This window comes from Victivallis vadensis (assembly GCF_003096415.1).
Classification (GTDB): Bacteria; Verrucomicrobiota; Lentisphaeria; order Victivallales; family Victivallaceae; genus Victivallis; species Victivallis vadensis.
Genome location: NZ_QEKH01000020.1, coordinates 1 through 57,671, shown reverse-complemented (window position 1 = coordinate 57,671; position 57,671 = coordinate 1). Strand labels below are relative to the sequence as shown.

The window sequence follows — 57,671 nt, the reverse complement described above, 5'->3', positions numbered from 1 at the left end:
TTCAATGTTTTTTTCAATGAACTGAACACGGTAACTACTCTTTTCTGTGGTTTTGCGGGGCGCCGCATTGGTTTTGCGCCTCCAGTTGGTTGAGCTTGTCGCGCAGGAAGGCGGCGAAGCGTTCGCGGAACTCCGGACGGCGCAGCCCGAATTCAACCGTGCCCTCCAGAAAACCGAGTTTGTTGCCCAGATCGTAACGGTTTCCTTCGATCCGGCGCGCGTACATCTCGCGCGTTGCGACCAGCCGGCGCATCGCATCGGTCAGCTGGATTTCGTTCCCCTTGCCGCGGGGAGTCTCCTTCAGCGCCTCGAAAATATCCGGCGTGAAGAGGTAGCGGGAGGCGACCGCGTAATTGCTCGGCGCCTCTTCGACGGAGGGCTTTTCGATGAAGTCCTCCACTTTGAACAATCCCGGTTCGAACTCGTCCGCCCGGATGACTCCGTAGCGGCCGACCAGTTCCATCGGTACCGGTTCGACCGCGGTGACCGGTGCTCCGAAACGCTCGTAGGCGTCGATCAGCTGCCCGGTGACGGTCCGGTCGGTCGTGCTCGACAGCACCGTGTCGGCCAGCAGCACCGCAAAAGGCTCGTCGCCGACGAAGGACTTTGCACGCAGTACCGCGTCGCCAAGCCCGTTGAGCTGCTGCTGGTAGATGTAGTGGATGTCGGCCAGCGAATCGATCGCACGCAGTTCGTCGAGCAACTGCTGTTTGCCGTTGGCGGCGAGACGCGCTTCCAGGTCCGGAACCGGGTTGAAATGGTCCTGAATCGCGTTTTTACCGGAGCTGGTGATGATCAGGATCTCCTCGATTCCGGCGGCGGCGGCCTCTTCGACCACGTACTGGATCACCGGCTTGTCCACCAGCGGGATCATCTCCTTGGGGACCGCGCGGGTGAAAGGCAGGAACCGGGTGCCGAATCCGGCGGCGGGCAATACGGCTTTGCGCACGGGCTTCATCGGATCTCTCCCGAAGTGACGATTTCCGGCTTGATCACGTCGATCCGCTCGTTGCGCAGCACGTCGGCGAGACGGCGGAACATCTTCTCGTCTTCATAGGTGCCGATGATCGCGCCGCCGGAACCGGTGAATTTGGCGGACGCACCGACCGAACGGGCAAGTTCGACCATGCGGCGGTTCTTTTCGCTGACCGCATTGGCACAGACTTCGCAGCGCAGGTCGAAATTGCGGTCAAGCAGCGCCGGGATCCGGTCGAACTCCCGCGAACCGAGGCAGGCGCGGACCTGTTCGGTCAGCTCCGCCCACTCCCGCATCGCGGCGACCACGTGCGGCACGCGCGCTTCGTACTCCTCGCGGAGGCGGCTGTGCAGCACCTCGGAGCCTTCGGCAAGGTCGGTCCGGTAGGCCACATAGAGGTTCAGCCCGTCGGGAATCTCGATCGCCTCGTAACGGCCGATGCCGTGCTCATTCATGTAGGAGGCGTCGAAATCCATGTAGACCGGGATGTTGTAGGCCTGCGCCACCCGGTCCTGAAGCCCCGCCGGAATCCCCAGCTCGTCGCGTTCGGTCGACAGCACGATATTCGCGAGGATCGCCGGAGCAAGGCGGATGTGGTAAAATTCGCACATCGCGCGCATCGCGGCGGTGATGATCGCCGACGATCCCGCCAGTCCGAGCCGGTTCGGAATCGTGCTGCTGTAGCGCATCGTGAAATTCTTTTTTTCGAGCTTGAGCCCGTGGCGGTGACAATACTCGTTGAATTTCTTCACGGCGGCCTTGAGCAGCCGGATGCCGCCGTAATAACCGTAGAGTTCGACGTCGCTGGTCAGCGCGTCGAGGTCCGCGAACACGTTGTTGTCGCGTTTGGCCGGGAGCAGTTCCAGCTCCGGCGTTTCATAAAGCCGGACCTCCGCGGAGTAGTTGCGAAAGACGAATGCGATGGTCTTGCCGTTGTAGCCGTCGGAAGGATTTCCGATCAGCGCGGCGCGCGGATAAGCTACGGTTTTTATGATCATGGAAAGAAAACAGTTCCTCTTTTACAACAATATGCAACGTAATATAACGTTGCCGCCGGTGTTTTGCAAACGTCTCCGCCCGGCAATTCGGAAAAAACGAACTGCCGGGCGGCGGGCATCGGGAAAAGCGGTCCCGGTCAGCATCCGGGCTGCGGAATGCTCCGGAACCGGGAGTAGTCGAGGAACTGCATCGCCCGGGGCAGGTTGTGCCGGCAGCTCAAGATGACGGTATTGGTCATAAAGCTGTCGGGTTGCGGCTGGGAAGGGAGGAAGGCGCCATGTCTCGGGACGGGACTTTCATTACGGAAAAACGACTGCCGCGAATCTTCCGAAACGCGTTTGATATCCAGCACGGCCTTGCCGGAACGGTCGCAGGGAATATCGAGAGGGTCTTTCAGGAACCGGGCGCCGGCCTGCAGAGGATATCCGTCCGGCAGCGGCAGGGAGATATACTGCTTGAGCAGCTCTTCCGGGGCATCGCCTTCGTGGTTCAGGAAAAGGCGTATTTCCACAAGTTTTCCGCACATGAAAGTCAGGCTGGTCGCTTTTATGTCGCGATCCTTGTGGTTGCCTCTGTAAATGATCTCCTCGCCGAACGGAACGGGACGGCGCAGCAGGATTGCCCGGGTGTTCCGGTAGAACGGATAGGACTGAAAGAACTCCTTGTTGGTTGTGCCGAGCGTGAAACCCTGAAACGTGATCGGCACAGGCTGAACCCGGTCCGCGAGTGACTGGATCACTGCCTCCGGGGCCTGCATCATGGTTCCGGGGTGCGAAATGGCGCGCTTGCCGGTCTGCTGGCAGACGACGCAGGGGATTTTTTTCGTGATGAGGCTGGATTCGCCGCTGTTCGGATCGTAGCCGGGACGGGGAACGTGTTTGGTGATCTGACCGTAGCCGGAACAGAAGAAACATTTTGTTTTGGCCGGCTGAATCCGGGCGTAGGTGACTTCCGACGCATTCTGGTAGAGCAGGGCCAGCGGGTCAAGCAGTTCCAGCAGGTCGCCAAGTTCCAGCCGTTCGGTAATTGCGGTGAACAGTTCCGTGTCTTCGGCGAACTGTTTTTTCAGATAAGAGCTGTTCCAGGCAAAACTCCTGCCTTCCGCGATCAGGGAAAGATTGCCGAACAGGATTGCCGCGAAGTCCTGAGAATTGTTCGCTTCCTTCAGTTGCCGCGTCACTTCCTGCGCCCGTTCGCACATGGTCAGGTCGCATTCTGCGATTTTCCGCATGTCGATCTGTTCAAGATCGGAGACGTCGATATTGTCGATCCGGGTCGCGAAACGGCGGACTACCGGCTTCCACCATTTTTTCTGTTCGAAGCCTGATCCCTGTTTGGTCCAGTCGTCCCTGATCCGGATCATATAAGTGGCGACTCCCACGACCTTGCCGCCGTCGGTGGTGACCAGCGGTCCGCCGCTGTTGCCGGTCACGAAGGGCACTGTGGTTTCAATGGTCTGCGGTCCGACTGCCTGCAGTACCCCGTCGCTGCGACGGATGACGTTGCCGGCAAGGCTGTTGCCGTAAGCGGTAAGCCGGGTGTCCGGCTCAAGGGCGCTGACATCTTCCTCCACTTCCAGCGGCTTCGCCGTCTCGCCGGGGAACGGCTCGAATACCAGAAAAACCAGATCGCGGCTTTTGGAGGCGATCACCTCTTTGATTTCGTATTCGCGGTCGTTGACGTCAAAAACCCTCGGATTGCGTCCGGTCAGATAGACGTGAGCGTTGGATACGATGACCGGGCGGTTCCATTTGTTGACGATAAAGCCGGAGCCGGCGCCCTTATCCGTGCGGATAATCAGCATATTGCCGTTTCGCCTGGCCGCGTGCCGGCCGGGGTTCGTTTCGCCGCGGGTGAGCTGGCTGAACAGCGAATCGCCGCCGTTTTCCGGCGGTGTGCCGGCGCAGAGCGAACCCCCGATGGAAAACGCGAGCAGCAGAAGCAGGATTCCGGACATGATTTTCCCCCGTTTTAATGAATTGTGTGTTCCGAAAAAATAAACCCGGTCGCATACCGGGATAATATATAATATTTTTAATTGAAAATCAAATTGCTCCGGTGGTTTATCCGTGCAATATTCTTCCCTCTGTAAAAAACGGCAACTCTCCTGGAACGTGTTCCGGAGAGTTGCCGAATCGGAAAACGGATCATTACGGCAGGAGCTTGAACGCCTTGACCACGTCGGCCACTTCCTGCTCGTTCATCGGCGTCATGCCGCCGAGCGGACCGGCCATCAGCGTCGCCTTGGCGCTGTATTCGGCCACTTCGAGGCGGTCGAAAGCTTCGAGCACGCTCTTGCCGGTCGAAATCACCGCCTGCTGGCGGATGCGCACGATCGGATAGCGCGGCGACAGGGTCTTGAGCAGGTTCGCGGTGTCCTGCGTGGTCGCCGTGAACGGAAATTCCGGCATTTCGCGCAGCATGATGTAGCTCTCGGGAATCACCCGGGGATCGAACTTGGCATTCGCGATGCCGTAGGCCGCGAGGCAGGGCGGATTCGCAATGATCATCGCATTCAGCTCCGGCTGCGCGTCGAAGAGCGCCTTGATGAACCACGCGGTCGGGGTCAGCGCCTTGCCGGCTTCATATCGCGTGCCCTTGACCAGCACCATGTCGGCCGGTTCGAGGGTGGCGCGGTCGGCGCCCGCCGGGGTGACCAGGAAGGAATCCGGGCCGAGCCGGACCGCGATGGTGCCGTCGGCGCTGGTGAACAGGAACTGGTCGTAGGAGCGGCGCGCCATTTGCGCCATTTTGCGGCGCTGTTCGAGTTCGTCGCTGCTCGGGCACTCCGGGGTGAACTCCGAAAACTCCTTGTTGCGGTCGGTGAAGAGGTCGGCCAATTGATCCGCCGGAATCGACTGCGGCTTGCCGAGGGTCACCGCGTGGGCGAGCATCCGGGCGCAGAAGTCGAGCGTTTCGATGCGGCGGAACGCCTCGTCCATCGTCCTGCCCACCACGCACGCGCCGTGGTTGCGCAGCAGCGTGGTATTGTGCCCCTTGGCGAATTCGGCGCTGACCAGTTCGCCGAGGCCGTCGCTGCCGGGAACGTCATAGCCCGCGAAACCGACGCTGCCGCAGACTCCGGCGGAGGTGCTGGTCGCGCTGGTGTCCGGCGTCACGCCGGCGACGCTGAAGCTGACCAGCGCCGGGGGATGGGCGTGCAGCACCGCCTTCACGTCCGGACGGAGCTTGTAGACGGCGCGGTGGAACGGGTATTCGACCGACGGGCGGTGGGGGCCGACGATAGCGCCGTCGGGCTTCACGCACATGATATCCTCGCGGCGCAGCGTGCCTTTGTCGACGCCGCTGGGGCTGATCCACATATTCCCGTCGCTGTCCATGATCGAGAGGTTGCCGCCGCTGGTGGTGGTCATCCCGTAATCGTAGATGCGCTTCATGAACGCGACGATCTGGTCGCTGGGATGGATGAACTTGTTTTTCGTCATAGCTGTTCCCTGTAGAAAATTGATGATATAGGTTACACCTGATTCCATTGCTTACTATACACCCCCGTCCGGTGTTTGGCAAGTGCGGAAATCATGATTCGGCCTGTTGCAATGAGCCGTGCGCGGTGCTATATTAATAAGATTTGTCATTATAACCCATCGGAACAAGCAAGAACATCATGAGTGAAATCAGAAACATCGCGATCATCGCGCACGTCGACCACGGCAAAACCACCCTTGTGGACCAGATCCTGCATCAGGCCAAGGTCTTCCGCGACAACGAGGTGGTGCAGGAGTGCTTTCTCGACAACAACGACCTCGAACGCGAACGCGGCATCACCATTCTGTCGAAGAATATCAGCATCAACTATAAAAATACCAAGATCAACGTGATCGACACCCCCGGACACAGCGACTTCGGCGGGCAGGTCGAACGGGTGCTGAAGCTGGCCGACGGCGTGATCCTGCTGGTCGATTCGGCGGAAGGGCCGATGCCGCAGACCCGCTTCGTGCTGGACAAGGCGCTGCAGCTCAATTTGCGTCCGGTGGTGGTGATCAACAAGATCGACAAGCCCGACGCGCGGCCCGACGCGGTGCACGACAAGGTGTTCGACCTCTTCTGTGAATTGAACGCCTCCGACGAGCAGCTCGACTTCCCGGTGCTCTATGCCTCCGGCCGCGACGGCTGGGCGGTGCGGGAATTGGACGATCCGCGCGAATCGATCTATCCGCTGCTGGATGCGATCATCGAATTTGTTCCGGCTCCGCCGAAAGTCGACGGCCCGGTGCAGTGTCAGGTCGCGACGCTCGACTATTCCAACTTCGTGGGTCGGATCGGCATCGGCCGCGTCTACCGCGGCACGCTCGACACCCGCAAGCCGCTGGTGATCGTGAAGCGCGACGGACGGACCGAACCGGCGCAGGTCAAGCAGCTTTTCACCTTCGAGGGGATCGGCCGCAAGGAGACCAGCGTGGTCGAGTGCGGCGACCTCTGCGCGATCGTCGGCATCTCCGACATCGACATCTCCGACACCATCTGCGACGCGGAGCAGCCGGAGGCTATGCCTGTGATCGCGATCGACGAGCCGACCATTTCGATGCTGTTCCGGATCAACGACTCGCCGTTTTTCGGGCGGGAAGGCAAGTACGTCGGCAGCCGCCAGCTCCGCGAGCGCCTTTTCAAGGAGGTCGAGCGCGACGTGGCGCTGCGGGTCGAAGACGTGAACGGCGAAGCCTTCAAGGTCTCCGGCCGCGGCGTGCTGCATCTCGCGATCCTGATTGAGACGATGCGCCGCGAAGGTTACGAATTCGCGGTCGCCAAGCCGCAGGTGATCTGCAAGGAGATCGACGGCGTGAAGAACGAGCCGATTGAACGGCTCAGCGTCGACGTGCCCGCCGATTTCGCGGGGCGGATCATCGAGATGGTCGGCATGCGCCGCGGCGAACTGATCCAGATGGAGTCGCGCGGCCAGCGGCAGCTTCTGGAGTTTTACATTCCCACTCGCGGCCTGATCGGTCTGCGCAGCAAGGCGCTGACCGCCAGCCAGGGCGAGGCGATCGTGTCGCATTTGTTCGACCACTACGAACCCTTCAAGGGGGCGATTCCGTCGCGCACCAACGGCACGATGGTCAGCATGGGCAACGGCAAGTCGATTCCGTTTGCGATCGACGGCCTGCAGCAGCGCGGCGAGTTTTTCATCGAGCCGGGCGTGGACTGCTATGAGGGCATGATCGTCGGCGAGCACTGCAAGGAAGGCGACCTGGTCGTCAACGTGCAGCGCGCGAAGCAGCTGACCAATATGCGCGCGGCGGGCAGCGACCGCAATATGAAGATCGCGCCGGCGCGCAAGATGTCGCTGGAGCAGGCGCTCGAATACATCGAGGACGATGAACTCGTGGAAGTGACGCCGCTGAACATCCGCCTGCGCAAATTCTTCCTGACGGAGCTGGAGCGCCGCCGTCAGCGCGGCCGCCTCGCCTCCGAGCTGGAAGAACAGTAATTCACTGCCGGGAGAACGGGAACATGCGGCGGATCATCGCGGGACTCGTACTGGTTTTTCTGCTGTTGCCGGCGGGGGCGCTCCATGCTTCCGTGCGCAATGTGATCCTGATCCTGACCGACGGGGTGAATCAGGCGCAGCTGGAGCTGGCGCGCCAGGCGGGATTCCGGAATGCCGGCATGTCCAATTCGGCGGCGATGCCGGTTTCCGGCACGCTGCTTCCGCTGCCCGGCGATTTTGAACGTCCGGTCCTTGCCGCGAAGAATGCGCTGGCCACCGGAACCGGACAGGACCGGATGCTCGGCATGACCGTTTCGGACGAAGTGCTTGATTCTTTGCTGACGCAGGCGAAGCTGCAGGGACGCCGGACCGGTTTCGTGACCGACGGCGCCCTGAACGACTGGACCGGCGGCGTGTTTTTCGCCCACGAATCCCAATTGCCGGAGCCGGACAAACTGGCCGACTGGCTGCCGCTTTGCGACTTCGACCTGCTGGCCGGTACGCTGAACCGGCCGCAGGCTCCGGCGCTGGACCCGTTGGACGCGCCGATGGCGAAGCTCGGCTACGCGTTGGCCAAGAACCGAAAGCAGGTGCGGGAGGCCGCGCCGGACCGTCGGCTGTTTGCAACCCATTCTCTGCTGGAGAGCCGTCTGTTTGCCGCGGACCGGCCGAAGGACTCCAATGAATCCGGCCTGCTGGACTACATGGCGCGGGCTTTGTCCTGGCCGCAGGATGCGCGGGGAATGTTTCTGGTCGTGGATTGTTCGAAAATCCGGCTGGCGGCGGCGACGAACGATACCGCCGCGCTGATCCGGGAGCTGTGGATGTTCGACCGGGTGCTGGGAGAGGCGGTCGCTTTCTATAAGGAGCACCCGGAGGATACGCTGGTGGTGGCCGTTTCGCTCTACGATGTCGGTGATCTCCAGCTCGGCCGGGAGATCGGCACGGACTTTCCGGTCGGAACGACCCGGGCGTCGATGCTGGCGAAGCTGAACACTTCCGCGATGACTTTCCGGCAGGCGTTGGAACTGGCCGGAGCCGGCGACCTTTTCGCTCCCGGCGCGGAGGAGCTGCGCGAGCTGGAGCGGGCCTACGATGTGATCCTGGCCAAACCGGCCCCGCGCGATTTCCGTTCGTGGCTGGACCGGGTGCTGAACCTGCGCGACCGCCACGCCGGTGTGGAGTGGCTGACCCGCGCTGCGACGATCTCCCTGACGCCGGTGCTGGCGATCGGGACCGGTTCCGAAGCCTTCGCCGGAGAGTACAACGCCGAAGAGCTGCACCGCAAACTGGCCGCCGTCCTCGGGCTCACCGCCCGCCCGGAATAATTCTCCAATAAAAAACTCCTGCCCGGTTCGGACAGGAGTTTGCGAGCGCGTGTTTGCTGAAACTCAGAAGTTTTCAGCGGTGATTTCGAAGTAGGCCTTCGGATGCTTGCAGACCGGGCAGATTTCCGGAGCTTTTTCGCCGACGAAGATGTGACCGCAGTTGCGGCATTCCCAGCGCTTTTCATCCTTGCGGACGAAGACTTCGCCGCTCTGGATGTTCGCGAGCAGCTTCTTGTAGCGCTCTTCGTGGCGCTTTTCGATCTCGGCGACGCGGGCGAAGTTGCGGGAGAGGGCCTCGAAACCTTCGGCGGCAGCTTCTTCCGAGAAACGCTTGTACATATCGGTCCACTCCTCATGTTCGCCGGCGGCCGCCGCGACGAGGTTGGCGGCGGTGTCGCCGAGCAGGCCGAGTTCCTTGAACCACAGTTTCGCGTGCTCCTTCTCGTTGTTCGCGGTCTGCTCGAAGATCGCGGCGATCTGCTCATACCCTTCCTTGCGGGCGACGGAGGCAAAGTAGGTGTATTTGTTGCGGGCCTGAGATTCTCCGGCGAACGCATAAGCGAGGTTGGCTGCAGTCTTGCTGTTCTTGAGGTCTGCCATTTTCAATTCTCCTGTGATTTTGGTTGTTTACCGTTTGATACGGCATCTCGGGTTGACATCGTTTAAAATAACCTCAGGAAGGAGAATGTCAAGTTAAAATTGATAATAATTATCAAAAAATATCGGGAGGCGAAAAGAAAACAGCAGGTTTGCGGGAAAAGCGCTAGGGTTCCAGCGTGCCGGCAGCCTGATTTTCATGGTTCCGACATGGAATCCCATTCCGGGAAACCTGCCCGCTACATGATTTCAGCCCGGCAAACCGGGATTTCCGGCCGGAAGCACGATATGGAACTCGGCACCCTGTCCCGGTACGGAGCGCACGAAAACCGTACCATGATGGTACAGCGCGACATGTTTCACGATTGCCAGCCCGATTCCGCTTCCCGGCTGCTTCCTGCTGCCGGAGGGAACGCGGTAGAAACGCTTGAAGATCCGATCCTGATGTTCCGCCGGAATGCCGCAGCCGTAATCCCGCACGCAGAAATCGATCCTGCCATCCTCCGTGGCGGAGGCGGAAACCTCGATCCGCTCCGTGCCGCTGTGCAGCACCGCATTGGCGATCAGGTTGTTCAACGCCTGCTGGAGCAGCAGCGCATCCCCCGGAAACTCCGCGGAGACGCACGGCCCCGCTTCGACCGTAATCCCCGCCGCCTCCGCCACCGGGCGGCAGACTTCAATCGCGCTGCGCACCACTGCGAGCGGCCGGACCGGCAGGAAATCATCTTCGGCCCTGCCGCGCGTGTTTTCCAGCGAAGTCAGGGTCAGAAAGTTCACAAGCAGCGTATGCAGCCGCTCCGACTGCTTCGTCAGGGTGTCAATGCAACGCACTTTGTACTCTTCGTGGTCGAGCGCCCCGCTGTTGATCGCATCGACCGCGCCGACGATTCCGGTCAGCGGCGTTTTCATTTCGTGGGAGATCGCCGCGATGAACTCGCGGCGGTACGCCTCCAGCTTGCGGATCTCGGAGAGGTCGGTCGCCGAAATCAGGAAAAAACGCTGTTCATCCCGCACAAACGAAACCGCGTTGACCAGCAGTTGGTACTCCCGGTCGCCGCGCCGGAGGATCAGTTCCCCGGAATATGCGCCGTGTTCGCCGGTTTTACGGATGCACTCGCGCAACTCCTCCGGACAGTCGGGAAGGGCGGCGCATTCCGGGTTCGTTCCGGGAAAGAACAGTTCGCACGCGGTCCGGTTCCACTGTCCGATCTTTCCCGCGGCATCGACCAGCAGCACCGCTTCGGTCAGGGAGTTCAGGATCGCCTTGCGTTCGTTGGCGTCGTCCCGCAGCGACACGATCTGCTTTTTCAACTGTTCGGTCAAGGTCTGCAAACAGAGCGCGATCTCCCGGATCAGGCCGCTCCGGGGGACATACACGGGATATTCCAGTTCACCCGCCGCGATTTTCGACATGCTTGCGAACAGACGGTTCAGGGGCGAACGGATCCAGTAGCAGAAATAGGTCACCAGCGCCAGCGTCGACAGCACTCCCAATGCGGTCAGGATCAGGATTCCCCGCCGCGTCTGCCGCATCAGCAGCGTCATGCTGTTGCATTTCGAGGCCATCACCAGCACATAGTCCTGCTCCCCGATCCGGAACCGGACCGAATGGTAGACCATGAAGGAATTCAGCGTGCGGTCGAATTTGACCACCACGTCCTCGTCGCGGTTTCCCTTGAAGATGTTCTTGATTTCCGGTTCGCGGATGTGCTCGGAAAGGTAACCCGGCACTCCCTCGCTCTCCATGATCGCCCCCTTGCCGCGGGCGATGATCTTCACGATCATCGGATTCGGGCCGTGGTTGCCGCTGAGCATCCGGCGCATCTTGTCGAGCTGCTTCGTCTCCAGCAGCTCCCGGAACGCGCGCACCAGAAAGGCGTTGTTGTGCCGCGTCTCCTCCGCGATCTCCTGAAAGTAGGCTTTCTTGAAATTCGCAAGCTGGATGTCCAGCAGGAAAATCGAAAAAATGATGATCACCCCGATGATGGCGGGAACGAACAGCAGCACCGTATCCTTGCGCGCCATCAGCTTCATTCTCCGGCCGCCCGGTAACCGACGCCCCGCACCGTTTCGATGTGATCCGCCCACTCTCCGAGTTTCCGGCGCAGATTGACCATGTGCATGTCAATCGCGCGCGCGGTCACCGGGTAATTGTCCCCCTTGACCTCCCGGATGATCTGGTTCCGGGTGAACACCCGTCCCGGATTGGCCGCCAGCAGCGCCAGCGTCTTGAACTCATCCGCCGTCAGCGTCAGCGGCCTGCCGTCCAGCGACACGCTGTGCGTGACCAGGTCGATGGAAAGAGCCCCGAGCACAATCGTCCGGCCTCCCTTCGTCCCGTTGCGCTTTTTCCGCAGCTGGACCGCGATCCGCGCCGCCAGCACCTTGCTGCTGTACGGCTTGGTGATGTAGTCGTCGGCGCCGATTTCCAGCCCGAGCACCACATCGTTCTCTTCGCCTTTCGCCGTCAGCATGATCACCGGAATATCCGCCAGAGCCGGATTGTTCTTCAGATTCCGGCAGACCGTCAGGCCATCGATCCCCGGCAGCATCACGTCAAGCAGAATCAGGTCCGGCACCAGCTGCGCGGCCATCGCCAGCCCCTCTTCGCCGTCCGAAGCGCAGTACACCTGCTGGAACCCGTTCATATTCAGGTTCATTTTCGTCATGTCGCGGATGGAGGCATCGTCCTCGATCATCAGTATCTGTGGATTCATACGCACCGCTCTTTCCCTCCGTAGCTGTTCCGCATAATTTACATCGGATTCACGCCAAAATCAAGCCGCCCGACAGCGGCAGGGCACTGCTGCCGGGGCGGCGGGCACATGCAAAGCATCGGTCGGCCGCCAAGACTATGAGTAAGGCCACATTGCCTTTCAGGCAGTATATAATAAGGCCGTGCCGCCTTTTACACGGCGCACAATAAGCGCGGCAAGCGCCGCGGCGGCAAGGTGCCGCTGCCGGGTGCGCACGCCAATGCCCCTACGGGGGGCGCGCGGCGCTTGGCACATGCGAACATTGGTTGGTCTCCATAACCGCTTACGCGGCGCACAATAAGCGCGGTCAGCGCCGCGAACGAATGTGAGGGAATTACTTGCCTTTAGCAAGTAACGAGGAACGATAGCGACGAAGCCGAACGTAGTGAGCGAAGCCCCCCCTGGCGTAGCCCGCAACGCGGGCGTTGAAGGGGTTGGCCGCCGCAGGCGGACAAGTAAGCGGCGAAGCCGCGCCCGCGAGCGGAAGTGCTCCGCAACCGAATTGGCCTCCGCCGCCGGCGAGGGGGTCCGGGGGACGTGCGCGACGTCCCTCGGAGCCATCCGCAGGCCGGAGGCCCGGTGCTCACTACCCTCCGGGCAGCTGGCCTGTTATTGTGCTCAAAAATTGTTACCCTCCGGGCAGCTGGCCTGTTCTTGATGCAATGCAAAGCCGAATATAAAACTCACGCGCGATTTGGAGTGCGGTCCCATGATTTTCTCCTGCCCATTCCCGATATCGGACATGGTGTCGCCCATACGAATTAACTGATTTATCCATAATGAATTGCGCTCGACAATGTGACTTTGTCAATCCGGCCGCGGCCCAAGCCGGGCCGACGTGAGACGCACAGTAACTTTTTCATTGAAAGCTAACAGTTTAATGACGGCAGTAAATTTGACAAGTTGAAATTTACGGATTATATTATATATTGTATTGAAAGGGGAATGAGGAGACAAGCGTACAGGATTGGAATCGCATCGCGGGAATGAGGCGTTTCTATTCATCGCTCTGTCTTGATTTTCAGCAATTTGACTGCTGTGCGCAATACGGATTTCGTGATAAAGACACGGCAGCCGGATTGGGATAATGCCGGAAGGATTCCGGCAGTTGGGACAAACGGCCCGGGAAGAGGGGCCGCGCGATCAAAAAAAGGAACCTGAATTAAGGAATCTGGAGGAAAATTATGTTGAAAAAGAGCATGGCCAAAGTTACCCGCACCCCGCGCCGCAGCATTACCTTCACCGTGGAGGACGCTCCCGGCAAACAGGTCGCCGTCGCCGGCACCTTCAATGACTGGACGCCCGACCGTCCGCTGCTCGACAAGGAGGGCAATGGCGTCTACTCCTGCCGGATGATGCTTGAGCCGGGCACCTACGAATACAAGTTCGTGGTGGACGGCGAGTGGAAGCTTGATTCGAACAATCCCAATTTCGCTCCGAACGATCTCGGTACGCTGAACAGCGTGCTGGTGGTCGAGAGTAAATAACCATGTTTTGACGGGGCGGCAATTCCGCCGTCCCGCAAAAGACCGGATTCCCCGGGAAACATACGGTGTTTGAAAATCTCCGGACGCCCGGTTGGGAAACGTCGGCTGCGCCATCGGCGTATTCTGCGGTTTCTTTCCGGCGTTGTCCGCTGTGTTTTCGCTCCGGCGAAGGATCAGAACAACTATGGAACTGCAGCTGTACAATGTGGCGCCGCGCGTGCCGAAAGAACTCAAATTTCTCGAAGAACTCTCCAACAACATCTGGTGGTGCTGGCATCCTCTGGCGATCGAGGTGCTGATGCGCATCAATCCGAACCTGTGGCGCGAACTTTCCGGCAACGCCAAGCGTTTCCTGCGCGAAGTGCCGCAGTCCCGCCTGGAGGAGCTGGCGCACGATCCGACTTACATCCGGCAGCTCCACGCCGTACAGGCGGAGTTTGAGCGCCAGATTCCGGCGAAGGACGACCTCGCGGCGCGCAAGGTGGCCTATTTCTCGCTGGAATTCGGCATCCATGAAAGCATCCGGATCTTTTCCGGCGGCCTCGGCGTGCTGGCCGGCGACCACCTGAAAGCCGCCTCCGACCTCAAGCTGCCGATGGTGGCGGTGGGGTTGCTGTACCGGCAGGGATATTTCCGGCAGGTGCTGGACCGCAACGGCTGGCAGATCGAACACTATCCGGTTTCGGAAATCCACAATCTGCCTGTGGTGCGCGGCTGCGATCCCTCCGGCAAGCCGGTGACCATCAGCATCCGCCTGATCGACCGCGAGCTTTTCGCGGCGGTCTGGGTGCTGTGGGTCGGCAACGTCCCGCTGGTGTTGCTCGACACCGAGCTGCCCCAGAATCCGCCCGACCTGCGCGAAGTGACCTGGCGGCTCTACGGCGGCGACAAGCGCATGCGGCTGCACCAGGAGCTGCTGCTCGGAATCGGCGGCTTCAAGGCGCTGGTCGCGATGGGATACGAACCGGCGGTCTGCCACATGAACGAGGGGCACGCCGGCTTCCTGTCGCTGGCGCGCATCGCGCATCTGGTCAACGACGCGGGCTACGAACCGGATGTGGCGCTCGAAATCGTATGGCGTTCCAATGTTTTCACCACCCATACGCCGGTGCCGGCGGGCAACGAGGTCTTCGACATCAATCTGGTGCGTCCTTATCTGAACACTTTCGCGGCGGAGGCCCGCCTCGACGTGGACCGCGTGATCCGCTGGGGCATTCCGATCTACGACCGCGACCACGCTTCCGAGATGTCGATGACGGTCTTCGGGCTGCGGCTGGCCAACTACAGCAACGGCGTCAGCAAACTGCACGGCGAAGTCGCCCGCGAAATGTGGAAGCACCTGTGGCCGCAACGCTCGGTCGCGGAAATTCCGATCAGGCATATCACCAACGGCGTGCATATCGCGTCGTGGGTTTCGCACCGGATCTGGGACCTCTATGAGCAGTACCTGACTCCGAAATGGGCCGCGAACCCGAAAATGGACGCGCTGAAAGAAGGCATCCGGGAGTTGCCGGACGAAGAACTGTGGATGGCTCACGAGCTGTGCCGCCAGTCGCTGGTGCGCCGCGCCCGCCGCCTGATGCAGAATAACTTCCGTTACATGACCGACGGCGCCGCGCCGGAGGTGGTCACCAAGCGCAAGAGCGTGCTCGACCCGGGCATCCTGACCATCGGTTTCGCCCGCCGCTTCGCGACCTACAAGCGCGGCACGCTGCTGCTGCGCAATCCGCAGCGGCTGATCGCCCTGCTGAAGGACAAGAATCATCCGGTGCAGTTCATCTTCGCCGGCAAGGCCCATCCCGCCGACGACGGCGGCAAGCGGCTGATCCAGGAGCTGATCCAGTTCGCGCAGCGCGAAAACGTGCAGGACCGGCTGCTCTTCCTCGAGAACTACGACATCGGCATGGCCCGTTCGCTGGTGCAGGGCGTCGACGTGTGGCTCAACACCCCGCGCCGCCCGCAGGAGGCGAGCGGCACCTCCGGCATGAAAGCTGCGGTGAACGGAGTGATCAACTGCAGCATCCTCGACGGCTGGTGGGCGGAAGCCTACAACGGCGAAAACGGCTGGGCGATCGAGGGCAACGACTACTACACCGAGGACGAGGACCGCGACAACTACGAATGCCAGGAGCTGTTCAACCTGTTGGAGAATGACATCATTCCGTGCTTCTACGAGCGCAGCGGCGGCGAACTGCCGACCCGCTGGATCAAGCGGATGAAGGCTTCGATCACGACCGGCCTCGGGCTGTTCTCCAGCATCCGGATGGTCGAGGACTACCAGCGCATGTTCTACGCTCCGGCGACCGAAGCCTATGCGAAGCTGACCGCGGACAACGCGGAATACGCGAAGGGTCTGGTCCGCCAGAAGGAGGAGTATGTCAAGAACTTCGACGGCAATCTGCTCCATATCGAGCAGCCGACGGTCGACCGGCCGCTTTCGGACGTGCATGTCGGCGACACCTTCCAGGTGACCACCCGCGTCCATCTGGCCGGGCTGAAACCGGAGGAGGTCGAGGTCGACGCCTATTACGGCACGGTCAACGCGCACAATGAGATCCAGACCAGCATCGCGGTTCCGATGGCGATGAAACAGGACCTCGGCGACGGCAACTACGTGTACGGCTGCGAGATCGAATGCACCTTCTCCGGCCGCTTCGGGCTGACCGCCCGGATCAAGACCGGCGGCACCGAGTGGGACAACAGCGTCCCCGGCTTCATGTGCTGGCCGCGCTGATGTGACAGGGGGGGCGCCGGATTTCAAAGTCCGGCGCCCCGCAATACGATTTGCCGGAAGAGGAGTTCCGGCGCCATTTACCAGTGAGGCGTACCAATGCGCAAAAAGACAGGAAGATCGAAACCCAGGATTCTGGTGGTGACCCCCGAAATCACCTACCTGCCGGAAGGCATGGGCAATATGGGGAATATCATGCGCGCCAAGGCGGGCGGACTGGCGGACGTTTCCGCCAGTCTGGTCGGTGCGCTGTTCCGGCAGGGAGCCGACGTGCATGTCGCGCTGCCTCACTACCGGCGCATGTTCCATATCGACGTGGGCAAGCTGATCAGCGATGAGCTGCGAGTCTACATGAACCATCTGCACAACAGCCGGATTCATCTGGCCGAGGACCGAATTTTCTACTACCGCGACGCGGTGTACAGCAACTATTCCGACGACAGCTTCCGGCAGGCGATGGCCTTCCAGCGCGAAGTGATCAACAACATCATTCCGGTGGTGGAGCCGGATCTGATCCACTGCAACGACTGGATGACCGGACTGATCCCCGCCGCCGCGCGCCGGATGGGGATTCCGTGCCTGTTTACGGTGCACAACATCCATACCCAGAAGGCGACGCTCGACGCGATCGAGGACCGCGGCATCGACGCGGCTCCATTCTGGCAGAACCTTTACTTCGAACGGCCCCCGTACAACTACGAGGAGAGCCGTTCGACCAACCTGGTGGACCAGCTCGCCAGCGGTATTTTCGCCGCGCACTTCATCAACACGGTCAGCCCGACCTTCCTGCGTGAAGTGGTGGACGGGCAGCATTCGTTCGTGCCCGCCAACATCCGGCAGGAAATGGCCAACAAGTACCATTCCGGCTGCGCGACCGGCATCCTGAACTCCCCCGACGAGGACTGCAATCCCGAGATCGACCAGTATCTGGAAATCAAATACAACGCCGACACCCATGTCCATGCCAAGCAGGTCAACAAGATCGCGTTTCAGGCGCGCACCGGGCTCAAGGTCGACCAGAATGCGCCGCTGTTCTTCTGGCCGAGCCGGCTGGACCCGGTTCAGAAGGGGTGCTCGCTGCTGTCGGACATCATGTACAATGTCGTGCATAAGTACTGGGATGCGGGGCTTCAGATCGCGATCGTCGCAAACGGCAGCTTTCAGAAAGTGTTCCGCGACATCGTCGCGTTCCATGATTTCTACGAACGGGTCACGGTGTGCGACTTTGACGAGGGGCTGTCGCACCTGGCGTTCGCGGCGTCGGACTTCATCCTGATGCCGTCGCTGTTCGAGCCCTGCGGCCTGCCTCAGATGACCAGCCAGTATTACGGCAGTCTTCCGGTCGTCCACGACACCGGCGGGCTGCATGACACCGTCGAGCACCTGAATCTGATTGACCATACGGGCAACGGCTTCCGCTTCGAGAACTACGACGACGGCGGGCTGATGTGGGGCATGGATGAGGCGATGCGCTTCTTCCGCCAGCCGGAAAACGTGAAGGAAAAGGAGATTTCCCGCGTGATGCGCGAAGCGAAACAGCGTTTCAATCACGACGTGACCGCGCAGGCCTACATCAAAATCTACGAAACCATGCTGTCGCGCCCATTGGTGCAGCATTGAACCGCTGAAGGGGGTGTGCAGTGAAGTTTCTGCCTCTCGGCAATGAACCTGTGCCGCTGAACTCCGATCCCTGGCTGGCCCCGTTCCGGGAGAAACTCCGGGAGCGGAGCCGCCGGGCCGTCGCGACCGTGAAGCGGCTGACCGGCGGGAAGTCCACGCTGGCGGAGTTCGCCTCCGGCCACGAGTATTTCGGGCTGCATTTCCGCGACGGTGAATGGGTGTTCCGCGAATGGGCGCCCAACGCCGTGCGCATTACGCTGTTCGGCGATTTTTCGGATTGGCGCAAGCTGCCGGAGTATCGGCTGAACCGGCTGGAGCACGGCGTCTGGGAGTTGCGGCTTCCGGCGGAAACGGTGCGGCACGGGATGCACTATTTGCTGTTCATGGAGTGGCCGGGCGGTTCGGGCGACCGGATTCCCGCCTATGCGCGCTGTGTGGATCAGGACAAGGAGACGGGGCTTTTTGCTGCGACCGTCTGGCGGCCGGAGCAGCCGTATGTGTTCCGGCACGCTTCACCGCCCACGCCTGCCGCGCCGTTGATCTACGAATCCCACGTCGGCATGGCGCAGGAGGAGCCGAAGGTCGGCTCCTTCGACGAATACCGCGAAAAAATCCTGCCGAAGATCGCCGCGAGCGGCTACAACACCATCCAACTGATGGCGGTGATGGGACACCCCTACTACGGCAGCTTCGGCTACCACGTTGCGAATTTCTTCGCGATCGCGAGCCGTTTCGGCACGCCGGATCAGTTCAAGGCGCTGGTGGACGCCGCCCACGGCTGCGGCCTCCGGGTAATCATCGACCTGGTGCACTCCCACGCGGTGAAGAACGAGGTCGAGGGGCTGGCGAAGTTCGACGGCACCCGCTACGCCTATTTCCACGAGGGGAGCCGGGGCGAGCATTCCGGCTGGGATTCGCTGTGCTTCAACTACGCGAAGCCGGAGGTGCTGCACTTCCTGCTCTCCAACTGCCGCTTCTATCTGGACGAATACCGGGTCGACGGCTTTCGCTTCGACGGTGTGACCAGCATGATGTATCTGCATCACGGATTGGGAAAGACGTTCACCGGCTATGACGACTATTTCGGCGGCGACGTCGACGAGGACGCGCTGACCTATCTGGCGCTGGCCAACCGGGTGATCCATGAGGTGCGCCCCGACGCGCTGACCGTGGCCGAGGACGTCAGCGGCATGCCGGGGCTGGCCGCGCCCGCTTCCGGCGGCGGCATCGGCTTTGACTGCCGCATGGCGATGGGGGTCACGGATATGTGGTTCAAGCTCTTCGACCTGCCGGACCAGGATTGGAACATGTTCTATTTGTTCCACGAGCTGACCAACCGCCGCCGTGACGAGCGCTCGATCAGCTACGTCGAATCCCACGACCAGGCGATCGTCGGCGGCAAGACCGCGATCTTCCGGCTTGCAGACGCGGCGATGTACGATGCGATGCACGCCGGTTCGCAGAATCTGGCGGTCGACCGGGCAATCGCGCTGCACAAGATGATCCGGCTGGCGACCGCAGCAGCGGCCGGGCACGGCTATCTGAACTTCATGGGCAACGAATTCGGCCACCCGGAGTGGATCGATTTCCCGCGCGAGGGCAACGGCTGGTCGCTGCAGCACGCCCGGCGGCAGTGGTCGCTGGCGGACGAACCCGGCCTGCGGTATCATTTCCTGCGGGACTTCGACCGCGCGATGCTGGAGGTGCTGAACCGCAACCCGGAATTTTTCCGGCGCCGGGTGCAGACGGTCCGGATCGACGACTGCGGCAAAGTGCTGATTTTCGAGCGGGACGACTGTTATTTCTGCTTCAATTTCCACCCGGAAAACTCCTACTTCGACTACGGCTTTGAGGTGCTTCCCGGGGAATTTGAGACGGTATTGGACTCCGACGCGCCGGAATTCGGCGGCTTCTCCCGCCGCGCGCCGGAACAGCGTTACTGGTCGCGGCAGGGGCAGAGCGGCGCTTTCATCACGCTCTATCTGCCGAGCCGCACCGCGCTGGTCCTGAAAAGAATTTAGTTTTTTGTACCGGAAGGCTTGCTTTGCAAGGCAGCTGCCGGTATACTATTTACCATTCCGGTTATCGCAAAAGAGAAGGAGATGTTACGATGAAACGGATTTTGCTGTTTACCGCGTTGATGGGATTCGCCTGCATGCCGCTGATGGCGGCCGGCCCGATGAGCATTCTGGGCAAGGTGCAGCGCAAAGGGCAGGAACAGGCGGTCGCGAACAACCTGAAACAGCTCGCGACCATGCTGATCATGTATGCGGGGGATCATAATAACCGTCTTCCGGCGGCGGCGGGAGCTGCCGGGCTGGCCGAACTGCGGCCATACGGCGCCAGCGACAAGCTGCTGATCGTCCCATACGATTACGTCAGCAAAGCCGCCAACGGCGACAAGCTGACCGAAGCCAACACCAGCTACGCCTATCTGGGCAATGCGGTGGGTGAATTGAATAAGATCCGCAAGCCTTCCGTGATTCCGCTCATCATCGAAAAGACCTCTCTCAAGGAAGGCGGTGATGTGCAGATTGCGTTCTGCGACGGACATGTGGCATTGAAAAAGTTCGGTCCCACCACGGTGGCCGGAGTCGTCAAAACTCTGATGAAGGAATCCGGCAGCGAGAAAGACCCTGTCTGGCAGAAGCTGATTGAGGCCGCCGCCGCCCTCGACGCGAAAAAGTAACCGCCGGCCGTTCCCCGTTTCCGGTAAGCGGGGCGGCGCGGTCAGACGCGTTCGATCATCCCGGCGGGTGTGCGGCGGACCGGGATGTCGCAGCTTTTCAGGTCGACCGTTTCGGAGAGTTCAAACACCGCGGAATTCTCCTCCGGCATCGATGCGGCGACCTGCAGGGCCGCCCGCCGGTTCCGGGAACAGGCGAGCAGCGTGCCGCCGGAGGCCGGAAAATCGCAGCCGGAGATCAGCACCGAAGTCCGCTTGCCGTCAGGCTCCCCCTCGCGCGATTCGGAGAGCCGGACCGCTCTGGCGGGCAGCCGGGAGTTCAGGATGCGGATATTGCCGCACGGCGTGTTGCTCTCCAGCAGCCACTCCACTCCGGCCTCCACGGAGATGTTTTCCAAAGTGATGTTTTCGACCGCCGGGGCCTTCACGCCGGGGTAGACGCTGCGGGCGTACTGGTTGAATTCGAGCAGCATGCAGAAAGCCAGCTCCCGCCGCTTCCGCAGGAAGATATCCCGGAAATGCACATTGCGGATGGAGGCGTCGCGCCTCCCGTCCTGTTGCACGAAGCGCCACGGAATCCCGTCGGCTGCGACGATCCCGTCCTCATGCTCCGGCGGGTTCAGCGAGGTATACTCGGTGAAATCCGGTTCGCCCTTCACCGAATACAGCCGCCCGCCGTGCGCGACCAGATCGGAGTTGCGAACCTTCATTCCGGCGAACCACTCCCGCCACGCCCCGGAGAGCAGCCGGCAGAAGAAGCCGGTGGTCGCCGGCTGGTCGAGGTCATAGCAATCCTCGATCACGCCGTCCTCGATCCAGCCGAACTGCGGATTGGAGTTGGAATAATCGTAGGCATTCAGCGCAATCGGGTCGTCGTAGGTGCGGAACACGCCGTGACGGATCGCGAACCTGCGGCCCGGCCCGAGGTGGACGCCATCCTTGAACCCCTCGATATGCAGGTTTTCCAGCAGGATATTTTCAAACGTGCAGACCTGAATGCAGAATCCCCGCTTCTCCAGATCGAGGCATTCAAAATCCCGGATCACCAGATCCTTCACGTAAAAAAACGAAATATGCGAACACAAACCGGGAATTTCCGCCGTATAATGCACATCGTTGCCGTTGCAGATCACCTTCAGGCCGGAGATCCGGATCCCGTGGTCATAGCTCCGGCGGAGGGCGCCCTTGTTCAGCAGCAGATGGCAGAAGGAACCCGCCCGGCGGAAATAGACGCCCGCGCCGCACTCCAGCGCAGTATCGCTGCCGATCAACACGGTCCCGTCAAGATCGTAGACGCCGGGCGTGGTCACGCGCACGGTCCCGGTCCGGTCGAGCGCCTCCTGTAAGGCCCGTACGTTTTTTCCCGGGGCGGCGCCGGGGAGGAAACCGAATTCGGCGGCATTTTCCTGGTGCATGACGATCTCTTTCCGTAATGAATAAATCAAAGTTGCCGGCTCCTTTCCGTGGGCCGGTCCGTCACACTTTTATTATATCATGATGTTTGCCGTTTTGCAAACCGCATTACGGCCGGAACGGCATCCCCCACTGCTGCAGAAAGAGCCGGGAGGGGTCGTACTTCTGTTTGGGTTTTTCCGTCCCGGCGGGATGGCCGACCGAAATCAGGCTGAACGGCACGATCCCTTCCGGCAGCTTCAGGATGGAGCTGATTGAGGCGGAACGGTCTTTATAGGGATAGACGCCCAGCCACACCGCTCCGAGTCCGGTCCCTTCGGCGGCCAGCAGGATGTTTTCGGTGGCGGCGGAACAGTCCTGCACCCACATCTCACGGGATTCGCCGGAACGGAACGCGCTTTCGACTCCGCAGACCGCAATGGCGGCGGGAGCCTTCTTCAGCATCTTTCCATACGGCATCGCATCGGCGAGCGCGTCGAGTTTGGCGCGGTCGGTCACGATCACGAAGGCCCACGGCCGGGCGTTCCCGGCGGTGGGGGCGGCGAATCCGGCCCGCACCAGTTCGCGCAGTTCGGGCAAACCGACCGGCTCACCGGTGTAGGAGCGTACACTTTTACGCTGGTGAATCACCGTCAGCACGTCCGGCAGGCCGGATGTTTCCGCCGGGGAGGCAGCGGCCTCCGGCACGGTTTCCGGTTTCGGGGCGGTAACGGTCACAACCGGTTGCGGCCGGAACAGCGCCGCTGCCAGAAGCAGCAGCAGGATCAGGATCACAATGCGTTCATAGCTCATAAGGTTCCTCCGTATCTTCACTTGGTTTTATGGAAAAAGTCGAGCAGCGCCCCGCAGCCGCAGAACCAGCGGCACCACAACCGCGGCACAAATACCGAAGCCAGCAGAAATCCCGCCGCCATGCCGAAAATCCACCACGCCGTTCCGGGCAGGAAAGCGGAAAAGGGTTCGACGATCGGAATCGCGACTCCGCAGATCGCGGCCAGCACCGTTGCCCCGAGGATCAGGCGGCGCAGGTAAGGACCGCCGCGGAAGGTGGCCGGATAGGTCTTGACTCCAAGTTTTTTGCCGAACCGGGCCGCCAGCTCCTGCGCTCCGCCGTACGGGCAGACGCTGCCGCAGTAGAAATTCCGCCCTTTCCAGATGGAGAGCAATACGGAAATCAGAAAGACGAGTGACGCGACGGAGAATTTCCAGTGCGGCGTCACCCGGAGCCAGCCGTTGAACTGCGACAAGGACAAATAGCAGTGGGTCAGCACTCCGAATACCGCCACGTTGCAGAATAGCAGGATGACCCGCGTCCGGCCGGAAGCCGGAAAAAAGAAGAACACCAGATTCACCGCCAGCATCAGCAGCGCGGTTACGTCGAACCAGTTGAACTGGAACCGGGAAGCCGGAACGGCGCGGGGGAGGGCGGCGGCTTTTTCCAGCCGCGCCCGGATCGTTTCCTGCGCGGCGCGGCTGGAGAAGGTCGCGCCGGTCACCGCGTCGATCGGCAGCCGGGCAGCTTCCGCCGGGGTTTTGCCGAGGTATTTGCGGAAAACGCCGGAGTCAAGCACCCGCTTCCAGTAATCGGCGTCCTCGGCATTGGGCGGGAAATCGACGGCCCGGATTGTTCCGGAATCCGGGGCGAGGGTGATTTTCACCGGCACCGGCCCGCCGAAGCCGACGATATGGCCGTACTCCGGCCCGGTGGTCAGCACATCGGCCTCGGCGGCCGGTTCGGAAACCGGCTGCGCGCTTTCCCGGTAATGGCGCGCGAGACAGAATATCAGAATAACGGCGGCGGCGAACAGCAGATTGCCGCTCCGCCGCACCCGCAAAGGCTGCTGCATCAGAGTTCTCCTGTAGTGATTTTCCTCCTTCCTACTGTAATTCCAAAACCGTTTTTTGCAAATTAGCCTGATCGAATAATTTTGTTTTTCACTTTTTCCTGCGGCATCCGACCCGGGAACCGGCACCATGGCTGCCGTATGCGACGGCAGTATTTTGCCGGTCCGGGGGATCAGGCGTGGATCAGCGTGCCGCGGAAAGAGCGGTAGCCGTCGAGGCTGAATTCCGGCGTCGGAACGGCCCACGGGAAGTCGGCGGCGTTGAGCATCCGGTTTTCCGCATAGGCGCGGCGGATGGCGTCGTCGATACCCGGAATCACCCGGCGCTCGACGCCGTTGGCGTCGGCGACGACCCGGAAGGAGTCCGCCGGAACCGTCGCGATGGTCGCGGAGTCGAACATCGCATTGGTGACGCGGGTGTGGTTCATCGCGATTTCGGCGGTGCAGATGAAGGCGTCCGGATCGGCGAGCCTCTTTTCAAGCTGGTTGAAGATATTGATCCGCATCTGTTCCCAGCCGGTCATCGGATACTCTTCGGTCTCCCCGGAGTTCAGAATGATGCGCATGTTTTTCTCATCGTACTCGATGCGGCCGAGGTCGCCTTCGATCGCGGATACCGGATTGACGTTGGCTTCGCTGCAGTGGGTGACGTAGAAGAGCAGCTCCTTGCCGTCCGCCGTGGCGATCTTCAAACTGGCGGTGTCGAAACTTTCGATCGGGTTGGCCCGGAAAAGCCCTGCCTGAATGCTCCGGGCTTCGGCGGTGCCGGTAAAGCTGTCGCCCGCATAGAAGATCAGCAGATTCAGGAAGTGGGCGAAGGCGTTGGTGACCGGACTGTCCAGAATCGGCGCGCCGCTGACCGTCAGCTTGCCCGCCCAGTTGTTGCGGTGATAGTAGGAGTCGTCGCGCGGCCAGAGGCCGTAGGATTTCAGCACCCGGATTTTACCGAGCCGCCCGGAGAGCACGCACTCTTTGATCCGGCGGGTTTCCGGCTGGTACATGGTCTGGTAGCCGACCGCGACGAATCTGCCGGTGCGCTTTGAGGCTTCGACCATTTTTTCGGCGTCGGCGAAAGTCGGGGCGACCGGCTTTTCCACATAGACGTTGGCGCCGGCTTCCAGGGCGGCGACGGTCATCGGCATGTGCAGCGCAATGCCGGTCGGGATGAAGCAGACATCGATTTTCCCGGCGAAATCCCGCAGCATGTCGCGGTAGTCGGTGTAGATGCGGCAGCCGACGGAACGGAGAAAGTCGCACTTTTTCGCCTCCTCTTCCTGATTGATCACCGTGGCGGCGACGATGTTGACGCGGCCTGCGGCATGTTCGCGGACGAGGTCCCGGTAGTGCACGTCTCCGAATCCGGAGACGCCGATGATGGCGGCATTGAACATAGTGTAAATCTCCTTACTCTGCGTTGCCGGAATTTCCGGCCTGGGGTGATGATAAATGTGTGATATCGGATTGTCCAACCGTTTCGGCCGGAGAAGCGGCCTGCTGCGGATCGAGCCAGCGCCGGAAAAACTCCGCGGCGAGCGGGGCGCAGTCCAGCCCGCCGAAAGTGCCGTCCTCCACCATGACTGCGGCGGCATAGGTGCGGCCGCGCCACGCGGTGAAGCAGATGAACCAGGTCGTCAGCTTGCGGCCGGCTCCGGAGCCGACTTCGGCGGAACCGGTTTTGCCGTAGATTTCGAGGCCGTCCACGGCGGCCTTGCGTCCTCCTCCGTGAGAAGTGTTGACCACTTCGAACATGCCCCGGCGGACGATGGCCAGGGATTCGGGGTTGGTATCGAGCCGGCTGACCTGTTCGGGGGAGCGTTCATGCACCGTATTGCCGAAAGAATCCACGATCCGAGCCACAAGGTGCGGCTTCCAGATGCGGCCGTCTTTGGCGAGGGCGGCAGTGTACACCGCCGCCTGCAGCGGAGAAACCGTGACAATCCCCTGGCCGATCGACAAAAGAGCGGTGTCGAAGGCGGTCCATGGCGTGCGGTGAATGCGCCGATTGTTGGCTTCGGAGGGAAAGGTGCCGCGATTTTCCGACAGTTCCACGCCGGTGGGACGGCCGATCCCGGCGCTTTCGAGTTCGTCCGCGATCGGCTGCCGGCCGGTTTTGAGGGCGTGTTCGATCATATAATCGTTGCAGGAGCGGGCCAGCGCCCCGACCATATCCACCGGTCCGTGTCCGCCGCTGCGCCATGACGCGCACTTGATCTGCGCATTGCCGATCGGAGTGCTGCCGTCGCAGAAGGTGACTGCGTTCGGAGAAACGCCTGCATTCAGGAAGGCCAGCGCGACCAGCGGTTTCAGGATGGAGCCGGGCGTGTAGTTGCCGCTGAACGCGCGGTTGACCAGCGGCCTGTCGGGCGATGAGGTCAACTGCCGGTAATAATCGGCCCGGATGACCGGGGAGAACAAAGTCAGGTCATAGGAGGGGGTGGAGGCGGCGGCGAGCACATCCCCGTTGTCGGCGTCGAGAAGCACGAATGCGCCGCGCCGCCCGGCGAGTACCGATTCGGCGATCTCCTGTGCTTTCGAATCCAGCGTCAGGATCACATTGTTGCCGTGGCGCGGTTCGATTTTATCGATCAGGGTCTGGCGGATGAAGCCGAGGTGATCCACCTGAACCAGCGAATAACCGGGCAGGCCGCGCAGGCCGAGCGGCGCTTCCGGCGACCCTTCCGGCGCTTCCTTGCCGGTTCCGGGCAGGCGGTCGAAGGCCGCTTCGATCCCGGCGCGTCCGACCAGGTCGGGGACGTAGTAGAAAAAGTCGCTGCGGTCCGGGGCCTGCCGGGGGCTTTCAAAGCGGGTGTAGCCGACCAGGTGGGCGGCGAGTTTTCCTTCGGGATAGATCCTAGTTTCATCCGCTTCGATATCGACGCCCCGGTAGGAGCGCGACACCTCCAGCGCCCGTGCGGTTTCCCGGGGCGTGAGCCGGGTGAAGACCGTCAGCGGCAGGCCGGGCCGGGTGTTGAGGTGCCGGTTGATGGAGTCGGCGGAGAGCGGATTTTCGCGTCCGATCGCCCTGCCGAGCGCGTCGGCGGCTTCCATCATGTAATCGATCGATTTCTGGCGGCGGTTGAACCGCATCTCCTCCGGGTAGAAGACCAGATTGCAGGAGGCGCTGTTGCCGGCGAGGAGTTTGTAGTCCGAAGTGTAGATTTTGCCGCGCCGGGCCGGAATCCGGATCCGGCGGATCGACTGGCGCGAAATCTTTTCCCGGTGTTCCTCGCCGGACTGGATTTGCACGGCGAACAGCCGCCCGGCCAGAATCAGGAAACCGGCCAGAAAAACGAGGCCGACCAGAAGAATCCGCAGCTTTTCTTCCGGCAGAAATTCCGTGATCGGATTGGGCCGCCGATTGACGCGGGGAGGGGATTTTTTCATCTTACTCTCCCTCCTTCCTGCGGTTGGGGTTGACCAGCCGTTCCCGGACGCGGCGGGGGCGGCTGCCCAACGGATTGCGATTCAGCCGGGAACGGGTTTCCTTCAGAAACTCGGGAAGCCCGAGCGTGCGTGCGGCGGAATCCAGCACAAATACGGTCAGCGGCAGCAACAGCAGGCCGATCGAACCGAACCAGACCGCCTGCCAGAGCAGCAGCCAAGACGGCGGCTGCCCCCCGGGCATCCGGAGCGCGGCGGCACCGAGGGCGGCGGTCGCTCCGATGGCCATGCCGGGCAGGGCGGCTTCCAGCAGCGTCTCCATCTGGTTGCGGCGCAAGCTCCAGCCGGCGGCGAGGGCGGCGAGCAGTATGAGCGGGGTCAGCAGCAAAGTGCGCCCGTAGATCAGGTCCAGCACGGTTCCGGCGACGATCGCCGCCGCGACTCCCGCCGCTGCCGAAATTGAACAAGTGAAGTAGAAAACCGCATAAGCGGTCAGCGGCAGATAGATCCCGACGTTGCCGGCCAGCAGTTCGGCCAGCATTGCCAATGCGGTCACGGTGATCAGAAAGGCCGCTTTCATCGGCCACCTCCCGCCCCGGCGGGAGGCCTGACCCGCTCCGCAATCAGCAGGAAACGGATGCTGTTCAGCTGTGCGGCGGGCTTCAGCAGTCCGGAGAGATGGAGCGCGTTAGAGTAGCGCGGATTGACCTCCTCGACTGCGGAGAGTTCACCGATTTTGAGGCCCTGCGGGATGCCGGACTCATAGCCGGTGGTGAAAAGCGCCTCCTGCAGCGTATAGGCGAGATGGCTTGGAAGATAGCCGATCGGCACATGGTCGGAGGTCGGCTGGCGCTCGCCCGCATTGACGATTCCGGTGATTCCGGTCGTACCCAGCGCGGCGGAAAGACGGAGGCCGGGGCTGAAGAGCGTGCGCACTTCACTGGTCCGGGCTCCGACATTTTCCAGGATGCCGACCAGAATCGGCCTCCCGTCCGGCGTGACGCTGATGACCGCGGAACCTTTGGTGAGGCCGTCGCGGCTGCCGCGGTCGATGGTGAAGTGTTCGTTCCAGAGAACCGGATCGCGCAGAATCACTTCCGCCGCGACATAGCGCCAGGCGGCGGGAGGATCGAGCTTGAGCAGCCGGCGGAGCTGGAGGTTTTCCTCCTCGAACTCCTTGGCGGCGGCGGCTTCGGCGGAAAGGCGGCGGTTGACCGCCATCAGTTTTTCCACCTGCGCCGCCAGTTCCGGGCGGCTGTAGGCCAGCAGGCTGCGGTTGGAGACCTGGTCGCCCGCAAACCGGGCGACCGCCAGATAGGGATAAAAGAAATCACCGAAGAACCTGCCTGCACCCGGACGCAGTGTGCGGTAACCGGCGTAGGCGATCAGAAGCGCCACTCCGGCTGCCGCCGTCATAAAAAGACGCCGATTCAGACTGCTGCGATTGAGTGCCATGGTTTCTGGATTTCAGTTCTCCCCGGGGTCAGCAGCCGAGTTTGCGCCGGACGGCGGCGAGTTCCTTCTCCGCATCGGTGAGCAGCTCAGTGAGCAGTTCACCGATGGAGAGAACCTTGTCGACGAGGCCGACCGACTGCCCGGCCATCAGCGAACCCATCTCGATATCGCCGTCGACGGCGGCGCGGCGGAGGGCGCCGATCCAGAATTTTTCGACCTCCTCCTGCGCTTCCTGACGGTGGATGTTGCCGGCTTCCAGCTCTTTGAGCAGCCGCAGCTGCAGCGCGCCGAATTCCGCCGTGCCGCGGTTGCGCAACGCACGCACCGCCACCACCGGCAGCTTGGAATCGTACTGCGGAGTGGAAATCGCGTCGCGCGCATTGGCGCGGATGAACGCCTCCTTGAATTTCGGATGCACGTTGGATTCCTCGGTCATCACGAAACGGGTTCCGAGCTGGACGCCCGCCGCACCCATCAGCAGCATGTGGGCCATCATTTTGCCGGTGCCGATGCCGCCCGCGACGAAGATCGGAATCTGGTCGCAGAACTTGTAGAGCACCTGCTGGACCAGCACGGTGGTCGCGACATGCCCGATATGGCCGCCCGCTTCGCTGCCTTCGAGGATGATCGCGTCGGCGCCGAAGCGGATCATCCGTTCGGCGATCGACTCGGTGGAAGCAAAGCACATCACCTTGGCGCCGGTCGCCTTGGCCGCTTCGATCTCTTTCTCTTTCGGGAAGCTGCCCGCGAACACGATGAAGGGCGCTTTGACGTCCTTCATCATTTCGAGGTGGGCGTGGTAGCTCGGGGCGATCGTGATCAGGTTGACCGCGAAGTTGTTTTTCGTGCGCTGTTTGACCTCTTCGATCTGGCTGCGGAGGATATCGGTCGGGGCGTTGCCGCCCGCGAGGCAGGCGAAAGCTCCGGCGTTGGCGACGGCGGAGACCAGTTTAGGCTCCGAAACCCAGGTCATGGCGCCGCAGATGATCGGATATTCGACTCCGAGAAATTCGCTGCCGCGTTTCAGGAGCGGCTTCAGCATCGAGATGTTTTCCATACGTTTCCCTGTATTGTTCCTTTGTTTCCCGGCGAACCTGTTCCCTTTCCCTGTCGGAAGATTCGCCAAGTCGTTAATATAGCATTGTCTGCGGTGGTTTGCCAGTCCCGGACCGGCAAATCTACTCCTGCAGATAGAGCGCTTCGGTCCGTTCCAGGAACTTCCGCGCCCGTTCGATCAGGAAATCGTCGGGACGGGAGGCTTCGCGGATGCGGCTTTCGTAAAAGCGGAACGGCGACTCCGCACTGCGTTCAAACTCTTCCAGATATCGTTCGATTCCGGCGCGGCGCTCCACCGATTCGCGCAGCATCCGCAACGCGTGCCGGAACTCCTCGGCGGGAGCCGGATCGTGCGGTTCCACCCGGGTGATCGGCAGTGCCAGCAGCTTGAGGTCGAGATCGCGCAGCAGCCGGCTGAAGTCGAGGCCGTTGCCTTCGACGATGCTGCGGAGCCGAAGCGACTCGTCGCGGAGCAGCTGGTAGGCGTCGGGGCGCTGTATCACCAGCTCGGGCAGTTCTGCATAGTCGACCCGGAGCCGCTTGCCGGTCGGTTCGCCGTTGGCGTCAAGTTCCGGCAGATCGGCCTGCAGGATTTCATTGAGCTGTTTCTGAGTGAGTTCCGCCGGGCGGGGAGAAAATTCATGCCAGGCGAGCCGTTCGGCGGAGTATTCCAAATAGCGTTGGATTTTCGCGTCGGCGCCGAGTTCTTTCCACCCCTCCGTCTCCAGCTTGCCGGGCAGCGGGGAGCGTTCGGCGGCGGAGAGCCACAGACGGCCCAGCGTCGAGCGGAACACATGTTCCGGCTCCGCGGTTCCGGCGGCCGTCAGCACCAGGTAGTCCAGAAAAGCATTGTCGACCGGCGTGCTCGACGTGGAGGCCGAATCGACCAGCACCCGGCAGAGTTCGCGATACCAGACCAGCCCGGATTCGGAGAGTTCGGCCGGATTCATCTGCATCGTCTGCTGAAAATCAGGAAATTTACCGCAGGCGAGCAGCGCCCGGAGCAGCGGCAGCTGGCGGTTGCGGCGCAGGAAACGCTCCGCGGTGCGGCTCCCTTCGATGCGCGCATCGATGCCCGCGACAACCCACGCGGGGAAGCGTTCCGGCCAGGCGGCCAGCGAACGGTTGTTGAGTTTGGCCGCCAGCAGCCAGCCGAGAATGCGGCCGCGCATGGAGAACGACCTTTGCCACTCCGGGGTGCGGTCGTTGAATTCGATCGTCCAGATGTTTTTGGCGCTTTTGAGGAGGACTTCGCCCTCCGGGACTTTATCGCTGAAGGCGATCCGGCACAGGATCGGGCTGCGCCGGTTGCCGACCCGCAGCAGGGCGCAGAGCTGGCGGTCCAGCATCTTAAGCTCCTCGACGGTGTCGTTGGCGTCGCTGCCGACCCGGTCGGGAATGAGTTCCACCTGGTCCGCGGTGAAAATACTGCTTGCGGCGGCAAGGGAAAACCCGGCCGCCAGCAGCGCTGACGCGAGACTCTTTTTCAGGATACCGGAAATATTCATCGGTTTTCGGGTTGTTTTTTTCTGTTTTGCGATGTAGTTTAAAACAGAATATAATACGGAAAACCGACAAAGACAAATCATGAGCAAAAATAATCCGAAAACCGAATTATACCCGGCCGCGATGACCGTCGCCGGCAGCGATTCCGGCGGCGGCGCGGGGATTGAGGCGGACCTGCGCACCTTCAACGCCTATGGCGTCTACGGCTGCGCGGCGCTGACCGCCGTGACCAGCCAGAATCCCGCGGAAGTCCGGCGGATCGACGCGATTCCCGCCGAAGGGGTCCGCTGCCAGATCGAGACCGTGCTGGACCGGATTCCGGTGCGGGCGGTAAAGAGCGGCATGCTGTTCAACGCGGCGATCGTCGAGGCGGTCGCGGAGGTGGTGAAGCAGCGCAGGCTGATGCTGGTCTGCGACCCGGTGATGGTCTCCACTTCGGGGGCGGCGCTGCTGGAAAAGGAGGCGGTTGCGAAGGTGCGCGAGCTGCTGCTGCCGGTGGCGGCGTGGATCACTCCGAATCTGCCGGAGGCCGAGCTGCTGCTGGGGCGCGAGCTGAAAACCGCCGACCAGTTCGCCGACGCCGCGAAGGAGTGTTTCGACCGCTGGGGAGCGGCGGTTTTGCTGAAAACCGGCCACGCCCTCTCCGGGAAATTCGTGACCGACTTCGTGTGCCGCGAGGGGAAAATTTACACTCTGAGCGCGCCGAGGGTTCCGGAAAACGGGGCCTCTCACGGAACCGGCTGCACGCTCTCTTCCGCGCTGGCCGCCGGGTTCGCGCTGGAGATGCCGTGGAAGCAGGCGGTGTGCGAAGCCAAGGCTTTCGTGACCGGTTCGCTGCGTGAAAGCGTGCCGATCGCGCCCGATCTTAACGCGATGTACCCGCCGGTTGAGGACCATATCAACACGGTGCGGCTGGAGAAGCGTTGACGAGTGATGAAGCGATTCCGGATTTTTCTCACATGGGTTTTATTGGTTCTGGCCGCGGGGGCGGAACTGGCCGCCGCTGCTCCTAGCATCCGTACCGCCTGGGCATACGGGCGGGCGTATTCCAATTTGTACGACATGACCCGGCAGTTCGGGTTGCAGTTGCGCGTGGGCAAGGGGCGTTACGACGTGACCGGGAACGGCAGCCGCATGGTGCTTTACCCGGACAAGCGTTATATGTTCCTGAACGGCGTGCGGGTCAACCAGTGCTTTTCTCCGGTCATGAAGGGCGGCGCGACTTATGTGAGCCGGACCGACTACACCAAGACCTTCACGCCGCTGCTCGGATCGAAAAGAGCTTATAAGCATCCGGTCGGCACGATTTTCCTCGATTGCGGGCATGGCGGCAAAGACCAGGGGGCGGCGGGGAAGTTTTCACAGGAGAAAAACATCACGCTCCGGCTGGGGCGGCGGTTGGCCGCGATCCTGCGCAGCTGCGGGTACAAGGTGGTGATGAGCCGCAATTCCGATGTGTTCCTGTCGCTGGAGCGGCGGGCGGCGCTTCAGGCGTCGACCAGATCGGACCTGTTTATTTCGCTGCACGTGAATTCAGCCGGGGATCGCTCGGTTTCCGGGATCGAGACTTACTGCATGACTCCGGCAGGAGCACCGTCCAGCAACAGCACCAAGGCGGATGCGCGCACCTATAACGGCAACCGGTATGATTCCAATAACATCATCCTCGCGTGGAACCTGCAGCGTTCGATGCTTTCCCGGACCAAAGCGGCGGACCGCGGGGTGAAGCGGGCGCGCTTTCAGGTGCTGCGCGATATCCGCTGCCCCGGAGCACTGGTCGAAATCGGTTTCATCTCGAACGCCGCCGAAGAGCGCAACCTCGGCAGCGCCGCCTACATCGAAAAGCTCGCCCGCGGCCTCGCCGAGGGCATCCTGAACTACCACCGTTCGCTGTCGAAATAATGCCGGGTAATGCTGGGTATGCATCTCAGGCCGGCAGATAATCGGTTGATTCAGACCGTCATTGATCAGCTTTGAAGTTTCGGTGGCAGGAAGAATCCGCGCAATTCTCCGGGAACTGCCGGAGAATTATGAATAAATAATCGCTCCCGCTGTTGTCATCCATGTTGATTTGTGGTATAATGTATTGCAAAGATCATACCATTGGCAGTTGGGGTGGAAAGATGAAAATCGCGGAGTTGGCCGTCGTGGCCGTGCTCAGTGTGCTGGCAGGTTGTACCGGAGGGCCGGCAGGGAGCCGTGAGAATTGGAGAAGGTCATCTCCATATCTGCCGAATCCTGACCTGAAAAAATTGTCGGGGATCAGCGTTCTGCCGGAGAAGCCGACCGATCGGCAGATCAGTGAATATCTGGCGGAAATTGAAGAGGCAAGCCGGGGGCAGCGTGTATTCGGTTCCCAAGACCCGCAGGTTGACTTATTGCGCCGGATCCCGAAATCGTGCAGTTGTTGAAAAACGGCGGGGCGAACGGGGCGGAACGGGTGCCGGAGGCGGTGGGGCAGATCGGCCGCACACCAGAGGAACGGGCCGAACTGACGGCGGTTTTTCTGGAAAGCCCGATGACCGGAAAGATGTTTCCCGCCATGGAAGGTTTTCCGGAGGGCGACGCGAAGGAGATCATCTGGAAAGCGTGCGACAACCATCGGGATGAGATGTCCTTTTCCCGTGCGGTTTTCGAGTTCCATGCGGCGCGTTACGGACGGGTCGATTCTTTGATTTATCTGTTGAAGGAGGAAGAAAAGTATCATTGTATGCTGGATTTTGTCGGCGGGGAGTTTGCGCGCGAAGAACTGACGCGGCTGCTGCACATGCCGTTCGATTCGGCGGCGATGCTGGAATATGTGATGGCAAACCGGGCCGGACTGAGGTTCGATGCCGTTGAAAGGCGCTATGTATTGAAACGGGAGGAGGGAAAATGAGGTATGGGGTGATGTTGGCGGCCGGAAGCCTGTTGCTGGCCGGATGTTCCAGCGTGGAACCGGAACCGTCACCGGAGCTGAAACGGCTTTCGGAGGAGATTGCAACCTTGAAGCAGAGCCTGCAAAAGATGGACGGGAAGTTGGATAAGCTTCTGGTGAAGCCGAAAGCGCGTTCCGACGGGTTTGTCGAGCGGGTGGCCGATCCGGAAGTGCTGGCGAAGATCAAACCGTTGCCGGATAAACCGACCGATGCCGAGATACGGGCATATGTGGGGGCGATTCTGGAGGCGACAAAAGATCAGAATTCGTTCAAGCCGGAGGATCCGCAGGTGGCGATGCTCGAAAAAATCGGTCCGGGGCATCTGAAGATTCTGCTGCCTTACCTGTCGCAGCGGAGCTATTATCATTTCGGTTACGCATTGCCGAAGTTGATCCTGCCTTCCGACAAGCAGTTGATCATTGAGAACCTGGATGCCGGCGACGGCGCGTTGGCCAAGCTGGTGGTCGAAAACGGCTGGGTCGCCGAGGCGAGGCCGAAAATCATTGAACTGTTCAAGAAGGGCAGGGGGGATATTTTCTGGCGGGAGAAGATGGAGACCGTCATTGCTCAGATCGCCCGCACGCCGGAAGAACGCGAGGAGGTGGTGGATCTTTTTATCACCTATCCGAATACCAGCGAAATGTACCGTTCCATCCGGCATTTTCCGGACATCGACCAGGCTGATATCACCAGACAGGCGTGGGAGAGTCATCAGTTTGATCAGGTGCATTCCCGGAGCCGGTATGCCTTGTATGCCGCGGAGCAGGGGAATATCGAAGCTCTGACGGCTTTGCTCAGTTTGTTGACCTCACGGGAGAGAGAGTTGGGATATATGCGCGAACAGATGGCCGCTCCGCTTTCCGTATTGCTGGGGCGGGCTTACAATCCGGCTGAAATGTTGAACTATGTGACTGCAAACAAGGAGAAGCTGGCGTTTGACCGGGAAAAGATGAAATACGTACTGAAAGAGAAGCAATAACGGACCGGTCCTGATGGCCGCGGCGAAAATCCGCGGCTTTTTTGTTGTATTTGCGGTATGTTTTTGAATGATGTTGTATTTTGTTTGGTACGAAATTCGGTACGAAATTTATGATTTTTTCTGCTTTATCCGCAAATTGCGCTTTTATGATTTGGAGTTTGGTGAAATCCGGTCCATAATAAAAGCGAAATCAATACAGGATTCAGGAGATGCCCGAATGAAATATCACAGCAAAAGCAGCCGGGTCGCGGAAGTGGTGCTGGCCGATTTGGCCGGCGGACGTTTTCGCGGCGAAACCTTTCTGCCGTCGGAACAGCGGCTGGCCGAATATTACTCCTCCAGCCGCCACACGATCCGGCGGATCATCGGCAACCTGGTGGACGACGGCGTACTGACCCGGTGCGGAAACCAGCGGCTTCAGGTAAACCCGGAGAAACTGCGCGAGGTTGAGGCGGAACACTCTGCGCCGGAACAGATCACTCTGGCATTCGCCTACGCGGCTTACCCGGATGCGATGATTTCGAGTGTGACCACCGGACTGAAGCAATACGTTGCCGAACACGACATGAAGCTGCAATTGCTGACCAGCCCGACCGGGCACGGGCCGATGCTGCGGACTCTGGAACATGCCGCCGCACTCGGGATTCAGGGGATTTTCGTGCTCCCTTACTTTATGGAGGAGTATGTGGATGTGATCAACAAACTGATGGATTCCGGCGTGGCGGTGGCGACGCTGAGCGAATTGCCCGGCGTACAGTGCAGCAGCGTCTGCGGCGACGATTACAGCGGCGCTTTCGTCGCGGTCAGCCGCCTGATCGAAAAGTACAATCGCCCGGTCTATTTTTTCGGCCCGCGCGGCGAAACTTCCAGCTCGGTCGACCGTTACAATGCGTATTGCCGGGCGATGACCGAGGCGGGGTTCGATGAGGAGGTCGCAGCCTACACGGTCGATTTCGAGGCCTACGGCAGCAACCCGGAGTCGTGGCCGATGGAGAGCAAGCTGGAGCGGCCGGCGGATATGGCGCGGGCGTTCCTGAAGCAGGTGGAAACTCCGGTCAGTTTGTTCTGCATGAACGATTACATGGCGCAGGGGGTCTACCGGGCGGCGGCGCGGTTGAAGCTCGAAATCGGCAAAGATGTGGTGCTGATCGGCTTCGGCGACCTGCCGATGGCGCAGCGCCTTGAACCGCCGCTGACCACGATCCGGAGCGCCCGTGAACAGATCGGCTACCAGGCCGCGAAGCTGCTGCACGGGCTGGTGAAAGGCGAGTTGAATACTGCCGTCCACCTGCGACTGCCGATGGAATTGATCGAACGTGCATCCTGCTGATGGGCATGAAACCGTAACATTGAAAGGATTGGGGTATGAAAAAATTTACTTTAATTGAGCTGCTCGTAGTGATCGCAATTATTGCGATTCTCGCCTCGATGCTGCTGCCGGCGCTGAATAAGGCGCGGGAAAAAGCGAAGATGATCCAGTGCGTGAACAACCTGAAATCGTGGGGAAACGTGCTGACGATGTATGCGGGGGATTTCAGCGACTATTTTCCGAACAACGGCCTGCCCGCCGATGTCTGGAAGGAGGCCAAAGGCTACGAATACATCTGGAGCCGCCAGAATGCCGCGCCGTTCCTGCGGATCACCAAACCTTACTTCATCACGCGCGGCATCATTTACTGCCCGCTGGAAACGGGGCTGCTGAGCCGGGGCGGCTGGGATTGGGAGCATCTGGATTCGGCGGATATGCGGCAGGCGAACGGGATCGGCTACGCCTATTTCGGCTCTTTCGGCCCGCCGAAGAAGTACAAGCCGCGCAAGGCGGGGAAGACTCCGGTCACCGGCCTGATGAGCGACCACATGGTCTACAAGGGCGGCTGGCGCTGGCTTCACAACGGATTGAAGTTCGACAACGCGGCCTGTTCGCTGAATGTGCTGTTCGCGGACGGCCGGGTCCAGACCGGCAATTTTCCCGCCAACTTCAATGTTTATGAATTCGGCAGGCGCACTTCCGTGACCGATTCGACCAGAATCAATATCGATTGACATACAGGAGACAAACGATGAAACATATTCTGCTGCTTACCGCCGCGCTGGCGTCGCTGCCGCTGATGGCCGGGGACGCGCTCGACGCATACCGCAAAGAGGTGAAGCCGTTTCTGGAGGAGAAGAAGCTCGACGCCTACGGCAAGATGCGCCATTTGCTGATCAACCGCTTTCAGTCGCAACTTGAGGGCAGTTTCTATAACAACGTGCCGGAACTGCGGGAACCGGCGCGCCGGGAGGTCGAGGAGATGGCCGCGGCGGAGACCCGGCGGCTTCAGGCGATCGCCGCCGGAAAAGCGTCCGCTGTGCCGGTTCCGGTGCGGAAAAAGGGGGAATATCCGCGCATCGACGGCGCGAAACTGGTGCAGAACGTGGTCTGGCCGGATGGAAAGACCGAGGAGAGGCCGGTCTATCTGTTCGGTTTCGGCGCGTTCCGGGGGATGTGGAGCGACCTCGACTTCCTGGGGGAACTCGGCATCAACTACATACAGGCCGAGGTCGGGCCGAGCCACGTCTACCCGGAGGAGAACCGTTACGACGACCGCCGGGAGCGGGAATTCCGCACTCTGACGGGCAAGGCGGAAAAGTACGGCATCCTGATGGATCTGCTGATTTCGCCGCACTACCTGCCCCAATGGTTTTTCGATAAGAATCCCGATGCGAAGGTCCATCTCGGCGGCTTCCTGCGCGTGGGGCTGAACCGCCCCGCCACGCAGGAGCTGATGCGGAAGTGTTACGGGAAGTTTCTGCCATTGCTGGCTTCGCAGCCGGCGCTCTGGTCGGTCAGCGTGACCAACGAACCGGTGGCGTTCCTGTGGCACAAGGATGTCGATACGCCCCGGCTGTGGCAGGAGTACCTGACGGAGAAATACCGCACCATCGACGGCCTGAACCGGAAGTGGGGCACGGAGTACGCAGATTTCAAGGCGGTCAAGCCGGTGCTCGCGCCGCCCCGGGTGCCGTTCGCATTCGATCCGCGGCTCTACGACTGGACCGATTTCAACGCCGCCCGGCTGGCCGGCTGGATCGGGAGCCTCGGCAAAATGACACGGGAGTACCTGCCCGGCAAGCCGCAGGGGACCAAGATGATCCAGCGCAACTTCAAGCAGTATGACCTGATACAGGGCGTCGATGTGTACTACTTCACCCGCAATGGTGAACTGAACGGCTTCGACGGCGGCACCCGGCCGGGGGCGGACTCCTTCCTGCACCAGATGGTGGCGCGTTCGCTGCTGCTCGGCGCCCGCAAGGCTCCGCTGATCAATTCGGAACACCACCTGCTGCGCGACCGCAACGTCGATCCGGTTCCGGCGGGATTCGTGCGGGCTGCGTTCTTCACCGACGCGCTGACCGGGCTGAACGGTTCGGTCGCGTGGAACTGGGATTGGGACGGGAGCAACCGCAATTCGCTTTTCATCGGCCTTTTCCGCTATCGTCCCCGCGCCACTGAGGAGTACGTGCGCACCGGGCTGGACCTGATGCGCCTCGCTCCCGACGTCGCCGCGATTTCCGGGGTGGAGCCGGAGGTCGGCATTCTGTACTCCCGCGCCAATCTGCTCTGGAATCAGGAGTCGATCGAAACCTTGAACCGGACCTTCGCGGCGGTTTCCGCAGCCGGCCTTCAGCCGGTGGTGATTCCCGATCAGGTGCTGGCGTCGGGCGAACTGGCGGAACGGTTCCCGGAGTTGAAAGTCCTGATCCTGCCGGATGTGCGCTATCTGCCGGATGAGGCGTATGCCGGGTTGGAGGTCTTTATGCAGCAGGGATTTCACGATAACCGCGGCGTGCTGGCGGTCGGCGGTCTCCCGGAGCTGACACCCTACGGAAAGAAGCGCGACACCGCGATTTTCGACGACACCGCCGTATCGGTCGAACGGTTGGCGATTGCCGACGCTGAAGCGGGCAAAGTGGCGCGGCAGTTGGAGAAGTTCGCGGTGAAACCGGCGGTCACTCTCACTGCCGCCGACGGCAAGCCGGCGCTGAACGTGTTCTTCCGCAGTGCGGTGCGGGACGGGCGCCGGATCGTCGCCGCCGTGAACCTCTCCGACGAACCGACGGCGGAGCTTCAGTGGCGGGATGCCTCCGGCAAGCCCGGTGCGATGACCGATGCCGCGTCGCTGACGCCGGAAGGAGTGAAAACAAATTTCCGTCTTGCCCCGTGGCAGGTGGTGCTGGGCGAATTGAACTAACCGGCGATGAATGGAGAATCCGGCGCCCCCCGCACCAGGCGGCTGCGGCGCCGGGATTCCAGCGGATTGGCCGAAAACAAACTCTGTTGTCTCCAACTTCATGTCAGTTGAAAGGATTGAAAAATGAGAATTTCCCCGCATGAAAACTCCTGCCGTCCGGCTTGTTTTGCCCGGTACGCCCGATCGTTCACCCTTATTGAGCTGCTCGTGAACATAACTTGTAAAATATACAATCAGGCCACGGATGCCGCTCTGCGTAAAAGAGAGGGGTTCGGGGGAGAGAAAGCGGCGGTTCGCGCCGCGTCTCTCCCCGTACCAAATTTCCCCGACATCTCTCTTATTTTCGGCAAGCTCTCACGCCTTTGCCAATGCTCTGCAAGCGGCAAGTCGGAGCAAAAACGTGAAGTTGTTTTTCCGCAGAAAAGCGGGAAGACAACTTCACGTTATTGCGGATCTTCTTTCCCCGCCGTCCGACCGCTGCTCCGCCTGTCGACCGTCCTGTACCCGGCACCGGCACCTTGCCGGACGCAGGGGGCGCGGGGGGCGGCGGACACGCCCCCCGCATACCGCCATGTAAGGCAGTTCACTCTTATTGAACTGCTCGTAGTGATAGCCATTATCGCGATTCTGGCGGCGATGCTGCTGCCGGCGCTGAACAAGGCCAGAAGCAAGGCGCAGGAGATCAACTGCGTCGGAAACCAGAAGCAGATTTCCACCGGGCTTCAGCTTTATGTGAATGATTTTAACGACAGGCTGCCGGGCCATTTCAATTCGGTGACCGGCGGCGATGCGTCGGGCGGGGAACCGCGTTCGCTGTCGGAAGGGGGATTGGCCTATCCCAATATCGGCTTCGGGCTGCTGACTGCCGGGGGATACCTGGGCGGAAAAGGGCCGTTCGACTACACCAAACGCGTCCGGGATACGATCATCGACCGCCCGAAAATCCTGCGCTGCCCTGCTTCGCCGACCGGCGGCTGGACGGACAACCCCAATTTTTCGGATTACGTTTACATCCGCGACTCCTCCGATCTCGGCTGTCAGGGCGTGCCGAGCTTCAACAAGCCTTTCAGCCGCCTGAAAGGGGAGGTGCTCTCCTACTGCGTGACGGGCGAGACGATTCTGCGGGCCGGAATCGACATGGGCCGTTTTCCGATGCCTCCTGCCCACAGCGGCGGCATCACGGTGGTGCGGGCCAACGGTTCCTGCGGCCGGGCCGGGCTGAATGTCTACCGGAGCGGCAATAACTTGCAGGAAAAACTTGAATTGCTCGATGAAATGTGATTGCGGGAGGAGACGGATTTCCATGAAGAGATTTTTGACCGCCGCGGCGGTATGCGTGTTATTGCCGGCCGTCGCCGGGCCGGTGCGGAACGGCTCCTTTGAGAGTTTCGGGGGCAACGGAGTGCCGGAGAACTGGACGTTTACGCGGAGCAACGACGCCCCGGTCACGGTTTTCTCCTCGGCGCCGGGAGCCGACGGGGAAAAGTGCCTGCGGGTCGTCAGCCGCATGGAACGGAAAATTCCCCATACATTCGGCCTCCTCTCCCAGACCGTGAAGCTGAAGCCGGATACGGATTACGTGTTCGTCTTTTCGGCGCGGGGCCGCAATGTCGGCCATGTCGGCTGGGCATTCGGCAAAGGGTGGTTGATCCGCCATCCGGTCACGGGCGTCACGGAGGAGTGGCGCGAATTCCGCGTGCCGCTGCGGATTCCGGCGGATCGGATGGAGGGGCGGGAGAGCTGCGGCGTCCGCCTGATCGTCGAGGGAGTCTGCGGGGAACTGGACATCGACAAGGTCGATATCGTTCCGGCGGAGAAAACTCTGGTCGCGAACGGTTCCTTCAACGGAAAAGCCGGGGAGAGTCCGGCCGGCTGGTCGTTCCGCGTCTCCGGCGGCGCGAAGGTCAAAATAGCCGCCGACGGTGCGGGGGCGCTTCATATCGTCAACGAAACGCCTCGCAAGCCGCATACCTTCGGCGCGCTTGCGCAGACGGTGAAGCTGTCGCCCGAGGTCGACTATTTGCTCAGGCTCCGGGCGCGAGGTTCGGGGCAGGGGGTGACGGTTGCGGTCGGTTCCAAATGGGCCCATCGGCTGTCGGTTCAGCCGCTGGACGGAGTGTGGCGGGTGTACGAACTGCGTTTCCGGCTGGCTTCGGATGAGGTCGGGCGGGATGGAAGCACTCCTCTGGTCATCATTTCCGAAGACCGGACCGACGGCGCATGGCTGGATGATCTTTCCGTCACTCCGCTGGAACAGTGGAGCCTGCCGCAGGCTTCCTGGCAGCGGCACGGGATCACTCTGGCCGGAGCCTTCTCCGGGGAGTTTGCGGAATTGAATGGGATTCCGGCGGGAATGCACACGATGAGGATTCCCGCCGATGCGGACCATACACAGGGAACGGCTGCGGAAAAGACGGGGTTTGCCGCGAAAACCGCGCTCGCATTTGATTCCGACGGCCTGATTTTTCTCGCTGCCGTCACTGACCGCACTTCCCGCCCCGGCAGCGGGGAGGCTATGTGGAAGGAGGACTGCGTCCAGCTCCGCATCGACCGCGGCGCGCGCCGCCTTCACGCTCCGGCGGAAACCGATCTGGAACTCGGCTTTTCGGTCGGCGCGGATGGCCGGGTGCGCAACTGGTGCTGGGATGCGGGGAGTGATCCTTACGGCGGCGAATTGCCGGAGGAGCTGGTGCAGGCGCACGGCGTGCGCACTCCGGCCGGGTATTTCGTCGCCGCCCGCCTGAGCTGGAAACTGCTGGGCGGACTCCGGCAGAGCGGGAAATTCGGCTTTACCGTCGCGGTCAACGATTCGGCCGGAAAGGGAGAGCGGACGGTCCATTTCCTGACGCCCGGACTGCATGATGCGAAATATTCCGACTGGTATGTGCAGGCGCTGCTCGATACCGGCGAACCGGTGTGCTGGGCGGCTTTTCCCGCCGATTCCTCCGCCGGGCTGCAACGGGGAAGCCTGCTGTGTTCCAATCTGGCGGGGGATGTGAGGATCGCTGCGGAGCTGACCGGAGCCGACGGGAAAAAGAGTTCGCGCGAGCTGGGGATGGTGCCGGAAGCCCGGAAGGGGGAACTGGTGTTTTTCCCGGCAGTCCTGCCGCTTGACGGGCTGGCGCGCGGAAGCTATACCGCCGAATTCAAAATCAACGGTGTCCCGGTGGCGAAGTACGCCGGTTCGCGGATCGATCTTTACGAACAGCAGTGTGAAGCGGTGGCGGCATTCTGCGCGGAAACGGAGCGGCTGCGGCGGGAATTTTCCCGTTATTATGGGGAAAGCGCCTGGTCGGAATACGTTTCCGTGCCGCTGCGGGTTCTGGAACGATGGCTGCCGCGCCTGCGCAGGCGGCTTGAGCTTGCCCGGAACGACGGGGAAAAGGAGTACTACGCCCGGCAGGCCGCGATGGTTCACCGGGAGCTTGAGGAGAGTCTCGCCGCTCTTGCGGAGCAACTTTCATTCCTGAAAGGAGGCGGCAGCCTGCCGGTGGCGTGGAAGTTCAAAAGCGGCCCGGTTGTCCTTGAGAAAGGCTGGCCGGTCGCTGATGCCGTCAGCGAAAACGGCCGCCGGGAACGCCGTCCGGTGATCTTTTCCGGTTACGGGCACTTCAACGACATCGACCGGGACATCGCGCTTTTCCCGAAAATCGGCGGGAACGTCGTTCAGGTCGAGATCGGGCCGCGGCATCTGTTCCCTGCGGCGGGGACGGTCTCGGCGGCGGTGGAGGAACGGCTGCTGCCTCTGCTGGAAAAGGCGTATCGGAGCGATGTGAAGATCGCGCTTCTGATCTCGCCGCATTACTGTCCGCAATGGCTGCTGGATCAATGCCCGGAGATGGCCGCCTCCTCCGGCTTCCTGAAGTACGAGGTGACTCATCCCGAAGCGCAGAAGATGATGCGGCGGTATATCACGACACTGTTTGAAAAGCTCCGGCAAAGCCCTTATCTGGGTGCGCTGCACAGCATTTGCCTTTCCAATGAGCCGGTCTATTCCAACTGTCATCCCGACAATTCTTATTCGGCAGCGCGTTTCCGGGAGTATATCGAACGCAGACACGGTTCGCCGGCAGGGTTTAACCGCACTGCCGGCCGGAACTTCGGCAGTTACGATGAAATGCTGAAGGCGGTTCGGGACAACGATCCGGCTTCGCTGTATGAATTTTACACGTTCTCACGCGAGACCTTCACCGGCTGGCACCGGATGCTGGCGGAGCTGGTCAAAAAAGAATTGCCCGATGTTCCCGTCCATGCCAAGATCATGGTGTTCAGCTCGCCGTTTGAGTATGTGACGGGGGTGGACCCGGAGCTGATGAGTGATTTCTCCGACTACAACGGGAATGACAACTACTTCTACCGGCGCGGCCGCTACGCCGCCGACTGGAACGTGACGGCGATGACCCATGAAATGCAGATTTCCGCGAAATCCGTTTCGGTGGCCAATACCGAAAATCACATCATCCCGGACCGGGAGACCCGGCCGGTTCCGAACGATCATATCTATACGGCCAATTTCCAGCAGTTCATCACCGGAGCGAGCACGCTCTGCACCTGGGTCTGGGCGGATATCGATTACGATTTCATCAGGAAGAATCCGGCGAGTGATTTCGGCGGCAATATCTTTCTGCGGCCTGGAAACGTGATCGCCCATGCGCTTGCCGGCCTCGACGGAGTCCGGCTGGCGCCGGAGATCCGCAAATTCATGGATTACGAGCCGGAAGTCGCGATTCTCTATTCGCCGACGGCGACGATCCTTTCTCCGGGTTCCTACCGGGGAGAGGTCGACCGGCTTTACACGGCGCTCTGTTTTACCGGTTACCGGGTGCGCTTTCTGTCGGAGCGGCAGCTGGCGGGCGGGGAGTTCGGCAAAGTGCGGCTGCTCTATGTTGCCGGCGCTCCGAATGTCTCCCGTGCGGCGCGGGACGGAATGCGGAAATTCACGGAGGCTGGAGGACGGATCGCCGTCGCCGGGAACAGCCTGACGCAGGATGAATACGGACAGGACATTCCCGCCGGCTTCCGGACGGAACCGGCGGCGCCATTCACGCCCGAAGCGCTGACCGCTCAGATTCTCCGCAGCGTGAAGGCGCTTCCGGCAGCGGTGAAGGTCGATCATGAAAAGGGAAACGACGGAGTGTTCTTCCGCATGGTGCCGGATGGAACCGGTTCGTGGCTGGTGAATGTCGTAAACTACAACTTTGAACCGCGCCGGCTCCGGCTTGAGGGAAACGGCACGTTCCGGGACCTGATCCGCGAACGGGAGTTCGAGCCGCAGCTCACTCTCGCGCCGCTGAAACCGCAGTTGCTGCGCTTCACTCCCCGGCAGTGAGCTAGAGCGCGGTGCCTTTGAGCGGGATGAACAGCTTGGTCATATCCGCCTTTTCCAGCGTGAGTAACTTCACTTTCTTGGAAATCCCTCCGGCATAGCCGGTCAGGCTGCCGTTCGTGCCGACTACCCGGTGGCAGGGCACGATAATGGAAATCTCATTGTGCCCGACCGCGCCGCCGACCGCCTGCGCGGACATCCGGGCGAGGCCGCGCTGTCCGGCGATCATCTGCGAGATTTCCCCGTAGGTGATTACCGAACCGTAGGGAATCCGGAGCAGAATCTCCCAGACGGCAAGCCGGAAGGGAGAGCCGATCAGATGCAGCGGCGGCCTGAAATCCGGTTCTCGGCCTGAAAAGTAGATGTCCAGCCAGCGTTTCGCCTGTTCAAAATGCGGATGGGGTTTCTCCGCGTGTTCCGGGATGAGGCCGGCGGCAAAATATTTCTGCTCATCGAACCACAGCCCGGTCAGGCCGGTTTCGTCGCAGGCGAGCAGGATGCCGCCGAGCGGAGAATCGTAATGGTTGGTGTACTGCATGGGATCGCCCTCCTTGTGTGCCTTTTTTGATATTGCATTGGCCGGCGGCCGCCGCTACTCCTCGGGATCGCCGATGGTGAAGTGCACCAAAAGCAGCAGCGCCAGCAATACCGCCGTCAGATAGAGCCCGGGATTGGCGGCGGAGAAAAACGCGTCGGGGAGGGCGGGGCGGTCAAGCGCCATGTCCCAGCGGTACAGCGTGTCCGACAGGAAGCCGGAAACGGATTTCACCGCCGGGATCGCCAGCGCCATTCCGAGCAGCACCCAGACCGCCCGCAGCCGTCCCGCTGCCAGCGACGCGACCGCGGTAGTCGGCGTCAGCGACGAAATCACCAGCCCCGCGCCGGTCAGTGCGCCGCCGAGCAACGCGGACCACAGGAACGCGGGATGGACCAGCGCCTTCGGCAGCAATCCCGCCCGCGAGGCGAGAAAGACGAATACGACACCGAGCGCCAGCGCCAACAGTACGCTTTTGATGATCCGGCCGTTGCGGAGCTGAAGCGCCGACCGGACGGTTTTCTGCCAGATCAGGTCGGACTTCACGAGGGTGAAGCCGAGGGCGAGGCCGACGAGCACCGCTGCGGCCAGCTTCCAGTTGCCGGAAAGTTCGATCGGGGCCATTATTTCTTCCTCCGTTTTCCGCCTTTGGCAGGGGCGGCTGTTTTCCCGCCGCCGGATTCGCCGCGCCGTTCCAGCAGGATCGCCAGCGTTGAACCGGTCAATACCATGCCGACCAGAAAGATCCACGCCCCGCTGGAGAGCTGGATCGCGGAGCCCCACTGTCCCCAGACCGTATCGCCCGCAAGCTGCACGCCGAGCATCACCAGAAATCCGCCCGCGACGCCGCCGAGGACGGTGCGCAGGGTTTTGACGGTGAAGCTGCCGGACTCTTCATCGAAGAATTCCAGCTTGAAATTGCCGCCGGAGGCCGCCGCGATCAGCGCTCCGAAAAAGAGTCCGAAGAGCATCGCCAGCTGCCAGTCCATCGCCGGGGCGTCCGGCAGGCTCTGGCCGGCCACCGCGCTGTCGCAGTATTCGGTCATCGCGGTCATCGCGGCGGTCAGGCCGACCGGGTCCCCGAAAAGGCAGAGCGAACCCGCCAGCAGGAGCGCCAGCAGCGGCCCGCTCACGTAGAACGGCCATTTTGCGGTCAGAATGTTCATGCAATTTCCTTTCACTGTGCCAGCCGGGCGCTTGCGGCCCGATAGAGAGTCTCCACCTGCTGCGTATGCGGCAGGAAATCCTTCAGCGTTTCCAGATAGCCGCGTTCGCGGAAAATCCGGCGCGAGGTCGGATAGTTCAGGTCGTAGACCCAGTTCAGCTTGGCGCTGACGAAATCGGCGACGGTCCGGAGTTCCGCGTGGGGCGGAGTGCGCTGCGCGGCGAGGTCGTCCCACACCGCCGGGGTGATCTCCGGCGAAGCGGCGAGGTTGAGCACCACCGACTTGTTGGTCGGGTGCTTCAGGTAGTCGAACAGGATCGGCATGATGTCGATCTTGTCGGCGTCGCGCACCACTTGTGCCAATACCGTGCCGCGCTCCGAAAGCGTGCCGGGAATCGCGAGCTTGTTGTGGCTGCGGATCGCGTCGAGCACGTCGGCTTGCGCGGCTTCGTCGAGGTCGTCGAGCAGATGCTGTTCGGCGGCGAGTTCGGCGGAGCGGTCGCCGTGGTCGAAGCTGGCCGCGTCCTTGAAAGTGCCGAAACGGGCGAACTGTTCGAAGCGGCTCAGGTCGTGCAGCAGCGCGGCCCGTTCCGCGAGGGAGCGTTCCGCCGGATCGGGAAGCTCCGCCGCCGCGATGCGCCGGGCTTCATCGCGGACGCGGAAGGTGTGGTCGATCTTGAGCCGGATGTTCCGGTCGTTTTCCGGCTGTCCGTTATAAAAGGAGGCGGCATAGTCGCGCAGGTGTTGTTCCAGAGAAATTTTCATGATTCCGGCAGGCGGTTCGGGTTGTTTTTCTTGCTTTGTGTGTAATATAATGCCAATATTTCCCCGCCGCAACTTGAACCGGTGGGGATTCGGCATTAATTTATAGGATGATCGTCAACGCGGTGGAGCTTTATGCATTCTCGTTTCAAATTTAAAGCGGAAGATTTCGAGCAGTATTTTCTCGACCTGATGGCCGGGCGGCGGCGCAACTGGTACGACCGGGTGCTGACCGACGTGCTGTTCATCGCGTCGCGCTTCTACCGCATGGCGATCCAGTTCCGGATCTGGATGTACGACAAGCGCGTGATCCGCAACCACGCCCTCGGCTGCCTGGTGGTCAGCATCGGCAACCTCTCCTGCGGCGGCACCGGCAAGACCCCGGTGGTCGAGGTGTTCGCGCGCACGCTCAGTTCGCAGGGGCGGCGGGTCGCGATCCTGTCGCGCGGCTACCGCAGCAAGAAGCGGTCGCTTGGCTACAAACTGATGCACATGTTCCAGTCGCAGAAGATCGAGATTCCGCCCAAGGTGGTTTCCGACGGCAAGGACCTGCTGCTGGAGTCGGACTATGCGGGCGACGAACCCTATATGCTCGCCTCCAATTTGCGCGACGTCGCGGTGCTGGTGGACAAGGACCGGGTGAAGTCCGGCATCTACGCGGTGGACCGCTACCAGACCGATGTGATCATCCTCGACGACGGCTTCCAGTACCTGATGCTGAAGCCGCACATCAATATCGTGCTGGTCGATTCGACCGATCCTTTCGGCAACGGGCATGTATTGCCGCGCGGCATCCTGCGCGAGCCGATCAAGAATATCCGGCGGGCGGACTACATCTTCCTGACCAAGTCCGACGGCAGCCACAAGCTGCGCCACCTGAAGAACTTCCTGCGCCGCCACACCCGGCGGGCGGAGATCATCGAGTGTACCCACCGGCCGCAGTATCTGGTCGAGCTTTTTTCGGGCGGGCGGCGCGAACCGCTGGAGAAACTCAAGGGGGCGAAAGTGGCGGCGCTGTCGGCGATCGCCGCCCCCGCCAGCTTCGAGGGGTTTCTCGAACAGCTCGGCGCGGAGCTGGTGCTGCGCGACCATTATGCGGACCATCACCGCTACACCCAGCAGGAGATCATCGACTTCGTGAATCAGGCGAAGGCGGCCGGAGCCGAGTTCATCGTGACGACCGAAAAGGACGCGGTGCGCATTCCTAAGCTGGAGCGGTGCGACGTGCCGATCTATTATCTGCGCATCCAGATCGACATTCTGAGCGGACAGGAGAGTTTTGACCAGTGCATTTCCCGAATCTGCTTCATGTGATCCCGGAAAAGTGGAGAAAGACGGCGGCATGGGCGGCGTTGGCGCTGCTGGCCGCGGCCCTGCTTTTCAACGCCTTCGCCGGGCTGGGCGCCGCCGAAATCCGCAACTGGGACGAGGCGCGCCACGCGATCAGCGCGTGGGAGATGCTCAACGGCGGCAATCTGCTGGTCAATACCTTCCGCTTCGAGCCGGATTACTGGAACGTGAAGCCGGTGCTGGCGTTTTGGCCGTCGGCGGCCGGATTCAGGCTTTTCGGCTTCAACCTCTTCGGAATGCGCTTCTTTCAGGCGCTCGCGCTGGTGCTGATCGCCGGAATCTCCTTTGAGGCGGTGCGGCGGGCGGCCGGATGGGCGGCGGCGCTGGTCACGCTCGGATTCCTGACGGTGAATCCGGCGGTTTTCTCGCACTCCTTCCGCAATGCGGATGCGGATGCGGCCTATATGCTGTTTTTCATGCTGTTTTTCTGGGGGCTGTGGTGGTCATGGAAGCGGCCGTGGCTGCTGGCGGCAGCCGCGTTCGCGGGCGGCTGCGCATTCTTATGCAAGAGCTTTCACGTCGCGGTCCCGGGATTGATTGCGCTGGTCTGGGTGATCGTCTGGTTCAAACGGTACAATTGGAAAGTGCTGGCGGCCTCCGTCGCGGCCGGATTGCTGCCGATTCTGGCGTGGGGCGCGGCCCGTTACGGCGCGGACGGCACGAAATTCTTTGAAACGATGGTTCAGCTCGATCTGCTGGGGCGGGTCGCCGACACCTCGGCGGCGGAGCACGGCGCTTCGCCGTGGTACTACTATCTGCGCCGGATGGGGCGCGACCTGACGCTGGTCCCGGCGGTGATCGTGCTGCTGGCGGGGGGCGTGTACGCGCTGTTCTTCCGCTGGAAGGCGATCCGCGAAGAGCTGCGGCCGCTGGCGCTGCTGGGCTGGCTCGGATTTCTGGCGCCGATTGCGGTCTATTCGATTGCGCGCGTGAAGTTGCCGTGGTATATTTACCCGGCGTTCCTGCCGATGGCGGTGCTGGCCGGGGTGCTGGTGCGAATCTGGCTGGAGGCGTCGCCGGAGGCGGTCCGTCCGCAACTGGCGGGGCGGTTCCGCCGGGTTTCGGCCGGAGCCGTGGTGGCTGCGCTTCAGGCGGCGCTGGTGCTGGCCGCGACGGTCTGGATCGTCGCCGGCGAGGGAAAATCGATCCGCCGGATCGTGAAGCTGGACCGGCAGCGCGATGTGCTGCTGTCGGCGGAGCAGCCGGGGAGTTTCCGGGGAAAGCGCGTTTATCCGGTCGGCCCGGACGGGGCGTTCCGGCTGGCGGATGCGACGCAGCTGCTGACCTTCTACCTGGCCGGCGCGGAACCGCTGGCGGGAGGGCTGGAGAAGTTCCGGCAGGATGCTTCGCCGGAGAAACTGCTGGTCTGCGTCTGTCCGGGCGAGGTGTCGCGCGAGTGGGCCGAGGAGACGGGCCGCCGCCTCGGATTGCGCCTGATCCGGTTCGCGGGCGAGTCGGCGCTTTACGGTTTGTAACAGTCTTTACTATCACATATACAAAATTGCAAGGAGCGAAAGAAACATGGAAAAACTGATCAACGATTTCACGAAGTTCTACGGCGCCGCCCCGACGGTGGCGGCCCGCGCCCCCGGCCGTCTGGAAATCCTCGGCAACCACACCGACTACAATCAGGGCTTCGTGCTTTCGTGCGCGGTCGAGCAGGATACCCGCTTCGCGCTGCGTCCGGTCGAAGGCAAGCACTGCCGGGTCAAAGATTTCCGCGACGGCAGCGTTCGTGAATTCGATCTCGACGATATCGACAAGGCGATTCCGCGCGACTGGGCCAACTACGTGAAGGGCGTGATCGTCGAGCTGCGCAAGCGCGGCATCGAAGTCGGCGCATTCGACGCCGGCATGGAGAGCAGCGTGCCGCTGTCGGCGGGGATGTCCAGCAGCGCCGCTTTCGAAACCGCGGCCGGCTTTGCGATGCGTGAGGCTTTCGGCATCGAGCTTTCCAACGCCGACTGGGCCCGCGTCGGGCAGGGCGTCGAAAACCACTACATGGGCCTCAAGAGCGGCCTGCTCGACCAGTTCAGCTCGATCTTCGGCAAAAAGGATTCGATGATCCTGACCGATTTCCGTTCGGTCGAAGTGTTGCGCACCGTGCCGCTTCCGGCGGGGTATTCGATCGTGGTGATCAACTCGATGGTCAAGCATAATCTGGTCGACTCCGAGTACAACGTCCGCCGTCAGGATTGCGAAGCGGCGGCGGAGAAGCTCGCGCAGATCTATCCCGATGTAAAGACCCTGCGCGACGTGTCGCTCGAACAGCTCGCCGCCGCGAAGTCGGCGCTGACCGAGCGTGAATACCGCCGCGCGCTGCACGTGGTCGGCGAATGCACCCGCGTGATCGAAGCGGTGCGGATGCTTGAGCACAACGATGTGAAGGGGTTCGGCCGGCTCTGGTTCGATTCGCACGAATCCAGCCGGGTCAACTTTGAGAACAGCACCGAGGAGCTGGACTATCTGGTGGAACTGGCGAAATCGGTTCCGGGCGGCCTCGGCGCGCGTCTTTCCGGCGGCGGCTTCGGCGGCATCACGATCCACCTCGTCGCCACCGACGGCGCGGAGGAGTACGCGAAGCGGGTGCAGGCCGGATTCAAGGCGCGCACCGGCATCGACGCGGAATACATCATCTGTGCGATCGGCGACGGCGCGACCTCGCGGAAACTTTAAGGAGTGAAAGAATCGTTACCATGAGAATCCTGACCGGAATCCAGCCTTCTGGTACTCCGCACATCGGCAACTATTTCGGCGCGATGCGGCAGATCATCAACATCCAGGACAAGGGGGAAACCTTTATTTTCCTCGCGGACTATCACTCGCTGACCACCGCTCCGGAGCCGGAGCAGCTCCGCAAAAACGTGCTGGAGCTGACGCTGAATTATCTTTCCTGCGGCGTCGATCCGGAGAAGGCGATCCTGTTCCGCCAGTCCGACGTGCCGCAGGTCTGCGAGCTGACCTGGATCCTGAACAACGTGACGCCGGTGGGCCTGCTGGAGCGCGCCCACAGCTACAAGGACAAGATCGCAAAGGGGTTCGCGCCGAACAACGGCCTCTTCTCCTATCCGGTGCTGATGGCCTCGGACATCCTGATCTACCAGAGCAATCTGGTGCCGGTCGGCAAGGATCAGAAGCAGCACCTCGAAATCACCCGAGACATCGCGATCAAATTCAACAATCAGTACGGCGAAGTCTTTACGATTCCGGAAGAGCTGATCCCGGAGGAGGTCGCGATCGTGCCGGGCACCGACGGCCAGAAGATGTCCAAAAGCTACAACAACACCATCCCGATCTTCGGCAAAGAGAAGGAGATCAAGAAGGCGATCATGAATGTGGTCACCGACTGCAAGGCTCTGGAAGAACCGAAAGACCCGGATAATTGCAATGTGGTCGCCCTCTACAAGCTGGTCGCAACCCCGGAAGAACTCGAAGAGATGAAAGCGCGTTACCGTGCCGGCGGTTACGGTTACGGCCACGCCAAGCTGGCGCTTTTCGACAAACTCTGGGCCTACTTCGAGCCGATGCGCCAGCGCCGTGCCGAATTGGAACAGAATCTCGACTATGTCTGGAGCGTTCTGGCGAAGGGTGCCGAAAAAGCCGGCGCCGAAGCCGAAAAGACCATGGACAAAGTCCGCCGCGCCGTCGGCCTGCGCTAAGTTGCGCGGCCGCGACGCGAAGCGTCTTTGGAGTACATCGCCTTTGGGCTTGCTCCCGCGACGCGAAGCGTCTTTGGAGTACGTCGCCTTTGGGCTTGCTCCCGCGACGCGAAGCGTCTTTGGAGTGCGGAGATTCATCTCCGCACTCCAGTCGCGCGTGGGTTTTATGGTTGGCTTTGCATTGCGTTAGAAACAGGCAGAGCTGCCCGGAGGGTAACAACTTTTGAGCGCAAGAACAGGCAGGGTGCCCGGAGGGTAGTGAGCACCGCGCCTCTGGCCTGCGGATGGCTCCGGAGGGCCCGGTAGCGCCCTCCGGACCTCCCCGTCCGGATTTGAACTCACGTTGACTTGCGGAGCACTTCCGCTCGCGGGCGCGGCTTCGCCGCTTACTTGTCCGCCTGCGGCGGCCAACCCTTCAACGTTCGCTGCGCTCACTACGCCAGGGGGGCTTCGCTCACTACGTTCGGCTTCGTCACTACCGTTCCTCGTTACTTGCCGGAGGCAAGTAATTCCCTCACATTCGTTCGCGGCGCTGACCGCGCTTGTTGTGCGCCGCGTAAGTGGTTATGCAGACCAACCAATGCTTTGCAAGAGTTAGCCGCCGCGCGACCCCGGAAGGGGTGGAGCGCGCACCCGGCAGCGGCACCTTGCCGCCGTACGCCCCCCGGAGGGGCATTGGCGTGCGTACTTGGCGGTGGTACCTGCCCGCCCGTGCAATCCAGAAGGGCATGGTGCGTTGCCTCAAACTCCTGCGGAAAACTTGTAAAATCGGAACTTTGTGATATGTTTGTTTCCATATAAGTTTACTGGAGAGTGAGGCGGCAAGTTGGCGTTCAAGAGATTTTATCAGGGTTTTCTGTTTGACCGTGCGGATTATGAGCTGGTGCGCGGCATCGATGCGGCGCAGGCGGTGGCGGATGGGCGCGGCAGACTGCCGGTGTTCGCTCCCGAATTGCATCCGCGCGGGATCCGGGAGCTGGCCGAGCCTCAGTCGCTCCGACTGGTCCGTACGATGATGAACCTGCTGGATACGTTTGAAGCCGGTTCCGAGGCGATGGAGCGGCGGCTGGCCGCGCTTCAGGCGCTGCGCGACGAATTGCTCGAAGGGCTGGATGTGCCGCTGCGTTACAATACCGCTCGGGTGATTCTGCAGATCATCAAGGAGTTGATCCGGCTGCGGGGGGATTGGCTGCGGCGGCTGCGTCTGGCGCACGACCTGCGCTCGGCGATGCTTGGCAATCCGCTGTTCATCCGCAAGCTGCTGCGCCGCTACCGGCTTGTGGAGATGCCGGAGCATTGGATTCCGGTGGCGTTCGACCAGCATGTGCACGATGCGAATACCAAGGGGCGCAAGTCTCCGGCCCATCTGATCATGGATGCGTGGATCAAGGGGATCGTTCAGGTTCAGGTGATCTACTACAACTATGTGCCGCGCGACGCTGCCGAGGAGGTGATGCGTGCTGCCGGAATCATGAAGATGGAGGCCCGCATCGGCGTGGAGTTCCGCTCGTTGTTCCGGGGGCGCTTCGCGGAACTGATCTGGACTCCGTGCGGTTTCTCCGGCGTGGCGGATTACCTGAAATTCCTGGACCGGCCCCGGACGCAGGAGTTCGTGCGCCGCTGCCGCAAAGCCGCCAACTACCGGCGCAAGATCGTGCTGGAGACCCTGAAACGGTTCAACGAACATGGCCGCAGGGAGCTGAACAAATATTACGGCATTGAAATGCCGCCGGTGACGGAGGAGGAGTTCCTGATTTCGGTCCGCTACGGCCAGCCCTCTCTGGAGCACATCGGCGAGCTGCTGAACAACCGGGTGCGGGCGCTGCTGCAGGCGGAACTGGACCGGATGGACGGCAGGGAAAAACTCAAACACGCCGCCGAACTGCGCCGGCAGGAGCTCAATTCGATGTTGGGCAAGCTCTCCGCCGAACTGCTTTCGGGGCGCTATGTGGACCGGTCGCTGTGGAACCTGCCTCCGGCGGATTCGGCGGCGCTCCCGGAGCTGAACCGGCTTTCGCCCGCCGAGCTGGTCAATGAACTGCACAAGGTCGCTTCCGGCTTCCGGATGACGCTGAACCTGACCGGCCTGCGGCTGGAGGACGCGATCGAAATCCTGTACGACTGCCGGGGCGACCTGACCACGTTGGAAATCTTCAACCTGAAGGATGATTCGGCGGGAGAGCGGCCGGACGATTCGGTGATCAATTCCCTGCGCCACGCGCTGAATTCCGGCAATGTGGTGAAGCTCAAGAACCTGATCCGGCTGGCGATGGAGCGGGTGAAGGCGGGAGGCGCGCGCGACCGGGCGGACCGGCTCGAACGGCTCGGCCATATCCTGCGCGACATGTCGAATTTCCTGACTTTCTACGCGCGGACTCCGCTGACGGTGTCGATCGGCAGCGATTCGGCGAGCCGTCCGTCGCCGCAGGTGCACGGGATGGGGATGGTGGTCGTCGATACGCTGACAACACCGGTGCGGCGGATGATCGTGCAGAAGCGTTTGCCGGAACTTTCGCTGCTTCAGGTTCATTCCGAGGTTTATAAGGTGTTGAGCTACCTGCCGAAAAACACGCCCGGCTTCGGCGGGCGGCTGGCGAGGCGGTTCGGATTCGGCTCCTATGTGAAGATCGAGTGGCAGTGCCCCGACCCGGCGCAGTCGATCGACCGGGGGCCGGGCAATCTGGCGACGCTGGGCGGCTTCTACGTGCCGCCCGCCGGAAGCAGGCTGCTGCAGCCGGTCGAATCGCTCGGCGAATGCTGGCGGTATTTGAACAGCAACCTGAAAATCTTCCTGAAGGTGCTGACCGGCTTCCTGGCGGCGTTTTTCACCTTCTATTACAACTCGGACTGGTGGTTCCTGATGTGGTTCGGCGCGGTGATCTGGCTCGGGATCACCTGTGTGCGGAACATCATCCAGCTGGTCTGGGCGGGAGGCGGTTTCCGCAGTTCGCCGCTGCTGAAATGGAATGATTTCGTGTCGTGGCAGCGGGTCGCGGACTCCTTGTTTTACACCGGGCTTTCGGTGCCGGTGCTGGATTACCTGGTCAAGACCGTGCTGCTGCAGCGGGGGCTGGGGTGGACTGCCGAGGAGCAGCCGGTGCTGGTGTTCTCCGGCATTGCGCTGGCAAACGGTTTCTACATCACCGGGCACAACCTGCTGCGGGCGTTCCCGAAGTCGGCGGTGATCGGGAACTGGCTGCGCGCGCCGCTGTCGATTCCGCTGGCGCTGGTGTTCAACTCGATTTTCGGCGGAGTATTGAGCCTGCTGCAGGTGCCGGGAATCGAGGGGATTCTGCAGCAGTGGGCGGCGATCGTGTCGAAACTGGCTTCGGATGTGATCGGGGGCGTGATCGAATCGCTGGCCGACCGGAAGCGCAATATCGCGGCGCGGCTGCGGGATTTCGGCTGCAAGCTGCGCGAACTCTACGCGCTGACCGCGAAACTGGAACTGCTGCTGCCGGAAAAGAACCTGCCGGAGCTGCTCAAGGGGCATAAATCCTTTGTCCGCCTTTCGGGGCTGAAGCGGAGCAATCTGGTGAATCTGTTCTATATCAACGCACTGGATATGATGTACATCTGGATGCGCCAGCCGCAGGCGGTCACCGCGATGCGCGAACTGATGGAGCGGGCGACGCCGGAGGAGCGCGGTGTGTTCCTGAAAACGCAGGAGATCCTGTATCGCGAGAAGAGTATCACCAAGCTGTTCCTGAACGGGCTGGTCGGGAGCAACTTTTCACGGGCGCTGGCCTTCTATCTGCACTACTACCGGCACTATCTGGAGGAGTTGCGGCAGTTCGATCCGCAGCCGGAGAAAGCGGAGGATGCCGCCGACTGGAAGGGATTCACCGCCGTGATCGGCCCGGAGGACGGGGAGGAGAGCTGATGCGTTTGGGGCGGGCCGTATGCGGGGGGATTCTGCTGGCCGCGCTGGCGGCGGGCGGGGGGCTGGTCGTATGGAAGCGCCCGGCGGCGGAACCGCCCCCGGAGCCGGTGCGGCTGACGCTGCATGAACTGCCGCCGGAGGAAGAGGGTGAGCGGCTCAGCCAGTACGATGAATTGATCCGGAAATACGCTGCCCGGTACGATTTTGACTGGCGGCTGATCGCGGCGATGATCGCGGTGGAAAGCCGGTTCGACGCGGAGTGCCGGACCGCGGACGGCGGCATGGGGCTGATGCAGCTGATGCCGGATACGGCGGAAGAGATGCGCTGTGCGAAACCGTTCGATCCGGAGGAAAACATCGCGACCGGGGTGAAGTTCCTGCGTTCGCTGTGCGACCGGATTCCCGGGAACCTGACGGAGCGCGACCGGCTGCAGTTTGCGCTGGCGGCCTACAACGGCGGTTACGGCCACCTGATCGACGCGCGCAAGCTGGCGAAGACGCTGGAGCTTTCGCCGGACAAATGGCGCGGCAACGTCGAGGAGTCGATTCAGTTCCTGGAGCACGAAAGCTATTACAAACAGAGCCGCCACGGCTACTGCAAAGCGCAGGTCATCATCCGCCATGTCGAACGGGTGATGAAGAAATTCGATGAGTACAGCGAACGGTTTTCCGCAACGGGGCCGTCCGCGCGCAGAATTTTTTGAGGGGCAACATGTGCAATATCCTGACCGGCTACATCAATCCAGAGGGATGGCGGGAAGATTTTTTTCAGGTCTGCCGGGAATTTAACCGGCCGTATGAGATCGAAACGGATGACATTCTGGCGCCGCTCCAGCGGGAGAAAGTGGTGCCGTTCCGGCTGACCAAGGAATTTTGCGATTGCTGTACCGCGATCGGTGGCGGCAGTGCGGATGAGCCGGAATTGGCGGAACATATCCGTTTTTTCCGGGCGTTGCAGCGTTGTCCGAAACTGCGTTTCATTGAAATATTCAATCACTTTTATTCAGTGCAGAGTGATCAGCAGTTGCGGGCGGAAAAAGAGATTCCGTTGCGTAAAACCCATATCGATCAATTGACGCCGGTAATGCTCGCTGAACTGCCGGAAGATACGGTATTGCGGATTCTGCTGTACCGCAAAAGCTGGTGACGGATTCCATAGTGTCGCGGGCTTGTCTTTTCGGCTGTATTGCTGTATCAAGTTATTCTACAACTATTTTCCATTTATTTCTCAATGTGATAATTGAAAGAAAATTAGAAAAAAATATAATTCCGCTCTTGCTTTTTCGTGCATTTTATATCATAATAACTTACTGTGGCCGGCGGAGAAAGGAAAATTCCGCCCTTGAAAAACCAACAGGGAGGTGTTAAATTGAATTTAACACGGAGAGCGCGGTGTTGGGCCATCGGTTTGACGATGGCGGCGGGGAGCCTGATGGGGTATGGAGCGGAACAACTGAACTTTCGTTCGTCGCCGATGACGGCGGGTAAGGCTTCGCTGAGCGAAAACGGCTATATCGTGAGCCGGGAGCTGGGCGGAGCCAATTTTTCGCCCGAATTGCGGTATCCGGTGCAGTTAATCTA

Annotated in this window: 46 protein-coding genes (1 of these 46 running past the window's edge); 25 read left to right on the top strand and 21 right to left on the bottom strand. The window is 61.3% G+C overall.

All coding sequences use genetic code 11. The features are described 5' to 3' along the window. From C8D82_RS12650 to C8D82_RS12630, 5 genes are all read right to left on the bottom strand, one after another. Positions 1 to 29, bottom strand: the beginning of a protein-coding gene (locus C8D82_RS12650) for a DEAD/DEAH box helicase (RefSeq protein ID WP_165833058.1). The gene continues 1,561 nt to the left of window position 1, outside the view; 29 of the gene's 1,590 nt are visible here — the first part of the coding sequence; its start codon is at positions 27 to 29; its stop codon lies off the left edge, out of view. Positions 30 to 34: 5 nt separating this feature from the next. Next, positions 35 to 958 (bottom strand): UTP--glucose-1-phosphate uridylyltransferase GalU, encoded by a 924-nt coding sequence (gene galU, locus C8D82_RS12645; protein ID WP_116884655.1) that lies wholly within the window; start codon positions 956 to 958, stop codon positions 35 to 37. Continuing rightward, positions 955 to 1,974, bottom strand: a complete 1,020-nt coding sequence (locus tag C8D82_RS12640) for a mevalonate kinase family protein (protein ID WP_116884654.1) — start codon at positions 1,972 to 1,974, stop codon at positions 955 to 957. Before C8D82_RS12640 ends, galU begins: the two co-directional genes overlap by 4 nt. 137 nt (positions 1,975 to 2,111) lie before the next feature. Further along, positions 2,112 to 3,932, bottom strand: coding sequence for a S1 family peptidase (locus C8D82_RS12635; protein WP_116884653.1), 1,821 nt, complete (start codon positions 3,930 to 3,932; stop codon positions 2,112 to 2,114). Between the two features lie 193 nt (positions 3,933 to 4,125). Continuing rightward, complete coding sequence (locus C8D82_RS12630; protein WP_165833057.1) at positions 4,126 to 5,421, bottom strand: class II aldolase/adducin family protein; 1,296 nt, start codon at positions 5,419 to 5,421, stop codon at positions 4,126 to 4,128. A gap of 179 nt (positions 5,422 to 5,600) precedes the next feature. On the opposite strand from C8D82_RS12630, the gene typA reads away from it, so the two are divergent. Continuing rightward, positions 5,601 to 7,421: a translational GTPase TypA gene (gene typA, locus C8D82_RS12625; RefSeq protein WP_116884651.1), complete on the top strand. Its 1,821-nt coding sequence runs from the start codon at positions 5,601 to 5,603 to the stop codon at positions 7,419 to 7,421. Between the two features lie 23 nt (positions 7,422 to 7,444). Then, complete coding sequence (locus C8D82_RS12620) at positions 7,445 to 8,749, top strand: alkaline phosphatase (RefSeq protein WP_116884650.1); 1,305 nt, start codon at positions 7,445 to 7,447, stop codon at positions 8,747 to 8,749. A gap of 63 nt (positions 8,750 to 8,812) precedes the next feature. Here C8D82_RS12620 and rbr read toward each other — a convergent pair whose 3' ends face one another. From rbr to C8D82_RS12605, 3 genes are all read right to left on the bottom strand, one after another. After that, positions 8,813 to 9,349: a rubrerythrin gene (gene rbr, locus C8D82_RS12615; RefSeq protein ID WP_116884649.1), complete on the bottom strand. Its 537-nt coding sequence runs from the start codon at positions 9,347 to 9,349 to the stop codon at positions 8,813 to 8,815. Positions 9,350 to 9,595: 246 nt separating this feature from the next. Beyond that, the gene (locus C8D82_RS12610; protein WP_165833056.1) at positions 9,596 to 11,371 is read right to left on the bottom strand and encodes a sensor histidine kinase; all 1,776 of its coding nucleotides are present in this window, start codon (positions 11,369 to 11,371) and stop codon (positions 9,596 to 9,598) included. A gap of 5 nt (positions 11,372 to 11,376) precedes the next feature. After that, on the bottom strand, positions 11,377 to 12,063 hold the full coding sequence (locus C8D82_RS12605) for a response regulator (protein ID WP_116884647.1): 687 nt from the start codon (positions 12,061 to 12,063) through the stop codon (positions 11,377 to 11,379). A 1,223-nt stretch (positions 12,064 to 13,286) separates the two neighbouring features. On the opposite strand from C8D82_RS12605, the gene C8D82_RS12600 reads away from it, so the two are divergent. The 5 genes from C8D82_RS12600 (at position 13,287) to C8D82_RS12580 (ending at position 20,629) form a co-directional block, all read left to right on the top strand. Continuing rightward, positions 13,287 to 13,589 (top strand): glycogen-binding domain-containing protein, encoded by a 303-nt coding sequence (locus C8D82_RS12600; RefSeq protein WP_116884646.1) that lies wholly within the window; start codon positions 13,287 to 13,289, stop codon positions 13,587 to 13,589. A 184-nt stretch (positions 13,590 to 13,773) separates the two neighbouring features. Next, positions 13,774 to 16,323 (top strand): alpha-glucan family phosphorylase, encoded by a 2,550-nt coding sequence (gene glgP, locus C8D82_RS12595; RefSeq protein ID WP_116884645.1) that lies wholly within the window; start codon positions 13,774 to 13,776, stop codon positions 16,321 to 16,323. A 96-nt stretch (positions 16,324 to 16,419) separates the two neighbouring features. Then, positions 16,420 to 17,940, top strand: a complete 1,521-nt coding sequence (locus C8D82_RS12590; protein WP_116884644.1) for a glycogen synthase — start codon at positions 16,420 to 16,422, stop codon at positions 17,938 to 17,940. A 20-nt stretch (positions 17,941 to 17,960) separates the two neighbouring features. Further along, on the top strand, positions 17,961 to 19,961 hold the full coding sequence (locus C8D82_RS12585) for an alpha amylase C-terminal domain-containing protein (protein WP_206212508.1): 2,001 nt from the start codon (positions 17,961 to 17,963) through the stop codon (positions 19,959 to 19,961). Positions 19,962 to 20,050: 89 nt separating this feature from the next. Further along, a complete protein-coding gene (locus C8D82_RS12580; protein ID WP_116884643.1) occupies positions 20,051 to 20,629 on the top strand; it encodes a hypothetical protein in 579 nt (192 codons plus the stop codon). A 41-nt stretch (positions 20,630 to 20,670) separates the two neighbouring features. Here the strand turns inward: C8D82_RS12580 and C8D82_RS12575 are convergent, their stop codons facing one another. The 9 genes from C8D82_RS12575 to C8D82_RS12535 all read right to left on the bottom strand — a co-directional run bounded on the left by C8D82_RS12575 (position 20,671) and on the right by C8D82_RS12535 (position 31,283). Continuing rightward, complete coding sequence (locus C8D82_RS12575; RefSeq protein WP_116884642.1) at positions 20,671 to 22,041, bottom strand: hypothetical protein; 1,371 nt, start codon at positions 22,039 to 22,041, stop codon at positions 20,671 to 20,673. A gap of 106 nt (positions 22,042 to 22,147) precedes the next feature. Continuing rightward, positions 22,148 to 22,831, bottom strand: a complete 684-nt coding sequence (locus C8D82_RS12570) for a nitroreductase family protein (protein WP_116884641.1) — start codon at positions 22,829 to 22,831, stop codon at positions 22,148 to 22,150. Positions 22,832 to 22,848: 17 nt separating this feature from the next. Next, positions 22,849 to 23,886 (bottom strand): 4Fe-4S binding protein, encoded by a 1,038-nt coding sequence (locus C8D82_RS12565; RefSeq protein WP_165833055.1) that lies wholly within the window; start codon positions 23,884 to 23,886, stop codon positions 22,849 to 22,851. Positions 23,887 to 24,056: 170 nt separating this feature from the next. Continuing rightward, the gene (locus C8D82_RS12560; protein ID WP_165833054.1) at positions 24,057 to 25,274 is read right to left on the bottom strand and encodes a Gfo/Idh/MocA family protein; all 1,218 of its coding nucleotides are present in this window, start codon (positions 25,272 to 25,274) and stop codon (positions 24,057 to 24,059) included. Between the two features lie 13 nt (positions 25,275 to 25,287). Beyond that, positions 25,288 to 27,267 (bottom strand): penicillin-binding transpeptidase domain-containing protein, encoded by a 1,980-nt coding sequence (locus C8D82_RS12555; protein ID WP_116884638.1) that lies wholly within the window; start codon positions 27,265 to 27,267, stop codon positions 25,288 to 25,290. A 1-nt stretch (position 27,268) separates the two neighbouring features. Continuing rightward, positions 27,269 to 27,844: a hypothetical protein gene (locus tag C8D82_RS12550; RefSeq protein ID WP_116884637.1), complete on the bottom strand. Its 576-nt coding sequence runs from the start codon at positions 27,842 to 27,844 to the stop codon at positions 27,269 to 27,271. After that, the gene (gene mreC, locus C8D82_RS12545) at positions 27,841 to 28,719 is read right to left on the bottom strand and encodes a rod shape-determining protein MreC (RefSeq protein WP_116884636.1); all 879 of its coding nucleotides are present in this window, start codon (positions 28,717 to 28,719) and stop codon (positions 27,841 to 27,843) included. Before mreC ends, C8D82_RS12550 begins: the two co-directional genes overlap by 4 nt. A gap of 28 nt (positions 28,720 to 28,747) precedes the next feature. Then, positions 28,748 to 29,776, bottom strand: a complete 1,029-nt coding sequence (locus C8D82_RS12540) for an NAD(P)H-dependent flavin oxidoreductase (RefSeq protein WP_187144165.1) — start codon at positions 29,774 to 29,776, stop codon at positions 28,748 to 28,750. Between the two features lie 121 nt (positions 29,777 to 29,897). Continuing rightward, the gene (locus C8D82_RS12535; RefSeq protein WP_116884635.1) at positions 29,898 to 31,283 is read right to left on the bottom strand and encodes a hypothetical protein; all 1,386 of its coding nucleotides are present in this window, start codon (positions 31,281 to 31,283) and stop codon (positions 29,898 to 29,900) included. Positions 31,284 to 31,362: 79 nt separating this feature from the next. Here C8D82_RS12535 and thiD point away from each other — a divergent pair, with 79 nt between their 5' ends. The 10 genes from thiD (at position 31,363) to C8D82_RS12490 (ending at position 44,739) form a co-directional block, all read left to right on the top strand. Next, the gene (gene thiD / locus C8D82_RS12530) at positions 31,363 to 32,208 is read left to right on the top strand and encodes a bifunctional hydroxymethylpyrimidine kinase/phosphomethylpyrimidine kinase (protein ID WP_116884634.1); all 846 of its coding nucleotides are present in this window, start codon (positions 31,363 to 31,365) and stop codon (positions 32,206 to 32,208) included. A gap of 6 nt (positions 32,209 to 32,214) precedes the next feature. Continuing rightward, positions 32,215 to 33,183: an N-acetylmuramoyl-L-alanine amidase family protein gene (locus C8D82_RS12525; protein WP_116884633.1), complete on the top strand. Its 969-nt coding sequence runs from the start codon at positions 32,215 to 32,217 to the stop codon at positions 33,181 to 33,183. 221 nt (positions 33,184 to 33,404) lie between these two features. Next, on the top strand, positions 33,405 to 33,692 hold the full coding sequence (locus C8D82_RS20735; RefSeq protein WP_133245190.1) for a hypothetical protein: 288 nt from the start codon (positions 33,405 to 33,407) through the stop codon (positions 33,690 to 33,692). Then, positions 33,680 to 34,159: a hypothetical protein gene (locus C8D82_RS12520; RefSeq protein ID WP_116884632.1), complete on the top strand. Its 480-nt coding sequence runs from the start codon at positions 33,680 to 33,682 to the stop codon at positions 34,157 to 34,159. The genes C8D82_RS20735 and C8D82_RS12520 overlap by 13 nt, the downstream gene beginning before the upstream one ends. Then, positions 34,156 to 35,178, top strand: a complete 1,023-nt coding sequence (locus C8D82_RS12515; RefSeq protein WP_133245189.1) for a hypothetical protein — start codon at positions 34,156 to 34,158, stop codon at positions 35,176 to 35,178. The genes C8D82_RS12520 and C8D82_RS12515 overlap by 4 nt, the downstream gene beginning before the upstream one ends. 217 nt (positions 35,179 to 35,395) lie before the next feature. After that, on the top strand, positions 35,396 to 36,508 hold the full coding sequence (locus C8D82_RS12510) for a substrate-binding domain-containing protein (protein WP_165833053.1): 1,113 nt from the start codon (positions 35,396 to 35,398) through the stop codon (positions 36,506 to 36,508). Positions 36,509 to 36,543: 35 nt separating this feature from the next. Next, the gene (locus C8D82_RS12505; RefSeq protein ID WP_116884629.1) at positions 36,544 to 37,221 is read left to right on the top strand and encodes a type II secretion system protein; all 678 of its coding nucleotides are present in this window, start codon (positions 36,544 to 36,546) and stop codon (positions 37,219 to 37,221) included. A gap of 17 nt (positions 37,222 to 37,238) precedes the next feature. Next, the gene (locus C8D82_RS12500) at positions 37,239 to 39,410 is read left to right on the top strand and encodes a beta-galactosidase (protein ID WP_116884628.1); all 2,172 of its coding nucleotides are present in this window, start codon (positions 37,239 to 37,241) and stop codon (positions 39,408 to 39,410) included. Between the two features lie 123 nt (positions 39,411 to 39,533). Next, a complete protein-coding gene (locus C8D82_RS12495; RefSeq protein WP_116884627.1) occupies positions 39,534 to 40,691 on the top strand; it encodes a prepilin-type N-terminal cleavage/methylation domain-containing protein in 1,158 nt (385 codons plus the stop codon). Between the two features lie 22 nt (positions 40,692 to 40,713). Further along, complete coding sequence (locus tag C8D82_RS12490) at positions 40,714 to 44,739, top strand: beta-galactosidase (RefSeq protein ID WP_165833052.1); 4,026 nt, start codon at positions 40,714 to 40,716, stop codon at positions 44,737 to 44,739. 1 nt (position 44,740) lies between these two features. Here C8D82_RS12490 and C8D82_RS12485 read toward each other — a convergent pair whose 3' ends face one another. The 4 genes from C8D82_RS12485 to C8D82_RS12470 are packed head-to-tail and all read right to left on the bottom strand — an operon-like array spanning position 44,741 to position 47,201. Then, positions 44,741 to 45,274, bottom strand: coding sequence for a methylated-DNA--[protein]-cysteine S-methyltransferase (locus tag C8D82_RS12485; protein ID WP_116884625.1), 534 nt, complete (start codon positions 45,272 to 45,274; stop codon positions 44,741 to 44,743). 54 nt (positions 45,275 to 45,328) lie between these two features. Beyond that, positions 45,329 to 45,895 carry a YeeE/YedE thiosulfate transporter family protein gene (locus C8D82_RS12480; RefSeq protein WP_116884624.1) on the bottom strand — a complete coding sequence of 189 codons (567 nt, stop codon included), beginning with the start codon at positions 45,893 to 45,895 and terminating at the stop codon, positions 45,329 to 45,331. Continuing rightward, on the bottom strand, positions 45,895 to 46,437 hold the full coding sequence (locus C8D82_RS12475; RefSeq protein WP_116884623.1) for a YeeE/YedE thiosulfate transporter family protein: 543 nt from the start codon (positions 46,435 to 46,437) through the stop codon (positions 45,895 to 45,897). Before C8D82_RS12475 ends, C8D82_RS12480 begins: the two co-directional genes overlap by 1 nt. A gap of 11 nt (positions 46,438 to 46,448) precedes the next feature. Further along, a complete protein-coding gene (locus tag C8D82_RS12470; protein WP_165833051.1) occupies positions 46,449 to 47,201 on the bottom strand; it encodes an HD domain-containing protein in 753 nt (250 codons plus the stop codon). A gap of 132 nt (positions 47,202 to 47,333) precedes the next feature. Between C8D82_RS12470 and lpxK the strand changes: the two genes are divergently transcribed. The 8 genes from lpxK to C8D82_RS20730 all read left to right on the top strand — a co-directional run. After that, positions 47,334 to 48,512 carry a tetraacyldisaccharide 4'-kinase gene (gene lpxK, locus C8D82_RS12465; protein WP_116884621.1) on the top strand — a complete coding sequence of 393 codons (1,179 nt, stop codon included), beginning with the start codon at positions 47,334 to 47,336 and terminating at the stop codon, positions 48,510 to 48,512. Continuing rightward, on the top strand, positions 48,485 to 50,023 hold the full coding sequence (locus C8D82_RS12460; protein WP_116884620.1) for an ArnT family glycosyltransferase: 1,539 nt from the start codon (positions 48,485 to 48,487) through the stop codon (positions 50,021 to 50,023). Before lpxK ends, C8D82_RS12460 begins: the two co-directional genes overlap by 28 nt. Positions 50,024 to 50,069: 46 nt before the next feature. Further along, complete coding sequence (gene galK, locus C8D82_RS12455; RefSeq protein ID WP_116884619.1) at positions 50,070 to 51,224, top strand: galactokinase; 1,155 nt, start codon at positions 50,070 to 50,072, stop codon at positions 51,222 to 51,224. 20 nt (positions 51,225 to 51,244) lie between these two features. Further along, positions 51,245 to 52,207: a tryptophan--tRNA ligase gene (trpS, locus tag C8D82_RS12450; RefSeq protein ID WP_116884618.1), complete on the top strand. Its 963-nt coding sequence runs from the start codon at positions 51,245 to 51,247 to the stop codon at positions 52,205 to 52,207. 826 nt (positions 52,208 to 53,033) lie between these two features. Then, entirely contained in the window at positions 53,034 to 56,090 is a 3,057-nt protein-coding gene (locus C8D82_RS12445) for a hypothetical protein (protein ID WP_116884617.1), read from the top strand. Beyond that, complete coding sequence (locus C8D82_RS12440) at positions 56,090 to 56,794, top strand: transglycosylase SLT domain-containing protein (RefSeq protein WP_116884616.1); 705 nt, start codon at positions 56,090 to 56,092, stop codon at positions 56,792 to 56,794. The genes C8D82_RS12445 and C8D82_RS12440 overlap by 1 nt, the downstream gene beginning before the upstream one ends. Positions 56,795 to 56,802: 8 nt before the next feature. After that, complete coding sequence (locus tag C8D82_RS12435; protein ID WP_116884615.1) at positions 56,803 to 57,237, top strand: hypothetical protein; 435 nt, start codon at positions 56,803 to 56,805, stop codon at positions 57,235 to 57,237. Between the two features lie 222 nt (positions 57,238 to 57,459). After that, positions 57,460 to 57,671: hypothetical protein (locus tag C8D82_RS20730; RefSeq protein WP_133245188.1), on the top strand; the 212-nt coding region annotated here is incomplete at its 3' end.

What these genes read in the sequence shown, in the direction of transcription:
- galU (WP_116884655.1), bottom strand. Translation starts at nt 958, where the DNA reads ATGAAGCCCGTGCGCAAAGCCGTATTGCCCGCCGCCGGATTCGGCACC.
- C8D82_RS12640 (WP_116884654.1), bottom strand. Translation starts at nt 1,974, where the DNA reads ATGATCATAAAAACCGTAGCTTATCCGCGCGCCGCGCTGATCGGAAAT.
- C8D82_RS12635 (WP_116884653.1), bottom strand. Translation starts at nt 3,932, where the DNA reads ATGTCCGGAATCCTGCTTCTGCTGCTCGCGTTTTCCATCGGGGGTTCG.
- C8D82_RS12630 (WP_165833057.1), bottom strand. Translation starts at nt 5,421, where the DNA reads ATGACGAAAAACAAGTTCATCCATCCCAGCGACCAGATCGTCGCGTTC.
- typA (WP_116884651.1), top strand. Translation starts at nt 5,601, where the DNA reads ATGAGTGAAATCAGAAACATCGCGATCATCGCGCACGTCGACCACGGC.
- C8D82_RS12620 (WP_116884650.1), top strand. Translation starts at nt 7,445, where the DNA reads ATGCGGCGGATCATCGCGGGACTCGTACTGGTTTTTCTGCTGTTGCCG.
- rbr (WP_116884649.1), bottom strand. Translation starts at nt 9,349, where the DNA reads ATGGCAGACCTCAAGAACAGCAAGACTGCAGCCAACCTCGCTTATGCG.
- C8D82_RS12610 (WP_165833056.1), bottom strand. Translation starts at nt 11,371, where the DNA reads ATGGCGCGCAAGGATACGGTGCTGCTGTTCGTTCCCGCCATCATCGGG.
- C8D82_RS12605 (WP_116884647.1), bottom strand. Translation starts at nt 12,063, where the DNA reads ATGAATCCACAGATACTGATGATCGAGGACGATGCCTCCATCCGCGAC.
- C8D82_RS12600 (WP_116884646.1), top strand. Translation starts at nt 13,287, where the DNA reads ATGTTGAAAAAGAGCATGGCCAAAGTTACCCGCACCCCGCGCCGCAGC.
- glgP (WP_116884645.1), top strand. Translation starts at nt 13,774, where the DNA reads ATGGAACTGCAGCTGTACAATGTGGCGCCGCGCGTGCCGAAAGAACTC.
- C8D82_RS12590 (WP_116884644.1), top strand. Translation starts at nt 16,420, where the DNA reads ATGCGCAAAAAGACAGGAAGATCGAAACCCAGGATTCTGGTGGTGACC.
- C8D82_RS12580 (WP_116884643.1), top strand. Translation starts at nt 20,051, where the DNA reads ATGAAACGGATTTTGCTGTTTACCGCGTTGATGGGATTCGCCTGCATG.
- C8D82_RS12575 (WP_116884642.1), bottom strand. Translation starts at nt 22,041, where the DNA reads ATGCACCAGGAAAATGCCGCCGAATTCGGTTTCCTCCCCGGCGCCGCC.
- C8D82_RS12570 (WP_116884641.1), bottom strand. Translation starts at nt 22,831, where the DNA reads ATGAGCTATGAACGCATTGTGATCCTGATCCTGCTGCTGCTTCTGGCA.
- C8D82_RS12565 (WP_165833055.1), bottom strand. Translation starts at nt 23,886, where the DNA reads ATGCAGCAGCCTTTGCGGGTGCGGCGGAGCGGCAATCTGCTGTTCGCC.
- C8D82_RS12560 (WP_165833054.1), bottom strand. Translation starts at nt 25,274, where the DNA reads ATGTTCAATGCCGCCATCATCGGCGTCTCCGGATTCGGAGACGTGCAC.
- C8D82_RS12555 (WP_116884638.1), bottom strand. Translation starts at nt 27,267, where the DNA reads ATGAAAAAATCCCCTCCCCGCGTCAATCGGCGGCCCAATCCGATCACG.
- C8D82_RS12550 (WP_116884637.1), bottom strand. Translation starts at nt 27,844, where the DNA reads ATGAAAGCGGCCTTTCTGATCACCGTGACCGCATTGGCAATGCTGGCC.
- mreC (WP_116884636.1), bottom strand. Translation starts at nt 28,719, where the DNA reads ATGGCACTCAATCGCAGCAGTCTGAATCGGCGTCTTTTTATGACGGCG.
- C8D82_RS12540 (WP_187144165.1), bottom strand. Translation starts at nt 29,776, where the DNA reads ATGGAAAACATCTCGATGCTGAAGCCGCTCCTGAAACGCGGCAGCGAA.
- C8D82_RS12535 (WP_116884635.1), bottom strand. Translation starts at nt 31,283, where the DNA reads ATGAATATTTCCGGTATCCTGAAAAAGAGTCTCGCGTCAGCGCTGCTG.
- thiD (WP_116884634.1), top strand. Translation starts at nt 31,363, where the DNA reads ATGAGCAAAAATAATCCGAAAACCGAATTATACCCGGCCGCGATGACC.
- C8D82_RS12525 (WP_116884633.1), top strand. Translation starts at nt 32,215, where the DNA reads ATGAAGCGATTCCGGATTTTTCTCACATGGGTTTTATTGGTTCTGGCC.
- C8D82_RS20735 (WP_133245190.1), top strand. Translation starts at nt 33,405, where the DNA reads ATGAAAATCGCGGAGTTGGCCGTCGTGGCCGTGCTCAGTGTGCTGGCA.
- C8D82_RS12515 (WP_133245189.1), top strand. Translation starts at nt 34,156, where the DNA reads ATGAGGTATGGGGTGATGTTGGCGGCCGGAAGCCTGTTGCTGGCCGGA.
- C8D82_RS12510 (WP_165833053.1), top strand. Translation starts at nt 35,396, where the DNA reads ATGAAATATCACAGCAAAAGCAGCCGGGTCGCGGAAGTGGTGCTGGCC.
- C8D82_RS12505 (WP_116884629.1), top strand. Translation starts at nt 36,544, where the DNA reads ATGAAAAAATTTACTTTAATTGAGCTGCTCGTAGTGATCGCAATTATT.
- C8D82_RS12500 (WP_116884628.1), top strand. Translation starts at nt 37,239, where the DNA reads ATGAAACATATTCTGCTGCTTACCGCCGCGCTGGCGTCGCTGCCGCTG.
- C8D82_RS12495 (WP_116884627.1), top strand. Translation starts at nt 39,534, where the DNA reads ATGAGAATTTCCCCGCATGAAAACTCCTGCCGTCCGGCTTGTTTTGCC.
- C8D82_RS12490 (WP_165833052.1), top strand. Translation starts at nt 40,714, where the DNA reads ATGAAGAGATTTTTGACCGCCGCGGCGGTATGCGTGTTATTGCCGGCC.
- C8D82_RS12485 (WP_116884625.1), bottom strand. Translation starts at nt 45,274, where the DNA reads ATGCAGTACACCAACCATTACGATTCTCCGCTCGGCGGCATCCTGCTC.
- C8D82_RS12480 (WP_116884624.1), bottom strand. Translation starts at nt 45,895, where the DNA reads ATGGCCCCGATCGAACTTTCCGGCAACTGGAAGCTGGCCGCAGCGGTG.
- C8D82_RS12475 (WP_116884623.1), bottom strand. Translation starts at nt 46,437, where the DNA reads ATGAACATTCTGACCGCAAAATGGCCGTTCTACGTGAGCGGGCCGCTG.
- C8D82_RS12470 (WP_165833051.1), bottom strand. Translation starts at nt 47,201, where the DNA reads ATGAAAATTTCTCTGGAACAACACCTGCGCGACTATGCCGCCTCCTTT.
- lpxK (WP_116884621.1), top strand. Translation starts at nt 47,334, where the DNA reads ATGCATTCTCGTTTCAAATTTAAAGCGGAAGATTTCGAGCAGTATTTT.
- galK (WP_116884619.1), top strand. Translation starts at nt 50,070, where the DNA reads ATGGAAAAACTGATCAACGATTTCACGAAGTTCTACGGCGCCGCCCCG.
- trpS (WP_116884618.1), top strand. Translation starts at nt 51,245, where the DNA reads ATGAGAATCCTGACCGGAATCCAGCCTTCTGGTACTCCGCACATCGGC.
- C8D82_RS12440 (WP_116884616.1), top strand. Translation starts at nt 56,090, where the DNA reads ATGCGTTTGGGGCGGGCCGTATGCGGGGGGATTCTGCTGGCCGCGCTG.
- C8D82_RS12435 (WP_116884615.1), top strand. Translation starts at nt 56,803, where the DNA reads ATGTGCAATATCCTGACCGGCTACATCAATCCAGAGGGATGGCGGGAA.